Annotated in this window: 60 protein-coding genes and 3 pseudogenes (2 of these 63 only partly in view); 32 read left to right on the top strand and 31 right to left on the bottom strand. The window is 42.6% G+C overall.

Annotated features, from left to right (window positions below; genetic code table 11):
* A protein-coding gene (locus ACG9ZB_RS02955) for a LysE family translocator (protein WP_419324013.1) crosses the window boundary here: on the top strand, window positions 1-581 show its 3' portion. It extends 34 nt beyond the left edge of the window; 581 of the gene's 615 nt are visible here — the last part of the coding sequence; the start codon falls outside the window, past its left edge; its stop codon occupies window positions 579-581.
* 189 nt (window positions 582-770) lie between these two features.
* Window positions 771-959 carry a DUF7230 family protein gene (locus ACG9ZB_RS02950; protein WP_419324011.1) on the top strand — a complete coding sequence of 63 codons (189 nt, stop codon included), beginning with the start codon at window positions 771-773 and terminating at the stop codon, window positions 957-959.
* 6 nt (window positions 960-965) lie between these two features.
* Here the strand turns inward: ACG9ZB_RS02950 and ptsP are convergent, their stop codons facing one another.
* Window positions 966-3,263, bottom strand: coding sequence for a phosphoenolpyruvate--protein phosphotransferase (gene ptsP, locus ACG9ZB_RS02945; RefSeq protein WP_419324009.1), 2,298 nt, complete (start codon window positions 3,261-3,263; stop codon window positions 966-968).
* A gap of 81 nt (window positions 3,264-3,344) precedes the next feature.
* Window positions 3,345-3,827: an RNA pyrophosphohydrolase gene (locus ACG9ZB_RS02940; protein WP_004692547.1), complete on the bottom strand. Its 483-nt coding sequence runs from the start codon at window positions 3,825-3,827 to the stop codon at window positions 3,345-3,347.
* Between the two features lie 182 nt (window positions 3,828-4,009).
* Here ACG9ZB_RS02940 and ACG9ZB_RS02935 point away from each other — a divergent pair, with 182 nt between their 5' ends.
* From ACG9ZB_RS02935 to ACG9ZB_RS02925, 3 genes are all read left to right on the top strand, one after another.
* Complete coding sequence (locus ACG9ZB_RS02935) at window positions 4,010-4,660, top strand: HAD family hydrolase (RefSeq protein WP_419324007.1); 651 nt, start codon at window positions 4,010-4,012, stop codon at window positions 4,658-4,660.
* A gap of 210 nt (window positions 4,661-4,870) precedes the next feature.
* Complete coding sequence (locus ACG9ZB_RS02930; protein WP_159153398.1) at window positions 4,871-5,116, top strand: DUF2789 family protein; 246 nt, start codon at window positions 4,871-4,873, stop codon at window positions 5,114-5,116.
* Between the two features lie 70 nt (window positions 5,117-5,186).
* Window positions 5,187-5,330 (top strand): hypothetical protein, encoded by a 144-nt coding sequence (locus ACG9ZB_RS02925; RefSeq protein WP_419324005.1) that lies wholly within the window; start codon window positions 5,187-5,189, stop codon window positions 5,328-5,330.
* Window positions 5,331-5,749: 419 nt separating this feature from the next.
* Here ACG9ZB_RS02925 and ACG9ZB_RS02920 read toward each other — a convergent pair whose 3' ends face one another.
* Together ACG9ZB_RS02920 and ACG9ZB_RS02915 are read right to left on the bottom strand one after the other, a co-directional pair.
* The gene (locus tag ACG9ZB_RS02920; RefSeq protein ID WP_183173499.1) at window positions 5,750-6,607 is read right to left on the bottom strand and encodes a LysR family transcriptional regulator; all 858 of its coding nucleotides are present in this window, start codon (window positions 6,605-6,607) and stop codon (window positions 5,750-5,752) included.
* Between the two features lie 159 nt (window positions 6,608-6,766).
* Entirely contained in the window at window positions 6,767-7,003 is a 237-nt protein-coding gene (locus ACG9ZB_RS02915) for a DUF2061 domain-containing protein (RefSeq protein ID WP_039890358.1), read from the bottom strand.
* Between the two features lie 501 nt (window positions 7,004-7,504).
* Between ACG9ZB_RS02915 and leuC the strand changes: the two genes are divergently transcribed.
* From leuC to leuB, 4 genes are all read left to right on the top strand, one after another.
* On the top strand, window positions 7,505-8,938 hold the full coding sequence (gene leuC, locus ACG9ZB_RS02910; protein WP_419324002.1) for a 3-isopropylmalate dehydratase large subunit: 1,434 nt from the start codon (window positions 7,505-7,507) through the stop codon (window positions 8,936-8,938).
* Between the two features lie 21 nt (window positions 8,939-8,959).
* Entirely contained in the window at window positions 8,960-9,610 is a 651-nt protein-coding gene (gene leuD, locus ACG9ZB_RS02905; protein ID WP_159153396.1) for a 3-isopropylmalate dehydratase small subunit, read from the top strand.
* Between the two features lie 99 nt (window positions 9,611-9,709).
* Entirely contained in the window at window positions 9,710-10,270 is a 561-nt protein-coding gene (locus ACG9ZB_RS02900; protein WP_159153395.1) for a hypothetical protein, read from the top strand.
* A gap of 37 nt (window positions 10,271-10,307) precedes the next feature.
* The gene (gene leuB / locus ACG9ZB_RS02895) at window positions 10,308-11,387 is read left to right on the top strand and encodes a 3-isopropylmalate dehydrogenase (RefSeq protein ID WP_419324000.1); all 1,080 of its coding nucleotides are present in this window, start codon (window positions 10,308-10,310) and stop codon (window positions 11,385-11,387) included.
* Between the two features lie 138 nt (window positions 11,388-11,525).
* Here leuB and ACG9ZB_RS02890 read toward each other — a convergent pair whose 3' ends face one another.
* The 3 genes from ACG9ZB_RS02890 to infA form a co-directional block, all read right to left on the bottom strand.
* The gene (locus tag ACG9ZB_RS02890; RefSeq protein WP_228260977.1) at window positions 11,526-11,834 is read right to left on the bottom strand and encodes a hypothetical protein; all 309 of its coding nucleotides are present in this window, start codon (window positions 11,832-11,834) and stop codon (window positions 11,526-11,528) included.
* A 310-nt stretch (window positions 11,835-12,144) separates the two neighbouring features.
* Window positions 12,145-12,318, bottom strand: a complete 174-nt coding sequence (locus tag ACG9ZB_RS02885; protein ID WP_228260978.1) for a hypothetical protein — start codon at window positions 12,316-12,318, stop codon at window positions 12,145-12,147.
* A 296-nt stretch (window positions 12,319-12,614) separates the two neighbouring features.
* Window positions 12,615-12,836, bottom strand: coding sequence for a translation initiation factor IF-1 (gene infA, locus ACG9ZB_RS02880; RefSeq protein ID WP_004692529.1), 222 nt, complete (start codon window positions 12,834-12,836; stop codon window positions 12,615-12,617).
* A 230-nt stretch (window positions 12,837-13,066) separates the two neighbouring features.
* On the opposite strand from infA, the gene ACG9ZB_RS02875 reads away from it, so the two are divergent.
* Window positions 13,067-14,074: an AraC family transcriptional regulator gene (locus ACG9ZB_RS02875; RefSeq protein ID WP_419323998.1), complete on the top strand. Its 1,008-nt coding sequence runs from the start codon at window positions 13,067-13,069 to the stop codon at window positions 14,072-14,074.
* An 88-nt stretch (window positions 14,075-14,162) separates the two neighbouring features.
* Here the strand turns inward: ACG9ZB_RS02875 and truA are convergent, their stop codons facing one another.
* The 5 genes from truA to asd all read right to left on the bottom strand — a co-directional run bounded on the left by truA (window position 14,163) and on the right by asd (window position 19,976).
* Window positions 14,163-14,960, bottom strand: coding sequence for a tRNA pseudouridine(38-40) synthase TruA (gene truA / locus ACG9ZB_RS02870; RefSeq protein WP_058868875.1), 798 nt, complete (start codon window positions 14,958-14,960; stop codon window positions 14,163-14,165).
* A 12-nt stretch (window positions 14,961-14,972) separates the two neighbouring features.
* Window positions 14,973-15,944: an asparaginase gene (locus ACG9ZB_RS02865; protein ID WP_191225569.1), complete on the bottom strand. Its 972-nt coding sequence runs from the start codon at window positions 15,942-15,944 to the stop codon at window positions 14,973-14,975.
* Window positions 15,945-15,990: 46 nt separating this feature from the next.
* Window positions 15,991-17,283, bottom strand: coding sequence for a hypothetical protein (locus tag ACG9ZB_RS02860; protein WP_419323996.1), 1,293 nt, complete (start codon window positions 17,281-17,283; stop codon window positions 15,991-15,993).
* 65 nt (window positions 17,284-17,348) lie between these two features.
* Entirely contained in the window at window positions 17,349-18,716 is a 1,368-nt protein-coding gene (locus ACG9ZB_RS02855; RefSeq protein ID WP_419323994.1) for a FimV family protein, read from the bottom strand.
* Window positions 18,717-18,857: 141 nt separating this feature from the next.
* Complete coding sequence (asd, locus tag ACG9ZB_RS02850) at window positions 18,858-19,976, bottom strand: aspartate-semialdehyde dehydrogenase (protein ID WP_004692521.1); 1,119 nt, start codon at window positions 19,974-19,976, stop codon at window positions 18,858-18,860.
* Between the two features lie 185 nt (window positions 19,977-20,161).
* Here asd and ACG9ZB_RS02845 point away from each other — a divergent pair, with 185 nt between their 5' ends.
* Complete coding sequence (locus tag ACG9ZB_RS02845) at window positions 20,162-21,271, top strand: endonuclease/exonuclease/phosphatase family protein (RefSeq protein WP_419323992.1); 1,110 nt, start codon at window positions 20,162-20,164, stop codon at window positions 21,269-21,271.
* Window positions 21,272-21,560: 289 nt separating this feature from the next.
* On the opposite strand, the gene ACG9ZB_RS02840 is transcribed toward ACG9ZB_RS02845, so the two are convergent.
* Window positions 21,561-22,499: a lauroyl acyltransferase gene (locus ACG9ZB_RS02840; RefSeq protein WP_419323990.1), complete on the bottom strand. Its 939-nt coding sequence runs from the start codon at window positions 22,497-22,499 to the stop codon at window positions 21,561-21,563.
* Window positions 22,500-22,757: 258 nt separating this feature from the next.
* Window positions 22,758-24,653 carry an ATP-binding cassette domain-containing protein gene (locus ACG9ZB_RS02835; RefSeq protein ID WP_004692515.1) on the bottom strand — a complete coding sequence of 632 codons (1,896 nt, stop codon included), beginning with the start codon at window positions 24,651-24,653 and terminating at the stop codon, window positions 22,758-22,760.
* Window positions 24,654-24,688: 35 nt separating this feature from the next.
* Here ACG9ZB_RS02835 and ACG9ZB_RS02830 point away from each other — a divergent pair, with 35 nt between their 5' ends.
* From ACG9ZB_RS02830 to ACG9ZB_RS02800, 7 genes and pseudogenes are all read left to right on the top strand, one after another.
* Window positions 24,689-24,934 (top strand): SlyX family protein, encoded by a 246-nt coding sequence (locus tag ACG9ZB_RS02830; protein ID WP_004692513.1) that lies wholly within the window; start codon window positions 24,689-24,691, stop codon window positions 24,932-24,934.
* A gap of 179 nt (window positions 24,935-25,113) precedes the next feature.
* The gene (locus ACG9ZB_RS02825; RefSeq protein WP_419323988.1) at window positions 25,114-26,103 is read left to right on the top strand and encodes a hypothetical protein; all 990 of its coding nucleotides are present in this window, start codon (window positions 25,114-25,116) and stop codon (window positions 26,101-26,103) included.
* A 70-nt stretch (window positions 26,104-26,173) separates the two neighbouring features.
* Window positions 26,174-26,623, top strand: a complete 450-nt coding sequence (locus tag ACG9ZB_RS02820) for an ammonium transporter (RefSeq protein WP_279700608.1) — start codon at window positions 26,174-26,176, stop codon at window positions 26,621-26,623.
* A 36-nt stretch (window positions 26,624-26,659) separates the two neighbouring features.
* Window positions 26,660-29,302 (top strand): type I DNA topoisomerase, encoded by a 2,643-nt coding sequence (topA, locus tag ACG9ZB_RS02815; protein ID WP_419323986.1) that lies wholly within the window; start codon window positions 26,660-26,662, stop codon window positions 29,300-29,302.
* Between the two features lie 97 nt (window positions 29,303-29,399).
* Window positions 29,400-30,206 (top strand): annotated as a pseudogene (locus tag ACG9ZB_RS02810) (NYN domain-containing protein).
* Between the two features lies 1 nt (window position 30,207).
* The gene (locus ACG9ZB_RS02805) at window positions 30,208-30,966 is read left to right on the top strand and encodes a hypothetical protein (protein WP_419323984.1); all 759 of its coding nucleotides are present in this window, start codon (window positions 30,208-30,210) and stop codon (window positions 30,964-30,966) included.
* Between the two features lie 119 nt (window positions 30,967-31,085).
* Window positions 31,086-31,655 (top strand): annotated as a pseudogene (locus ACG9ZB_RS02800) (HdeD family acid-resistance protein).
* Window positions 31,656-31,740: 85 nt separating this feature from the next.
* On the opposite strand, the gene ACG9ZB_RS02795 reads toward ACG9ZB_RS02800, so the two are convergent.
* Complete coding sequence (locus ACG9ZB_RS02795) at window positions 31,741-32,190, bottom strand: carboxymuconolactone decarboxylase family protein (RefSeq protein WP_419323982.1); 450 nt, start codon at window positions 32,188-32,190, stop codon at window positions 31,741-31,743.
* A gap of 302 nt (window positions 32,191-32,492) precedes the next feature.
* Between ACG9ZB_RS02795 and ACG9ZB_RS02790 the strand changes: the two are divergent.
* The 6 genes and pseudogenes from ACG9ZB_RS02790 to ACG9ZB_RS02765 all read left to right on the top strand — a co-directional run bounded on the left by ACG9ZB_RS02790 (window position 32,493) and on the right by ACG9ZB_RS02765 (window position 37,514).
* A pseudogene (locus tag ACG9ZB_RS02790) lies at window positions 32,493-33,646 on the top strand (glycerate kinase).
* Between the two features lie 155 nt (window positions 33,647-33,801).
* On the top strand, window positions 33,802-35,790 hold the full coding sequence (locus tag ACG9ZB_RS02785) for an ATP-dependent helicase (protein WP_419323980.1): 1,989 nt from the start codon (window positions 33,802-33,804) through the stop codon (window positions 35,788-35,790).
* 98 nt (window positions 35,791-35,888) lie between these two features.
* Complete coding sequence (locus tag ACG9ZB_RS02780; protein WP_004692489.1) at window positions 35,889-36,149, top strand: RNA recognition motif domain-containing protein; 261 nt, start codon at window positions 35,889-35,891, stop codon at window positions 36,147-36,149.
* Between the two features lie 78 nt (window positions 36,150-36,227).
* Window positions 36,228-36,551 (top strand): ASCH domain-containing protein, encoded by a 324-nt coding sequence (locus ACG9ZB_RS02775; RefSeq protein ID WP_419323978.1) that lies wholly within the window; start codon window positions 36,228-36,230, stop codon window positions 36,549-36,551.
* Window positions 36,552-36,626: 75 nt separating this feature from the next.
* A complete protein-coding gene (locus ACG9ZB_RS02770; protein ID WP_419323976.1) occupies window positions 36,627-37,130 on the top strand; it encodes a DUF6586 family protein in 504 nt (167 codons plus the stop codon).
* Between the two features lie 105 nt (window positions 37,131-37,235).
* A complete protein-coding gene (locus ACG9ZB_RS02765; protein WP_004692486.1) occupies window positions 37,236-37,514 on the top strand; it encodes a hypothetical protein in 279 nt (92 codons plus the stop codon).
* 57 nt (window positions 37,515-37,571) lie between these two features.
* Here ACG9ZB_RS02765 and ACG9ZB_RS02760 read toward each other — a convergent pair whose 3' ends face one another.
* The 4 genes from ACG9ZB_RS02760 to ACG9ZB_RS02745 all read right to left on the bottom strand — a co-directional run bounded on the left by ACG9ZB_RS02760 (window position 37,572) and on the right by ACG9ZB_RS02745 (window position 41,444).
* Complete coding sequence (locus ACG9ZB_RS02760; RefSeq protein WP_419323974.1) at window positions 37,572-39,287, bottom strand: cation:proton antiporter; 1,716 nt, start codon at window positions 39,285-39,287, stop codon at window positions 37,572-37,574.
* Between the two features lie 144 nt (window positions 39,288-39,431).
* The gene (rpmG, locus tag ACG9ZB_RS02755) at window positions 39,432-39,587 is read right to left on the bottom strand and encodes a 50S ribosomal protein L33 (RefSeq protein WP_003654787.1); all 156 of its coding nucleotides are present in this window, start codon (window positions 39,585-39,587) and stop codon (window positions 39,432-39,434) included.
* 12 nt (window positions 39,588-39,599) lie between these two features.
* Window positions 39,600-39,836 (bottom strand): 50S ribosomal protein L28, encoded by a 237-nt coding sequence (gene rpmB, locus ACG9ZB_RS02750; RefSeq protein WP_010325866.1) that lies wholly within the window; start codon window positions 39,834-39,836, stop codon window positions 39,600-39,602.
* A 159-nt stretch (window positions 39,837-39,995) separates the two neighbouring features.
* Window positions 39,996-41,444 (bottom strand): coniferyl aldehyde dehydrogenase, encoded by a 1,449-nt coding sequence (locus tag ACG9ZB_RS02745; protein WP_125280818.1) that lies wholly within the window; start codon window positions 41,442-41,444, stop codon window positions 39,996-39,998.
* Window positions 41,445-41,561: 117 nt separating this feature from the next.
* Here ACG9ZB_RS02745 and ACG9ZB_RS02740 point away from each other — a divergent pair, with 117 nt between their 5' ends.
* The 5 genes from ACG9ZB_RS02740 (at window position 41,562) to ACG9ZB_RS02720 (ending at window position 45,232) form a co-directional block, all read left to right on the top strand.
* Window positions 41,562-42,263 carry a TetR/AcrR family transcriptional regulator gene (locus ACG9ZB_RS02740; RefSeq protein WP_005400842.1) on the top strand — a complete coding sequence of 234 codons (702 nt, stop codon included), beginning with the start codon at window positions 41,562-41,564 and terminating at the stop codon, window positions 42,261-42,263.
* A gap of 71 nt (window positions 42,264-42,334) precedes the next feature.
* The gene (purU, locus tag ACG9ZB_RS02735) at window positions 42,335-43,201 is read left to right on the top strand and encodes a formyltetrahydrofolate deformylase (protein WP_004692478.1); all 867 of its coding nucleotides are present in this window, start codon (window positions 42,335-42,337) and stop codon (window positions 43,199-43,201) included.
* Window positions 43,202-43,417: 216 nt separating this feature from the next.
* Entirely contained in the window at window positions 43,418-44,185 is a 768-nt protein-coding gene (locus tag ACG9ZB_RS02730; RefSeq protein WP_419323972.1) for an energy transducer TonB, read from the top strand.
* Between the two features lie 19 nt (window positions 44,186-44,204).
* Window positions 44,205-44,828 (top strand): MotA/TolQ/ExbB proton channel family protein, encoded by a 624-nt coding sequence (locus ACG9ZB_RS02725; RefSeq protein WP_004692475.1) that lies wholly within the window; start codon window positions 44,205-44,207, stop codon window positions 44,826-44,828.
* A complete protein-coding gene (locus ACG9ZB_RS02720; protein WP_419323970.1) occupies window positions 44,828-45,232 on the top strand; it encodes an ExbD/TolR family protein in 405 nt (134 codons plus the stop codon). Before ACG9ZB_RS02725 ends, ACG9ZB_RS02720 begins: the two co-directional genes overlap by 1 nt.
* Window positions 45,233-45,287: 55 nt before the next feature.
* Here the strand turns inward: ACG9ZB_RS02720 and msrA are convergent, their stop codons facing one another.
* The 5 genes from msrA to thyA all read right to left on the bottom strand — a co-directional run bounded on the left by msrA (window position 45,288) and on the right by thyA (window position 49,034).
* Complete coding sequence (gene msrA, locus ACG9ZB_RS02715) at window positions 45,288-45,815, bottom strand: peptide-methionine (S)-S-oxide reductase MsrA (RefSeq protein WP_419323968.1); 528 nt, start codon at window positions 45,813-45,815, stop codon at window positions 45,288-45,290.
* A 114-nt stretch (window positions 45,816-45,929) separates the two neighbouring features.
* On the bottom strand, window positions 45,930-46,388 hold the full coding sequence (locus ACG9ZB_RS02710; RefSeq protein WP_419323966.1) for an META domain-containing protein: 459 nt from the start codon (window positions 46,386-46,388) through the stop codon (window positions 45,930-45,932).
* Window positions 46,389-46,483: 95 nt separating this feature from the next.
* Window positions 46,484-47,536: a DUF4105 domain-containing protein gene (locus tag ACG9ZB_RS02705; protein WP_419323965.1), complete on the bottom strand. Its 1,053-nt coding sequence runs from the start codon at window positions 47,534-47,536 to the stop codon at window positions 46,484-46,486.
* A 26-nt stretch (window positions 47,537-47,562) separates the two neighbouring features.
* On the bottom strand, window positions 47,563-48,075 hold the full coding sequence (locus ACG9ZB_RS02700; protein WP_419323964.1) for a dihydrofolate reductase: 513 nt from the start codon (window positions 48,073-48,075) through the stop codon (window positions 47,563-47,565).
* 116 nt (window positions 48,076-48,191) lie between these two features.
* Complete coding sequence (gene thyA / locus ACG9ZB_RS02695; protein WP_005400836.1) at window positions 48,192-49,034, bottom strand: thymidylate synthase; 843 nt, start codon at window positions 49,032-49,034, stop codon at window positions 48,192-48,194.
* Window positions 49,035-49,561: 527 nt separating this feature from the next.
* On the opposite strand from thyA, the gene ACG9ZB_RS02690 reads away from it, so the two are divergent.
* Complete coding sequence (locus ACG9ZB_RS02690) at window positions 49,562-50,071, top strand: CHAP domain-containing protein (protein ID WP_005400835.1); 510 nt, start codon at window positions 49,562-49,564, stop codon at window positions 50,069-50,071.
* A 39-nt stretch (window positions 50,072-50,110) separates the two neighbouring features.
* Here the strand turns inward: ACG9ZB_RS02690 and ACG9ZB_RS02685 are convergent, their stop codons facing one another.
* The 3 genes from ACG9ZB_RS02685 to lgt all read right to left on the bottom strand — a co-directional run bounded on the left by ACG9ZB_RS02685 (window position 50,111) and on the right by lgt (window position 51,780).
* Window positions 50,111-50,479, bottom strand: a complete 369-nt coding sequence (locus tag ACG9ZB_RS02685) for a hypothetical protein (protein WP_419323962.1) — start codon at window positions 50,477-50,479, stop codon at window positions 50,111-50,113.
* A gap of 3 nt (window positions 50,480-50,482) precedes the next feature.
* Window positions 50,483-50,866 (bottom strand): hypothetical protein, encoded by a 384-nt coding sequence (locus tag ACG9ZB_RS02680; RefSeq protein WP_419323960.1) that lies wholly within the window; start codon window positions 50,864-50,866, stop codon window positions 50,483-50,485.
* A 101-nt stretch (window positions 50,867-50,967) separates the two neighbouring features.
* Window positions 50,968-51,780, bottom strand: a complete 813-nt coding sequence (gene lgt / locus ACG9ZB_RS02675) for a prolipoprotein diacylglyceryl transferase (RefSeq protein WP_184117757.1) — start codon at window positions 51,778-51,780, stop codon at window positions 50,968-50,970.
* 93 nt (window positions 51,781-51,873) lie between these two features.
* Between lgt and ACG9ZB_RS02670 the strand changes: the two genes are divergently transcribed.
* Window positions 51,874-52,656: an NRDE family protein gene (locus ACG9ZB_RS02670; RefSeq protein WP_419323958.1), complete on the top strand. Its 783-nt coding sequence runs from the start codon at window positions 51,874-51,876 to the stop codon at window positions 52,654-52,656.
* 45 nt (window positions 52,657-52,701) lie between these two features.
* Here ACG9ZB_RS02670 and ACG9ZB_RS02665 read toward each other — a convergent pair whose 3' ends face one another.
* The 4 genes from ACG9ZB_RS02665 to tatA all read right to left on the bottom strand — a co-directional run bounded on the left by ACG9ZB_RS02665 (window position 52,702) and on the right by tatA (window position 56,290).
* Window positions 52,702-54,678, bottom strand: coding sequence for a PhoX family protein (locus tag ACG9ZB_RS02665; protein WP_419323956.1), 1,977 nt, complete (start codon window positions 54,676-54,678; stop codon window positions 52,702-52,704).
* A gap of 185 nt (window positions 54,679-54,863) precedes the next feature.
* On the bottom strand, window positions 54,864-55,640 hold the full coding sequence (gene tatC, locus ACG9ZB_RS02660; RefSeq protein ID WP_419323954.1) for a twin-arginine translocase subunit TatC: 777 nt from the start codon (window positions 55,638-55,640) through the stop codon (window positions 54,864-54,866).
* Window positions 55,637-56,059, bottom strand: a complete 423-nt coding sequence (tatB, locus tag ACG9ZB_RS02655; RefSeq protein WP_419323952.1) for a Sec-independent protein translocase protein TatB — start codon at window positions 56,057-56,059, stop codon at window positions 55,637-55,639. Before tatB ends, tatC begins: the two co-directional genes overlap by 4 nt.
* Window positions 56,060-56,071: 12 nt before the next feature.
* Window positions 56,072-56,290 (bottom strand): Sec-independent protein translocase subunit TatA, encoded by a 219-nt coding sequence (gene tatA / locus ACG9ZB_RS02650; protein ID WP_419323950.1) that lies wholly within the window; start codon window positions 56,288-56,290, stop codon window positions 56,072-56,074.
* A 159-nt stretch (window positions 56,291-56,449) separates the two neighbouring features.
* On the opposite strand from tatA, the gene ACG9ZB_RS02645 reads away from it, so the two are divergent.
* Window positions 56,450-56,544: the 5' end (the start) of a permease gene (locus ACG9ZB_RS02645; RefSeq protein WP_419323948.1), read on the top strand. The gene runs 790 nt beyond the window's last position; only the first 95 of its 885 coding nucleotides appear in the window; the start codon lies at window positions 56,450-56,452; the stop codon falls past the right edge of the window.

Here is a 56,544-nt window from a genome sequence, read left to right as displayed (position 1 = left end):
TTTCTATACTTTTCGTGATCACACCAGGGATAGATTGGGCCTATGCCATTTCGTCGGGGATACAGGGCAAAAGAGTCTTACCTGCGGTAACCGGGTTATTAACAGGGCATTTGATGGCGGCACTGATTGTTGCGGCGGGTGTAGGGACATTGGTGACCAGTCAGCCCGTATTGCTTCAAGTACTCACGGGTGTTGGGGCTGTTTATTTGCTGTGGATGGGGTTGAGTTTATCAATGCGCCCTGCAAGTATTAATAGCGATCAGGTTGCCATTGCATCTTCAAAGTCATGGTACATTCGAGGCGTTTACTTGAGTGGATTAAACCCGAAAGTCCTGCTGTTGTTTTTGGCTTTATTGCCGCCCTTTATCGACCCGCAAGCGGCTTTGTCACCCACCTCTCAAATTGTTTTATTGGCGGGGATTCACCTCATGAGTTGTGCGGCTGTTTATTTCTTGGTTGGATTTAGTGCGCAAAAAGTTTTGGGTACACGCCCACAGGCTGCTAGGGTGGTCAGTCGAGTTTCTGGTGCATTGATGATGTTGATTGCGATGATTTTATTGTTAGAACAGTTTTATGGCTAAGCGACATTTTAAGTATATGGATCAAAGGCAGTGCAAAATAAAGCACTCCCATAACCTGTAATTGAATTGAAAAAATAGCGGATGAGTTGGTGATATAGGTTTAGCCAAAATCGCTTGTAATACGTTCAAAAAGGCGTAAAATTTCTACCGTATCATCAGTGAGATGATCACATCAATAAGGTGAAAAAAATGGTAAAGAAGAAAGCTGAGCCAAAAGTTGTGATTCACAACTTCGTGGCTAAACATATGCATGAAGTTAACCAAAGCCAAGTCTTTGTAGACCGAAAGAAAAATGCAAAACGAGGCTATGATAAGCACAAGAAAGGGAGATATTCAGATGATTATCTCCCTTTTTTAATGTCCGTTCTTTGGGTTTAAAGACCTTTAAGCCGTCACAATACGTGTTGCGGATTTGACCATATCGGCCAAACCATGGGTTTTAAAATAATATTCCATCTGACTTTTCACAATGAGTGGATTACTCATTTTCAAGGCACGCTCTAACAATTCGACCGCATCTGGCATTGGGACATGACAAATCGCTTTGCGTACACGCAGAATGTTACTTGAGCTCATTGATAGCGTATTGAAGCCCATCGCCATCAGCAAGATCGCAGACAAAGGATCGCCGGCCATTTCCCCACAAATACTGACCGGTTTGTTGTACTTATGACACTCTTTAACTAAGCGGGTTAGCACACGTAAAACCGCAGGGTGGAAATGTGAGTAGACATTGGCAACGCGTGGATTATTACGGTCAACGGCCAGTAAGTATTGTGTCAGGTCGTTTGAACCCACCGAGAAAAAGTCAACTAACTCGGCAAACTCTTCAATTTGTAATAAGACACTAGGTACTTCGACCATGATCCCGATTTTTGGCTTGGTGATTTTGACCTGTTCTTCTTCTTGTACCGCGACCCAGTCACGCTCCAGTAAATACAACGCTTCTTCTACTTCGCTGACACTGGTTACCATCGGCAGTAGAATGTGTAGATTGTTGAGACCAATACTGGCTTTGAGCATGGCACGAATTTGCGAAGAAAAAATTTCAGGGTGGTCGAGGGTAAAGCGAATACCGCGCCAGCCGAGAGCTGAGTTTTCTTCCTCAATGGAAAAATAAGGCAAGTCTTTATCGGCACCGATATCGAGGGTACGCATCACCACAGGTTTGTTGGCAAAGTGGCTCAACTGTTGACGATAGATCGCACGTTGTTCTTCTTCACCCGGGAAGCGATCACGTAGCATGAACGGAATTTCAGAGCGATATAGACCAACGCCTTTGGCACCGCGTTGTACTCCACGGACGACATCAATCATTAAGCCAGTATTGACGAACAGTTTGACTGCGACACCATCAGGGGTGATGGCATCTTTGGTTTCATACTGTTTTAAATCTTTGGCAATCAGTTCTTCTTCTTTTTGAATTTCTTTATAGCGACTACGTAAACGGCGAGGTGGATTAATAAACACGCGCCCTTGGTGCGCATCGACGATCATTTCCACATCATCGAGGGTATTAATCGGTAGTTCAGTGACGCCGACCACGGTTGGAATACCGAGTGCGCGCGCCACAATCACCATATGCGAGTTCATGGCGCCTTCTGTAGTGACGATGGCTGCAATTTTATCGACTGGCAGTTCTACCAAGGCTGCGGTTGAGATTTCCTCCCCAATCAGAATACTTTCATCGGTCAGTTCACGGTGGCTAGAGTCGGCTTCTTGTAAATAGGCCAAAATTCGTCGTCCGAGATCTTTTAAGTCCGCGGCACGTTCACGGAGATAGTCATCTTCCATCTGTTCAAACAGATCGATGTGATTATCGATGACGATACGCACCGCACCTTGTGCCCAGTTTCCATCACGAATTTGTTCTTTAATTTCCGCTGGCAGCGCATTTTCATCCAACATGCGTAAGAACACGCTAAATAAGGCTCGCTCTTCCGCCATGAGGGCATCTTGCATTTTGTCATCAAGCGATTTGATTTCATCACGTACTGAGGTGAGGGCACGATCTAGCAGTTCTAATTCCTCACTGATGTCATCGGCTTCACGGTCAGGGACAGCCGCCAAATCCGCTGGGGGATAGAGAATGACAGCACGCCCTAATGCAATTCCGCCTGAACCTGGGACACCTTGGAAAGTTTTGTAGGCAGGTAGATTGCTGGGTTTACGAAATACATCGATATTGCCCACCGCATGCGCATGCGCAATCACCCCTGAAAGCTGAGCACAGAGGGTGACGAGGAAAGATTCCGCAGCTTCACTAAAGTCTTGTGACTCTTTGTTTTGCACCACAAGTACGCCCATCACTTTACGGCGGTACATGACAGGTACACCGAGGAACGAGTTATAAATTTCCTCACCTGTTTCAGGTAAGTACATAAAACGTTCATGTTTCGGTGCATTGTCAAGATTGACGATTTCTTCACGTTGCCCCACCAGACCGACCAAGCCTTCACTGGTATGCAGTGAAACATGGCCGACCGAATCGGGGTTCAAACCTTTCGATGCCATCAACAAATAACGTTGATTGCGTTCGTCCAGTAAGTAGATGGAGCAAACATCAACATGCATGGCTTCCGCCACATGGTTGACCATAATGTCGAGTGATTCATGCAAACTGGTGGACGCATTGATTTCTTGTACAATGCGTCGAAGGGTATCCAGTTGCATATTCGACATCGCGTCTACTCCAAAAATAATGTGCATCCAACTTATTTATAACAAGAGATCCCTAAAAAATCTGTAGGACGTCTAGATTTTTTAAGGCTTTTTTTGAGGGAGCTGATTGCACAGCTCCACCATCGCTTTGCGGTATACATCGCGTTTAAAATTAACAACTTGCCCCAGCGGGTACCAATAACTGACCCACTGCCATTGGTCAAACTCAGGCGGATCAGACAAATTCAAACGAATGTTCTGAGCGGGAGCAGTGAGTTTGAGTAAAAACCACTTTTGTTTTTGTCCAATACATACGGGATCGGAATCTGTACGAATGTATCGGTGCGGCAAACGATAACGCAGCCAACCTTTAGTTTGCGCTACAATTTGGACGTGTTCGGGCAGTAAGCCAACTTCTTCTCTCAGCTCACGATAAAGTGCCTGTTCAGGGGTTTCTCCATATTGGATACCTCCTTGTGGAAATTGCCAAGCATTGTGTCCAATGCGTTTTGCCCATAAAACTTGTCCAAACTCGTTTGCCAAAATGATCCCGACATTGGGTCGGAAACCTTCCGAATCGATCATTTGGCTACCTAAATATTGTGTAATTTATGACTTTGCGATCGGGGATTTTTATTTCTGTATCCAACTCGAAAAAAGCAAAGTTTAAAAATGTTAAAATTGCTATGATCTTAACGAATTTCTATCGACTAGCGGAGATAGATTTACAAATTTTTTCTTAAATTTCAGTTTTTACGAGTATTTTCATGAAATTGGCGCTATTTGATCTCGATCACACCTTGTTAAACACCGATTCAGATCATTCTTGGGGAGAGTTTTTGGTGAATGAAGGCTTGGTCGATCCAGTTCGCCATCGCGCCATGAACGATAAATTTTATGAAGATTACAAAGCAGGGCAGCTCGACCCGATTGCCTATAATGAATTTGTGTTTGAATTTTTAACCCAACATGACAATACCTACCTTACTGAACTACATGAACTGTTCATGCACAAAGTGATTCGCCCGCAAATGCGTCCCGAAGGTTTTGCGGCCATTGAAAAACACCGCGATGCTGGACATGTTTTAGTTGGTATTACTGCAACCTCTGATTTTATTACGGCACCGATTTTCCGTGAGTTTGGGATTAGCGAAATTATCGCGACCAATGCTGAAGTGGTTGAGGGTAAATACACGGGCAAAGTGATCAATACACCATGCTATCAAAAAGGCAAATTGATGCGTTTAGATCAATGGCTTGCAGGGCGTGATGTTAGCGAGTCTTGGGCGTATTCAGATTCCATCAATGATCGCTTTTTACTGGAATACGCTGACCATGCCATTGCCGTCAATCCAGATGACCGCCTAGAAGCATTGGCTAAAGAGCATGCATGGGAAATTCAAGACTGGTCGATTTAAGTATCTGTCTTTCGTTGTTTAAAAGGCTGCTTTCGGGCAGTCTTTTTTATTTGAAAGGCATCGACTTAAAAAATGAAAAATGCGTAAAGCGATAATAAAATATCGGGCTATAAGTGGGCTGATCTTGGAAAATTAACCAAATATGCTATGTTGAACCTTGGCTAAAACTATTTAGACTATGAAAAATTAAAACATAAGCGTGGAGAAAATATGAGTGTACGACCAAGAATGACCCACCTGTTTGAGCAACTCGGTTTAGATGCGAGTGAAGATGCCATCGCGTTGTTTATTGTAACGCATCAGCTCAATGCACAAACCACGATTGTTGACGCAGAGTATTGGACTGAAGCGCAACGTCAGTTTTTGGCAGAAAAAATTAAATCGGACGGTGAGTGGGCTATCATTGTAGATCAGCTGAATGAATCCCTGCATGAAGATTCACTCATCCAAAAATAAGTAGAACTCAAAGAGGCTGAGTGTCGAAGCTTTGCCTCTGTTTATAAAAATAAGATAGAAGTAGAAATTTATGTCTTTCGATCATCAAGCTTTTCCTGACTCTACGTCTTTAGAACAGGTCACTTCAGTTAATCAACTAGAACAAGATCGTGCCCTGTTTGTCGGTGCGAAATATGAGTCTTACTATCAAGCTCAATTTGAAAAAATCACGTAAAAGAAACAATATGCAGGCTTTAATATTGCCGCCTTTTTCTTAGGTGTGGTCTGGTTGTTCTATCGGAAATGTACAGTTATGGTTTCATGGCCATTGGTTTGATTTGGGCGATAGGGATGGTTTAAATACTTTTAGGGATTGAAAGTTCTGGTGCAAATATCGGCTTGGCAGTAGCCTTTGGAATGTTTGGGAATAATTTGTACAAGCATCATGTCGATCAGCAGATTGTCAAGATTCACCAGTTGGGAAGTGAAGCGTCCATACTGAATTAGAAAAGTGTGGTGGTACAAATCTCATAGTATGTTCGATCTTGCTTGTGATTTGGCTTGGGCTGGTTGCACTGGCTATTAGTGCTTCTTAATTCGCTCGCGCAAAATAAAAAACCATCCTTGTGGGTGGTTTTTTAATGCCTGTAAAGCTTAGTTCATCATTGCAATCAGCTCTTGCACCGCACGAGATTGAGTTCTGCTTGGATGCCAAACCATACCGAGTTGACGGTTCATTTCGAACTTCACATTCAACTGCTGTAGGTCTTGGTTAATCATTGTTTTTGGAAGCACTGACCAGCCCAGTCCAATCGAGGCCAACATACGAATTGACTCGAGTGGATTATTGCTCATGGTGATTTTAGGTTTCAGCCCTTGTTTTTCAAACTCTGCCAAAGTGATTTGGCTGGTATAGGTTTGTGACGCAGGTAATAAACTTGGATACTGAATCAGGTCTTCGAGTTGTAAGTTTTGCATTTGTGCCAGCGGATGAAACGGTGCTGCTACAAAAACCAAAGGATCTTCCCAAATGGTGACGTACTGCAAACGTTCATCGAGTTTAGGCGGTAGGGTTAAAAATGCCAACTCCAAATCACCCGCCAGTACTTTTTCATGCGCTTGCTCAGAATCGACAAAGTGTACATCTAAGGTGACATTTGGAAAGCTTTGCACATAGCTACGTAAATGGCTTGGCAAGTGATGTAAACCAATATGGTGACTGGTGCCAATTTTGAGTTTGCCTTGGACCATGCCTTGTTCATGACTCAAGGTATGGTGAATGTCACCTAGTTCATTGAGCCAGTTTTTAACTTTAGGCAGCAGTGAATGTGCGGCATGCGTGGCTTGTACACCACGACCCGCAGACTCAAACAGTTTCACACCAAAATATTCTTCTAAACTATGAATACGTTTGGTTACAGCAGGTTGCGTAATGAAGAGTTGATCTGCGGCTAAAGAAATAGAGCCGGTTTCCATGACTTTTACAAAAGCTTCGAAGGCTGCAAGATTCATAAGGGTAGTCTGGTTATGAAAGTATAATTAAATTATAAAATAATTTTATATGAATTGCGATCTTTAAAATGAATAGTAAGTTATTTGGTCTGGAGTGAAATAAAAAAAGATCACTTGATGTGATCTTTTGAGAGTTGAGAGGGCGCTTGATATAAAAGCTTAAGCGGCAATATTTTCTTCGGTGGTACGGTTCTTTTTCTCCCAAATACGTTCATGGAAAAAGAATGCAAAGGCTTGCACGGTTGGTTCTAATAAGCTGAGTGTGACCGCCATCCATAAGTTACCTGTGACAAAGTAAGCCACAATCATGGCTACAGTAATGTGCATGATGTAATAGCTTAGGGTTTTTTTGAATATGCGCTGATTGTTCGCTACAAATTTCTGAATGTTCGCCATGATAAATACCATCTCAATAATATCTTTCATTTGTAAATAGTAATTATTATCATTAATAAAGTCAAAATGAAATTTTGATTGCTCATGATTGGGTTTTTGAATGCAAGGTGATGTAGTCGATTGTTTGGGATGTTTGACTTGAGAAAACAAGCTTCTGTAGATTTCACTCTTTAGTCTATGCATAGGTCGCTGTCTTTCTATTCAGAGAAACAAAGGGGGCTACAAAAAATCATCGCTCTAAATAGAGGAAATAAACCTTGCATTGTTGAGCAGAGACATATACTGCGAAGCCTACAATAGGTTGATAAATAGGCGTATAGCGCTTGAATTAAAACCAGCAGTGAGGGATTGCAATCAAAGGGATTGAAACAAAAATATATGAATTTAAAATAATTCCAAAAAGTTTTTAAATTAATAAAAATGATAAATTAGATTTATGTGAAATCGTCGTTATAATCGATTTTAATGAAAGAATTACCCAGTCCAGTGGAGTCAATCGACATGGCAGGCGAAAACCAACAAGCAAAAACATTGTATGACAAATTGTGGGATGACCACTTAGTAAAACAGCGCGACGATGGCTCAGCTTTACTCTATATCGACCGTCATTTATTACATGAAGTGACTTCTCCGCAAGCCTTTGAAGGTTTACAACTTGCGGGTCGTAAACCATGGCGTTTAAGTGCGAATGTAGCAACCCCTGATCATAACGTTCCAACATCGACCAAAGAGCGTTCAGAAGGAATCGCAGGTATTGAAGATGATACTTCACGTATCCAAGTTCAAACCTTAGATGACAACTGTAAAACCTTTAATGTGGTGCAGTTTGACATTAATGATGTCCGTCAAGGGATTGCACACGTGGTTGGGCCTGAGCAAGGTTTGACTTTACCGGGCATGACAGTGGTGTGTGGAGACTCTCATACAGCAACACATGGTGCATTCGGCTGTTTGGCGCACGGGATTGGTACATCTGAAGTGGAACATGTATTGGCAACCCAATGCTTGGTTCAAAAGAAGATGAAAAACATGTTGGTGCGTGTTGATGGAAAATTGGGTCAGGGCGTAACACCGAAAGACGTAGTTTTAGCCATCATTGGTAAAATTGGTACTGCGGGTGGTACAGGTCACGCGATTGAGTTTGGTGGTCAAGTCTTCCGTGATATGTCGATCGAAGGTCGTATGACGGTGTGTAATATGGCGATTGAAGGCGGCGCACGTGTGGGTATGGTCGCTGTCGATGACAAAACCATTGCCTATGTTAAAGACCGTCCATATGCACCACAGGGCGCACAGTGGGATGCTGCAGTTGCGTATTGGAATACCTTACATTCGGATGCAGATGCGCATTTTGACACAGTAGTTGTATTGCAAGGTGAAGAGATTGAGCCACAAGTGTCTTGGGGTACATCGCCTGAAATGGTGATTCCAGTGACTCAAGCTGTACCGACATTAGAACAAGCCAAAGATGAAGTGCAACGCAATGATTGGACGCGTGCTTATAACTACATGGGTTTAACCGCAGGTCAGGCATTGGCTGATATTCAATTAGACCGTGTCTTTATTGGTTCATGTACCAATTCACGCATTGAAGATATTCGTGCCGCGGCTGAAGTGGCTAAAGGCAAAAAAGTGGCAAGTACCATTAAACAAGCCATGGTGGTTCCAGGGTCTGGTTTAGTCAAAGCTCAAGCAGAAGCTGAAGGCTTAGACAAAGTCTTGATTGAAGCGGGCTTTGAATGGCGTGAGCCGGGTTGTTCAATGTGCTTGGCCATGAACGCTGATAAGTTACAGCCGGGCGAGCACTGTGCATCTACCTCGAATCGTAACTTCGAAGGTCGTCAGGGCAATGGCGGTCGTACCCACTTGGTGAGCCCAGCAATGGCAGCCGCAGCAGCGATTGCAGGTCACTTTGTCGATGTGCGTTCATTTTAATTCGGGCTTGGGAGCATAGACATGAAAAAATATACCGTTGAACAAGGTATCGTTGCACCTTTAGACCGTGCCAATGTCGATACAGACTTGATCATTCCAAAACAGTTTTTGAAATCCATTAAGCGCACGGGTTTTGGTGAAAATTTATTTGATGAGTTGCGTTATTTAGATGAAGGTTTTTTGGGGCAAGACAATTCTAAACGTCCTAAAAACCCTGATTTTGCATTGAATCAGCCACGTTACCAAGGTGCGAGCATCTTAATTTCTCGTGCGAACTTTGGTTGTGGTTCAAGCCGTGAACATGCGCCGTGGGCATTAGAAGAATATGGTTTCCGTACTGTGATTGCGCCTAGCTATGCCGACATTTTCTTTAATAATAGTTTCAAAAATGGCATGTTGCCTGTGATTTTGTCCGAAGAGATTGTTGATCAACTTTTCAAAGAATGTGCAGCAACAGAAGGCTATCAGCTGACGATTGATTTGGATGCGCAAGAAGTGCGTACACCATCGGGTGAAGCCTTCACATTTGAAGTGGATCCATTTCGTAAGCACTGTTTGTTAAATGGTTTGGATGATATCGGTTTAACTTTACAGGTCGCAGATGACATCAAAGCCTATGAAGAAAAGACCAAAGCATCACGTCCGTGGATATTTGCTGAAATTCATGCTTAATTGAAAATTCGATGCATCTAGTGCTTGGGTCCATCTCTTGTTAATATCGAGCAAAAGAATTTTAAACGTTTTGCTACTGGTAAAGGTTGGGCTTGAACAATGGTGACGAGTTACAGTCGTATCGCTCTACTGGCGTTGGTGGGAACATTAACTGCCTGCCAAAGTATGAATACGGCAAGCATTAAGCGGATTCAGGATACCCCAGCGAGTAAAAATAATGCGCAGCTTTACTGTACTGGTACGGTGAGCTGCGAATTTGAGCGATGGAATCAGATCAAAATTGTGGATGCAGACAATCATCGTGTCAGCCGTGAGGCCATTCGAGAGAAGGTCGTTCGTCTAAAACGAGATGATTTGAATGAAGCGAATGCCTTGTTTCTGTCAGTGCCAGCGGGGCAACATGAACTGGTGATTCGCTTCTATCCCGTTTCGGTCGATCGCGCTGAAACACTGCATGTGATTCATCGTTTTAAGCCTGCGGAACGCTACACCTTTAGAATGTTCCGTGCGCGCAGTCGACATCAGGGAAGCTTGTTAAATATGTCTGCACCTGACCCTTTGTGTGTCGATTTAAAGCAAAACCAAACAACAATTCGTCGTTTTTGCAAACCTTACAATGTCTTAAATGGCTTGGGCGAGTTTGTAGAACAAAAACTTTAATCGTGTGAGTCAGCACTCACCAACAATGGAATATTTCATGTCTAAACATATTTTGATTTTGCCTGGTGACGGCATTGGTCCTGAAATTGTAAAAGCCGCAGAGCAGGTACTTACACGAGTCAATGATCAATTCAATTTAGGTTTAACGTGGGAACAGGGCCTACTCGGTGGGGCTGCCATAGATGCACACGGTTCACCTTATCCAGATGTGACCGCAGCACAAGCTAAAAATGCAGATGCAATTTTACTTGGTGCGGTAGGTGGTCCGAAATGGGACAACATTGAGCGTTCGATCCGTCCAGAGCGTGGTTTATTAAAAATTCGTAGTGAATTGAATTTATTCGCGAACTTACGTCCAGCTATTTTGTATCCGCAATTGGCAGATGCATCAAGCTTGAAGCCTGAAATTGTTGCAGGTCTTGATATTCTTATCGTTCGTGAATTAACTGGCGGGATTTATTTCGGTCAGCCACGGGGGATTCGTGAACTTGAGAATGGTGAAAAACAAGGTTTTAACACCGACGTTTATGCTGAGTCTGAAATTAAGCGTATTGCGAAAGTGGCTTTTGAAATAGCCAGTTTACGTGGCGGAAAAGTCTGTTCAGTTGATAAAGCCAACGTCCTTGAAGTGACTGAACTTTGGAAGCAAACTGTAGCGGCGGTGAAAGAAGCTGACTATCCAAACATTAACTTGTCGCATATGTATGTCGATAATGCTGCAATGCAATTGGTACGAGCGCCTAAACAGTTTGATGTGATTGTGACAGGTAACTTATTTGGTGACATCTTGTCTGATGAAGCCGCGATGTTGACAGGTTCAATTGGGATGTTGCCATCAGCATCCTTAGATGAAAATGGGAAAGGGATGTATGAGCCATGTCATGGTTCGGCGCCCGATATCGCAGGACAAAATATTGCCAATCCATTAGCCACTATTCTTTCGGTAGCTATGATGTTGCGATATACTTTCCGTGAAGAAGCTGCTGCTCAAGCGATTGAAGATGCAGTAGGCAATGTCCTAGATCAAGGCTTGCGTACAGCTGATATCATGTCTGAAGGCATGAGCAAAGTGGGTACAGTGGAAATGGGGCAGGCGGTTGTGGCTGCACTGCACTAAGCCAAAAACAATTTGAAAACGCAGCTAACCGCTGCGTTTTTTATGCCGAAGCTTTAATAACCCTTTACAAGCTTTACCTCGATATTGAATTGATTGCGCAATACTATCTTTTAAAAAGAAGTGGACTTGGCACTCTAACTAAACATCATAAAATGGTGTATGTGTGGGAATAGGAATTGCACCGACACTGCTGGCACTGCGCATAGTGGGCATAGGAGTTGGAATTTGAATCCGTCGGACAATGGTATAACTCAGTTGGTTTGGTGTTTGAATCGGCGCACCTAGGGTTTCATAACCGAGATGGCGTAAGTTGAGTTCGCGCCGAATGCTCGATACATGTTGGGCAATATATTGTTCTAAATAGTCGGGGAGCGCAATTTTAGTGGATGAAATGACGGTGTGATTTTGCGCTGGAGCGCTGCTACAAGCTTGAAGGAGTATAGTCAAATCATTATAAAACCAATACAAATCAGTCGATGAATTATTTCGATTTTTTTTCGAATCCTGTATGGATAATAAAGTAGCTTGACTATAGAAAGTAAATGGAACTCAAGGAACTGACAATAAAGGGCTTCATGATCATCCCTTAAGCAGAGAAAGACCTTTTTATTATTGTATATCTGAACATTCGTTTGAGTATGTTTCGAATAATTTGAGATAAACGGTATGTAAGCGGCTCAACATAACGCAGTCGTTAACACGCTTTGCCGATGTAGTGAATCGATTTCACAAGATTATCATGCAGTCTGAACTCAATTTAACATTTCATTTCAATATTCAGGCTACCGCCGGAAGGTGTCTGAATGGGTGCACCCATACTGACACTGGTTCCAAGGTTGGGTGTTCCCATCAGAATAGGCATATTGCGTAACAGGGTGTAGGTCAGTTTCTCTGGGGGATGTACAGGAGCACCGAGCACTTTATAGCCCATGCTCTATTGAGGTTGAGTTGATTTTGAACTTGATCTGACGATTGTCCGATATAGTGTTGTAAGGTTTAGTTGAGCTGAGTTTGGCTTGTTGTGGCGCAAGCAACACAGAGTATGGGGAACAGTAAAACTGCTCGCTTCATTGAAGTTGTCTTGATTATTATTTTGGCATATTAAGTTGTTATCGCATTAAATTATAGTTTGATTGTTGGTTTAAATATAGTCGATTTATAATATTTAGTCTGAGCACAGATATTAAAAAAGCCACTTAAAAAGTGGCTTTTTCGCTTCGCTAAAACTTAGCGCGCACGATAAGTGATACGACCCTTAGATAAATCATAAGGTGTCATTTCTACTTTAACACTGTCGCCAGTCAAAATACGAATATAGTGTTTACGCATTTTACCAGAGATGTGAGCAATCACTTCATGACCGTTTTCTAGACGTACACGAAACATAGTATTAGGAAGCGTCTCGGTGACAACGCCTTCGAACTCGATGAGTTCCTCTTTATTGGCCATAGCCTACCTGAATGAATAAATTGGAAAGGCGCAAATTATAGTCAATTTTTTTGCATAAAACAAGGCGGAATGGGCGGTTGCCTGATCATCTGTCAGTAAAATAAGCGAACAAGAGGAATAAATATTTTCAACAAAAAAACTGTATAAGTTGTTGTCAGTTCGGTCAATCGCAGTTAATCTAATTTTAATGTTTTGTGTATAAATGAAGAACATACAAGGAAGGTTCTAGCGTGGGTCAGCTAACTGATGCATCGATTGTCTTGCGATTAGGCTACCAAGCGATTCGTCGTTCAGGGTTGCCAACAGAAGAAATTTTAACAAAGGCGGGTGTTGCGTTAAATCAGATGGAAAACAATGAGCGTACGCCTTTGAGCGCGCAATACGCTTTTTGGGTGGCCGCAGAAGAAGTGAGCCGAGATCCAGACATCGGTCTACATTTGGGTGAAAATCTGCCTTTATACCGTGGCCAAGTGATTGAGCATTTGTTTATTTCATCGGAAAACTTTGGTGAGGGTTTGAAACGCGCTTTGGCTTATCAGCGCTTGATCAGTGATGCCTTTCATGCCAAGTTAGTGGTTGAAGATGACCGTTGTTATTTGACCAATGGGGAACAACCTTGGGCTGAGAATTTAGTCAATCGACATTTTTCTGAATGTGCGATGTCCGGTATTTTACGGTTCTTTAAATTTATTACTGAAGGGCGTTTTGAACCGATCTATATTGATTTTAACTTCAGTAAAGGCGCGTTTGATGATGAGTATTTCCGTGTATATGAGTGCCCTGTCAGCCTAGGACAAAAAGAAACTCGCTTATATTTTGACCCAAGTATTTTGGCTTATCCGTTGTGGCAGGCGGAACCTGAATTATTGCAACTGCATGAGCAGTTAGCGATTGAAAAACTTCAAGAATTAGCCCGCTATGATTTGGTGGGTGAGGTGCGTCGCGCGATAGGTTCAACCCTAGAAAGTGGCGAAACCACACTTGAAACAGTGGCTTCTCAGCTCAGTATTACCCCAAGACGTTTACGAACACAGCTGAGTGAGGCGAATACTAGCTTCCAGCAAATTTTGTCTGATTATCGCTGCCGGTTGGCGAAAAAACTTTTGGCCAATACGGCTGAAAGTGTAGAGCGTATCGTGTATTTGACGGGCTTTTCTGAGCCAAGTACCTTCTATCGTGCATTTAAACGCTGGACCAATGAAACCCCAGTGGAATATCGCAAGCGTAAGCAGCGTTAAGAAATCCCTCCTAACCTCCCTTTATAAAAGGGCGGAATTTCTCCCTTTCCTTTGAAAAAGCAGGCTAGGGGGAGGATTAAAAAATAAATTATTCAGGCATATTGAGCCAGTGTGGCCCAAGCGGCTGCTTTGGTAGCTCAAACTGCGCTGGATAGTCGGCATGAATGAAATATAGCCCATCAGGGGGGGCAGTAATGCCTGCGGCTTTACGGTCTTCTGCTGCGAAAATAGCCTCAATATGCTCGACTTCATACATACCTTGCCCGATTTCTAGTAAGCAACCCATGATATTGCGGACCATATGGTGTAAGAAGCCATCAGCCTGAATGTCGAGGACCAAATATGGACCATGTTGAATTAAGCGACAATGGCTGACATGGCGGACAGGTTGATTGGATTGGCATGCGGCTGCACGGAAGCTTTCAAAGTTATGCGTGCCTTCGAACTTTTGCGCGGCTTGCATCATCTTCGCCACATCTAGCGCATAATAGGCATGTGTGACTTGTTTATACATAAGAGCAGGGCGTTGTGGGTGGTTATAGACCACATAACGATAACGACGTGCCTGCGCTTTGAAGCGTGCATGAAAGTCTTGATCCATCGCTTTGATCCATTGGATCGAGATATCTTTTGGCAGTTGGCTGTTGCTACCCATTAACCAACCGCGCTCTGAACGAAGTGCCGAGCTATCAAAATGCGCCACCATATTGGTGGCATGGACGCCCGCATCGGTACGACCAGCACCATGTAAGCTAATCGGTTCATTGGCAATTTTAGACAGTACTTTTTCAATCGTCTCTTGTACGCTGATCACACCTGTTTGCTGGGTTTGCCAACCACGATAGTGTGTACCACAAAACTCAATGCCGATCGCAAAACGTTGCATATGTACCTCAAATTAACCCAAATCATGCCAATGGCTGAAGCGTGCTTCAGCAGTGGGGTATTGTAAATACATTTTGAGGGCTTTGGCATACAGATCTGCGTGCCCGAGGCAATCACTGACAATTATTTTGGCTTGAGTTGTCCACGCGGCAACTGCATAGCGCTGATCAGTACGCCCGAAAGGAACTTGGGTACTTAAGATAACAACACAGCCTTGTGCGTAAAATTCATCGAAAAGTGCCATCAACTCGGCATTCACAGCTAAATTACCCGTTCCAAAACCTTGCAAAATGAGGAAATGTGGTGGGGCTGTAAGCAGGTTTTTCAAATTCTGCAATTGTTGCGCTAAGGCAACAGGTTGCATCATCAGATTGAGGCAATTGAATTGGTGGGATTGTTCTACATCATTTGTTTGTACTATGTGTGTTTTTAAGCTATGTGGAATCGGCTGTTCAGCCATGACGCCTGTAAAAGCATCCAGTTCTGTGGTATGCCGTTTTAACGCGGTTTGTGCATGTAATACCTGTTGATGAAAAGCCAGATACACTCCGACAGGATGTTTAATTACAGCATCTAAGGCAAAATTCAAATTACTGATCGCATCGCTAAATTCACGTGTATCTGTGCCTTGAACATTCAGCAATGGATATTGGCTACCTGTGAAAACCACGCGTGCGGAGTTTGCAATAAAGTGTGCAGCGACAGCACTGGCATAGCTTAAGGTATCTGTGCCATGAATCACGACAAAATGCTGGAATTGTTTCAGCTGTAATTGTTGAATCTGCTGAATCAGCAATAACCAGTCTGCAGCCGTACAGGCGCTACTGTCTTTAATGACAGGTGCAATAAAACATTCAATGTCGAGATGAATCGGCAAGACATGTGTGAGCTTGGGAATAAAGTCTTCGGCAGGCATTGGTTGTAAGGGTTCGCCAATACAGCCAAAGGTTCCACCCATATAGATAAGCGCAATTTTTTTCATTATAAAAAAAGCAGTCGGTGATGACTGCTTTAGTTTAAAACGAAATGGCTTAGGATGCTATGCGACTTAGCAATTGTTCAGCCTGCTGACGCTGCTCGCTGTTGTAATTTGTTTCTTGTTCAACCAAAATTTCACGTGCAGCTTCGAAAGCGCCAAGTTGAATGTATTGCTCAGCCAATTCAAGGTTTAAGTGTATTTCATTGACTTCGCTTAGTTGAGGGAAAGACTGCACCAGAGGATCGCTTTGATCCACCGTATTAGCAGGTGCAGTAGACTCTAGACTCAAGCTGAGGCTTGGCGTAACGACTGCTGGTGTTTCTTCTACTATCGCTTCACTTGGACTAACCGTATCGAAAGAAAAAGCAGGGATGTCTTTTGCTGCTTCAGTCGTAGATTCGCTTGAAAAATCAAATGTAAATTCAGGACGCTCATCTACAGCAGGCGGCGAAATTTCTGCTTCTGGTGCTGTTGTCGGCGCTGTGTCGAGATTGAACGAAAAATCTAAAGGTTGGATTTCAGCTGCAGCTGTTTCTGCTGGTTGAGCAGGTGTGCTTTCTAAAGAGAGTGAACCAAAATCGAGCGGTTTAAGTTCTTCAGCAGGTTTGGCTGGTTCTGCTGTTGGAGTATTTAAACTAGAGATATCAAAATCTAAGCTTTGAACTTCGATGCTCGGTTCAGGTGCGGCTGTTGTTGTAGTGATAAATGCTGAGGCATCAAAATCAAGCGGTTTAATGTCTTGAACCGGTTCAATAACAGAAGCCTGCATAGGATTATTTGATGACATCAGGGCATCGAAGTCAGCAGTATTAGTTGCTTCTACAGGTTTTGGTGCAGATGGTGCAATTTCAGTTGGTTTAAACTCAATCGTGTCAGAGCTATTTTGATGTAATTGATCGTAATCCGATTTTTTGGCTTCTGCTTGCGCCAAAATATCATCTAGTTCTAAAGAACGTAAATGATTCAGCAATTGGCTGATGGCAAACTCATCTTTTTGGAGCAAGTGAATATCGAGCAGCAGTAAATATAATTCGTGTTGTGAATTATCTTTATTTAGGGCTTGGTTGATTTGTGCTTCAGCTGAGAAGAAATTACGGTCGCGAATTTGCCCTTCAATTTTATTACGTAGATCTGTAGCAAGTGGTGTTGTGGCTTTTTTAGCAACAACATCTTTAACGACTTGAGTTTGTTGCGGGGATTTTTTAGATGAACTGATTTTTTTGGCTTTATTTTTTGCAGCAACCGCTTTTTGAGTTTTTGGTTCTGCTTCTTTACTCGCCTCACGCTTTTTTAAGACTATGGCAACAACCAATAGTAAGATAAATGGAATCACATAAATAAGCATGTTTTACCCCTTTTGAACTTGTCTTTGTGCAAGTTCATCCAAAATCAAATAATCAAAATAACACTTTAGTGTGTTGGCTTTTTCTCAGTTTGTTGTGCTTTCAATTGTTGTTGCAATTGTGCAAGACGAGCGTTTAGTAATTGAATTCTCTGATCTTTCTGATTAAGTGCCACTTCTAATTGTGTTACGTTTCTCTGTAATTTAACGGTTTTTTCACGAGATGTCATAACTTTTAATGACAACTCGTTTGATGTTTGATTCTTTTCTGTCGACTTCTTGGCAGAAGCGTGACTTGAATCTTGCTCTTTCTCTGCCACCAAGCTCATCTCGGCTTGATTGAGGCGGTATTTCGCCTTGCCAGATTGCTGTGAGCTTTGTTTTGGAAGTGATGAAACGGAGACTTTTTGCTCTGATTTTGCTGTTTGTAGGCCCGTTAAATTGAGGTTAGCACCACGACGTAAACGGTTTATGTCACCTTGAATAAAGGCATGTTCATTCTTGGCTTTAATTTGTTGCATGACTTCACCGACAGGACGGTTTTCTTCAGCAGCAATACGCGATGCAATACCCCAGAGAGATTCATTCGACCGAACTACATGGGCACTTTTAGGTGCGGCTTGGCGTGCAGTAGTTGCAGGTGCAGCAGGTGTTGTTTTTGCTGTCGATGGAGTGGCTTGAGGGTTAGCCTGTGCAGAAATGGGTGTATCTGACTTTTGAACTGAATCGGCATACTTTTCAACCAACGGGTCTGCCGATTTTTTTGCTTGTGTAATCGGTTCAACACGTGGAGTTGATGTTTGAGCAGTTGCTGCAATTTGTGTAGACACTACTGAAATAACTTGCGTTGGCGCGGCAATAGCGGTCGCACTCATGCTTGGTGGGGTATGGTTATTGAGTTTGAGGGGCGTCGTGTTTGTCGTCGGCGCAGCTGTTGTTTTTAAGCTATTGAATTGTGTGCTGACAGGTAAGTTCAGCGCAATCTCTTTTTCGTTGACAATCACCACCGGTTTTAACGCTTTTTCATTATTATTCGCGCGTGCTTGAAGTGCTGCTGAGCGTTTATTGGCTGTTTTAATATGTTGTAGCCGTGCCGCATTGCCTTCTTTGATTTTGACAACAATGTTCAGTTCCGCTTCAGTTAAAGGGCGTGAAGAAGTAATCGTAATCACACCGGTACTGGCGCTGATACGACGGGTAAAAAAGTTCAGATTACTGGGCGGCTGATGCATGACACCAAGAGACATCAAATCTTCTGCACTGGCTAGACTGGCTTGAATCGGAGCATTCGGATCTGCATCGTGAAAGTTCAATTCTGCATACAACAGTTCCCCAGGTGCAGACTGAATTTGAATAGGATCAATAGTGATCGCATTCACATTTTGCGAAGCAATAATGGCTAAAATGGCTATCTTTAATTTGTTATTTACGGTCATCTTAATCTTTAGCTCGGTCACAGATCGCAAAGCGAAAATTATAGATTAGCGAGTTGTGTGTTATTTGTAAAATGTTAACATTGAGGTTACAAAAAAAAGCCGATCAAGTGTGATCGGCTTAATACTTTAGCGGGTAAATACTTAAGTATTTTTGTAGTCAATCAGGATGCGGAGCATACGACGTAAGGGTTCTGCAGCACCCCAAAGCAATTGATCACCGACAGTGAAAGCACCTAAGTACTCTTTGCCCATATTTAATTTGCGTAGACGACCAACAGGAACTGTTAATGTACCCGTTACAGCTACAGGTGTTAAGTCCGTCATAGACGCTTCACGGGTATTTGGAACCACTTTTGCCCATTGGTTTGCGCTACGTAACATATCTTCGATTTCATCGAGAGGCACGTCTTTCTTCAGCTTTAATGTTAAGGCTTGAGAGTGACAACGCATCGCACCAATACGCACACAATGACCGTCAATCGGAACGATTTGCTGGTTGCCCAAGATCTTGTTGGTTTCAACTTGACCTTTCCATTCTTCTTTCGACTGGCCGCTGTCTAATTGTTTGTCGATATAAGGAATGAGTGAGCCTGCTAATGGCACGCCAAAGTTTGCTGAAGGGAAACCTTCGCCACGTTGTAATTCCGCAATTTTAGAGTCAATATCTAAAATTGGAGAGCGTGGGTCATCTAACAAATCTTTGGTGTTGTTGTACAAATAGCCCATACCAGAGATCAGTTCACGCATATTTTGCGCACCAGCACCCGAGGCTGCTTGATAAGTCATCGAGGTTGCCCATTCCACTAAATTGTTTTGGAATAAACCGCCTAAGCCCATCAGCATGAGTGAAACTGTACAGTTACCGCCAACAAATGTTTTAGTGCCATTCACTAAACCATCTTTAATCACGTTCATGTTGACAGGGTCAAGTACGATGATGGCTTCATCTTCCATACGAAGTGTAGATGCCGCATCAATCCAATAGCCTGTCCAGTTTTCTGCTTTGAGCTTCGGGAAAACTTCTGAGGTATAGTCACCACCTTGGCAGGTAATAATGACATCCATTTGCTTCAGACTGTTAATGTCTGATGCATCCATAAGTGCTGGGGCAGTTTTACCGCCAAACGCAGGCGCTTCACCGCCTGCATTACTGGTAGAGAAATAAAATGGCTCAAAATGAGCAAAATCATTCTCTTCAACCATACGTTGCATTAGGACGGAACCAACCATCCCGCGCCAACCGACCAGACCTACTTTCATGTCACTTTGCCTCGGTGCGTTAAAAATTAAAAGGGGATTCGAGTGTACCAAAAGAGCGCTTAACTGCAAGCACTACACAATGAAAACAGCAATTATATTGTGCAATATATCTTGTTTATGTTACATGCAAAATTGATATTAATTTATGAATCTACAAAAAATTAAGAATATAAGAGTGGGTATTTATGATCTGGGTTGAGTTGCTGGCATGTGTTGTGATTTGGTTGAGCTTCTGGTCACTGATTCCACGAGATGAATGGTGGTTTCGAGGCGCAGATTTTCCACGCTTGCAGATTTTGTCATTGGGATTGATTGCATTTATCTTGATGTTGGTTTGGGATGCACCTTGGGATTGGGGGCGTGAAGTCATTTTGCTGGGGTTAATTGCGGCAGTGGCGTACCAGTTCAAAATGGTGTTGCCTTATACTTTTGTGTGGAAAAAGCAGGTTAAAACGGTTGCCAAAACAGAGTTACAACCAGAACGTCAGATTTCTTTAATTGTGTCGAATGTACTAACGCCCAATACTCAATATCACTTATTACTGCAACAGATTCGTCAGCATCAACCGGATTTGATTTTGACTTTAGAGTCGGATGCACATTGGGAACAAGCCTTGAGTGTACTGGAAGATGACTATCCCTATCGGGTTGCAGTGCCTTTGGATAATCTGTATGGCATGCATTTGTATAGTCGTTTATCGCTTGAAAATATTGAAGTTAAGTTTATTTTGAGCGATGAAATTCCTTCGATTCATGCCACAGTCATCTTAAGGTCAGGACAACCAGTGCAACTGTACTGCTTACACCCGAAACCACCAAGTCCGACCGAAGCCAAAGACTCTACTTTACGTGATGCTGAATTATTGATAGTTGGTGATCAGATTAAAGATTTGGATGAAAGTTGCATTGTGATGGGGGATTTGAATGATGTGGCGTGGTCGCGTACGACACGACTTTTTCAACGGATTAGTGGGCTGCTAGACCCACGAGTCGGACGACATTTTGTCAATACTTTTCATGCCGACTATCCCTTACTGCGCTGGTCATTGGATCATGTCTTTCACAGTACGGATTTTGCCTTAGTGCAGATGCAGCGTTTACCACATATTGGTTCAGATCATTTCCCTGTATATGTGGTGCTTCAAACAGGTCGGGTATTTGAGCAAGTACAAGAAGAGCTGGAACAAACTGAAGCCGATGAGCAAGAAGCACAAGAGGCGATTGAAGATGGAATTGAGAAAGCGGAACGAGAAGGTAAGCAGGTGACAGATAAAATTGCCAAAGATTACCAGTAAATATAGGGGCGCGCGGATTTCATCAGTGTAGGATATGGCTTACAGGGATTTGGGAATCTGACGAATGGTTAGTCATTTGGTATGCCCGTATCCTAGTCTCATCAGCAGATGGAGCGGGAATGGATCATCCCAGTATGGAAGTTGAAGCTGATGGAAATTATCATGGATATGATGTAGGTATGGAATGCCACCGAATAAAACAAAAATTACGTTGAAAGCACAACCTCATGTACCCGAGTTTTGCAGGACGCAGAACTCGGGTTCTACTTTTTAAGCAGCTCTTTTTTTGTTAAAAATAAATCTTGTCATAGCCTGCAGGGCGAGTTTTAAAGCGACGGTGGAACCACATATATTGAGTCGGAGCAATACGGAGATGATTTTCAATAATTTGATTCACTCGTGTCGCATCATCGACTTCATCTTCACTGGGTAAGTTTTCCACCGCAGGTTCAATCAACACTTTGTATTGTGGGTTTTTAATATCCCCATCACGATAAAAATACAGAGGAATGGCTGCGGCTTTGGTCATTTTCAATAAACGACGGTGTGCTGTAACGGTCGCTGCGGGAACGCCAAAAAATGGCGCCATAACACCTTGTTTTAAACCAAAGTCTTGATCTGGGCTATACCAAATGGCATGGCCATTTTTTAAGTTACGGACTAAACCACGCATGTCATCATGATCAATTTGATGTGCATAAATGGTGGCACGGCAGCGGTAGATGAGCATATCCAGCAGTGGATTATTTTGTGGGCGATACACCACATCTGGTTCAAAATACTGCGCGCATAGATAACCACCCGCATCGAGCAAAGTAGAGTGGGTGCCTAAAAGCAGTGCACCTTTACCTTCTGCTTGTGTTTTTTGAATATGTTCTAAACCTTCAATACTGACACGGCCAGTAAACCACTTGGGGCTATACCACGCATTCAGCGTTTCAAATACGCCCAGCATTTGATCGACAAAAACTAAACGGGCATTTTCAAGGACTTCTTGGGCCGACCATTCAGGGAAACACACCTCCAGATTACGAACGGTGGTTTTACGCCTCGACTTCAGATATTTAAAACTGAGATTGCCTAAGAGGGTGGCCAGTCGGTGTTGAATTGCCCATGGGAGAATCGCCAATATCATGAGAAAGACGATACCAATCCAAACGCCCCAATATTTGGGGTGCAGAAAAGACCACTGAAATTCACCGGGTTGATAGTCTGGCTTCGAACTCATAAATTGCGATAAAGGCTGAAAAAAGAATGTTTCGAGTTTAGCATGAAGCAAGAATGAAGGGTCAATGTTCAGAATCAACCCGATGTCGGCACTCTGCAAATGTGATGTTATATTATATAGGCTTGGATGATGTAGACGAACGCACCCATATACAAATGGAAGAGATGCACATCTTCTCGATGGTGGTGGGCACCCTCAGCTGAGCTCCATAAAAAAACTCCGCGTCACGCGGAGTTTTTTTATGGAGCTCATGAGAAATTATTTGGTTAAATTTTCCAGTTCTTCCCAACGTTCCAGTTTTTCCAGCAATAGCTCATCAATTTCAGTCAAACGATTCGACAACGTCATCGCCTTGTCTGCATCTGAAATAAATAATGAACCATCTGCAAGTGAGGCATTGATTTCCGCTTGCTCTTTTTCCAGTGCTTCCATTTCGGCAGGCAGTTGTTCAAGCGCACGTTGATCTTTATAGCTGAGTTTGACTTTTTTAGCAGGTGCTGCGTTCGCTTCAGCTTTCGCTGCTGCTTTTTTCACAGCACTTTTTTGATCAACCGCAGTTTGGTCTGGTCGCTGTTGTAAGTAATCTTGGTAACCACCGATGTATTCATCGATATTGCCTTTACCATCAAACACCCAAGTTGAGGTGACCACGTTATCCATAAAGGCACGGTCATGCGAAATAAGCAGTAAGGTGCCTTTGTAGTCGGACAACATTTCTTCTAGCAGCTCTAGTGTCACCATATCCAAGTCATTGGTGGGTTCGTCCATCACGATTAAGTTCGATGGCTTAAGTAGTAACTTGGCTAAAAGAATACGGTTACGCTCACCGCCTGAAAGAGCTTTGACTGGTGTACGCGCACGTTCTGGTGAGAACAAGAAATCTTGCAAATAGCTGTAAATGTGACGACGGTTGCCATTCACATCGACATGGTCAGAACCTTCTGACACGTTATCTTTGACAGATTTTTCAAGGTCGAGAGCATTACGTAATTGGTCGAAGTAAGCTACTTCCAATTGCGTACCTGTTTTCACCGTACCCGTATGTTCTTGTTCGCCTAAAATGGCTTTAATGAGGGTGGTTTTACCGACACCATTATCACCAACAAGACCAATACGGTCACCACGGAGCACCAATGCAGAGAAGTCTTTGATGATCGGCGCATCATGACCAAAGCGAACACTTAAGTTTTCAATTTCAAAGACTACTTTACCTGAACGGCTAGCGTCTTGTGTTGCCATGCTGACTTTGCCTTGCTGCGAACGGCGCGCTTTCGACTGTTCACGTAATTCTTTTAAGGCACGTACACGACCTTCGTTACGGGTACGACGCGCTTTAATCCCTTGGCGAATCCACACTTCTTCTTCAGCTAAACGTTTGTCAAACAGTGCATTCTGCTTTTCCTCAGCTTCCATTTGCTGTGCTTTCAGTTCGAGGTAGCGTGAATAGTTACCCTCGTAACTGCGCAAAGTGCCACGGTCAAGCTCTACAATACGAGTTGCAATACTATCTACAAATGAACGGTCATGCGAGATGAACAGTAAAGTTAAATTATTTTGATCAAGTAAAAACTTCTCGAGCCATTCAATACTTTCAACGTCCAAATGATTGGTTGGTTCGTCTAGCAACAGCACATCGGGTTGGGTAAGAAGCGCACGAGCAAGCAGCACACGACGCTTACGACCACCCGATAAGTCGGCCAGATCGGCATCTGGGTCTAGGCCCATTTTACTTAAAATAGAATTGACTTTGGTTTCTAAAGCCCAGCCATCTAACTGATCTAGTTTGTGTTGCAAGTTACCCATGCGGTCACATGCTTCCATGTCTCCAAGTACACAAGCATCACTGGCTTCATGATAGGCTCTGAGCACATCTGCGGCTTCACCTGCACCGTCTGCCACGATATCCGCCACTTTGCCCGAGTCCATCGGCACGTCTTGCGCCAACATCGAAATGGTGATGCCATTTTGTAGAGAAACTTCACCAGAATCGGGTAATAGGCTTCCCTCGATCAGTTTAAGTAAAGTAGACTTACCTTCACCATTACGACCAATTAAACACACTCGTTCACCGCGCTCCAATGAAAAGTTCGCGCCGTCGAGCAAGGCAGGTCCACCAAACGCAAGTTGGACATCCCTTAAAGTAATATAGGCCATAATGTTTCCTGAAAAATCTCAAATGAGGACTTGAAGTGTCTAAACAACAAAATATTGATAATCAAGCGCCATTGTCCGCACCCATTGAAGATTTGCAAGTCCGAATTGCATTTTTAGATGATTTAGTTGAACAACTCAATGAACAATTGGTGATTCAAGGACTGGAAATTGCTGATTTAAAAAAACAAATGCAAATTTTGTATCAACGTGTTGAATCTTCAGATTTGTCCGATGGAATTGCAACATTTGACCCGATGGCTGATCGTCCACCACATTATTAAGTTCATTTACTGTCTGTGGCTAAAAAAATGCTGTGATGTGGGGTGAAGATATTGCTGATCCTTGTCTCTTTTTTGTTTTACCCAACTCAAAGCTCGATTTGACTGACAAAATCATTTGACCTTTGATGCAGTTCCTACTCTAATACCCGCTTTCTGGTGCATCCCATAAAAATTGTCCTATGACTCAAAAAGTTGTTCTTCTTGACCTTGAAAATAATGTTCCGACGGCCAAATTGTTGCGCGAGATTGTAGAGCATTATCCGACTTTGTATTTGTTTCATTGCCAAGGTCAATTTGAGTATGCATTACAAGATTTAACGGAATTGGCTGCTTGGATCAGTAGTGGTCAAGTGGTGATTTTAGATACGCCCAAAGCCAAGCAAAAAGAGTTCGAATATGCCGTGGTGGTGGGGCAGTTAATGGCTTTGCTTGAGCCAGAAACGTATGTTGAGATTATCTCTGCGGTCAATACAGCAGAAATACTCTTGGACTTAATGCAATCTTCGGATATTCAGAGCAATTTGATCCTCATTCAGTCTGAAACGTTACCAAGTCAACGTGATCTTCCCAGTTTAGACAGCATCAAAAATCAGCCTTATTTAAAAATGGTCAAAAAATATTGTGATGCTTTGGGAAAAATGTCAGGTAAGCCGAACACATTGGACGGTCTAAAAAATTCAATAAGTAATATTTTGCAACTCGTACCTGAAAAGACACAGCGGGTGGTGGGGATGTTGATTAATCTTAAAATCATCAAACGCTATGATGAGCAGATTCGCTTTCGTAACAAAGTGTTGAAGCAGTGGTTGGCACTGAATTTAGATGAACAAGACCCAATTTCACAGCCGCAAAGCATGCAGCAAGCGCTACAGCAATTGCAAAAAGACAGTGTAGTAGATGTGCTTGAACCAACTGTAGATACGCAGTCCGCGCAACAAGAGTTGTTTAAAAACTTTGCACAGATTGACCCTGTACAGCTTGAGGTCGCACGAAAACTGCGCGAGTTAAAAACCAATAAACCCAAAGATATCTATGCACTACGTGATTTGCTTGAGCAAATGTTTCCGAAGTCTGATGTGCGTATGTTACTGAAAGAGTTACTCGATAAAGGCTATATTTACTGGAATGGACATGAAGTTCTATATAGTCATGAAATGTTCTTAAATTAATTTTATCGTTCAAACTTGCGTTTTATATTGTGCTTATGCAACTCTAATAAAGGAATAAAAAGGTTGTGCTATGGAAAATACTGGAATTTGGGTTGTCGGATTTATCATCTTATTCATCCTCGGCTCGATTTTTGGACTTCGTGTAAGTCCAAGAGAAAAAGCTTTAGGTGAAATGCGTGATAAAGCGCGCAAGATGGGTTTACACCCGCGTTTAGTCGCAGCACCTGACTGGACGAAAATACCAATGGCTTCGGAAAAACGTGCCAGCATGGTCGCGTACTACAGTGTCCTGATTCCAGAAGCACGCCTACCTTTAATGCGCGCTCGCGTTGTTGATCAGCAGCTTGAACTCATTACAGGTGATGACAAGTTTAAACATTTACCCATTGAATTAAAGGGTATTTATGCTATTGATATGCAAGCAAACTGCGTGGGACTCTATTGGGATGAGCATTCTGACTTAAGAGCAACCCAGTTAGATGCCATGAAAGCATATTTACAGTCTTTGGCTGAACTTTAATTTTACAGACCCATTGAAACAGGATTAACGGTTAATATGGCGAAAGCTCCTCGGTCCACATCCAAAAGTACTACAGCAGATTCTCCTGAGGCTGGGAAAAAGCGTGCTTTAGTGATTGTGGAGTCGCCTGCAAAAGCGAAAACAATCAATAAATATTTAGGCTCGAATTACATTGTGAAGTCGTCTGTGGGGCACGTGCGTGATTTACCTACAGGTGGTTCCAGTAAGACCGCAGAAAAGAAGTCAGCAACACGAACCAAACTGACCGATGCTCAGAAAGCTGAAAAAGCACAAAATGCACTGGTCAATCGTATGGGGGTTGATCCTGAGCATGACTGGAAAGCACATTATGAAGTGCTTCCAGGTAAAGAGCATGTGGTTGCTGAACTGAAAAAGCTTGCTTCACAAGTTGACGAGGTCTATCTCGCAACGGACTTGGACCGTGAAGGAGAAGCAATTGCTTGGCATTTAAAAGAAGTAATTGGTGGGGATGACTCACGTTATCAACGTGTGGTGTTCAACGAAATTACCAAAAATGCCATCCAAGATGCATTCAAGCATCCAGCACGCCTTGATATCGATAAAGTGAATGCGCAACAAGCACGCCGCTTTTTAGACCGTGTTGTTGGCTTTATGATTTCGCCCTTACTTTGGGAAAAAATTGCCCGTGGCTTATCGGCAGGTCGTGTTCAGTCTGTCGCAGTTAAACTGGTGGTTGAGCGTGAGCGTGAAATTCGTGCGTTTATTCCCGAAGAATACTGGCAAGTTTTTGCAGACACCAAGTCACAGAGCGATGAGATTCGTTTAGAAGCCGTCAAGCAAGCAGGTAAAGCTTTAAAGCTACGCAATAAAGCCGATACTGATGCTTTACTGAAGCTCATTAAAGCCGCAGATTACAAAGTTTCAGCACGTGAAGATAAACCAACCAAGGTGAATCCGAGTGCGCCCTATATCACCTCGACTTTACAACAAGCAGCCAGTACACGTTTGGGTTTCTCTGTGAAGAAAACCATGATGTTGGCGCAGCGTTTGTATGAAGCGGGTTTTATTACCTATATGCGTACCGACTCGACGTTTTTGAGCGACGATGCGGTGAATATGGTACGTCATCATATTGAGACCGAGTTTGGTGCGAAATATTTGCCTGCTAAGCCGAACCGCTATGGTAACAAAGCGGGTGCACAAGAAGCCCACGAAGCGATTCGTCCATCGAATGTTGCGTTAAAAGGCGATAGCTTGGTGGGTGTGGAACGTGATGCACAACGTTTGTATGATTTGATCTGGCGTCAGTTTGTGGCATGTCAAATGACACCTGCCGAATATTTATCTTCCACAATTTTGGTCGATGCCAATGGTGTTGAACTGAAAGCCAAAGGTCGTACGCTGGTTTTTGATGGTTTTACTAAAGTGCGTGGGCAAAACAAATCGGATGATGATGTGTTACTGCCTGCAGTTAAAGTCGGTGAAATTCTTAAATTAGTAAAGCTTGATCCATCGCAACACTTTACCAAACCACCTGCGCGTTTTACTGAAGCCTCCTTGGTTAAAGAGCTTGAGAAAAAAGGCATTGGGCGTCCTTCGACCTATGCTGCGATTATTTCGACCATTCAAGACCGTGGTTATGTCAAACTAGAAAACCGTCGTCTTTATGCAGAAAAAATGGGTGAGATTGTTACTGATCGTTTAGATGAAAGTTTCAATAATCTCATGAACTATGACTTTACTGCGGACTTAGAAGGTCAGCTCGATAAAGTGGCCGATGGTGAACGCAACTGGAAAGAGTTGCTTGACAGCTTCTATGGCGACTTTAAAAAGCGCCTGACCAATGCGCAAGGTGAAGGCGGTATGCGCCGCAACCAACCAGTAGAGGTGGAAGCGGTTCACTGTAAAGAATGTGACCGTCCAATGCAGATTCGTACGGGAACCACAGGTGTCTTCTTAGGGTGTTCTGGCTATAGCTTACCGCCGAAAGAGCGTTGTAAAGGCACGTTAAACTTAACGCCAGTTGAATCACTTGCTGCACTTTCTGATGATGACGCAGCAGAAACGGCAGATTTGATGTCGAAAAAACGCTGTCCAATCTGTGAAACTGCGATGGACAGCTATGTGATCGATGGTGGTCGTAAGCTACATGTCTGTGGTAATAACCCAGACTGTGCTGGTTTTGAACTTGAAGAAGGTGAGTTCAAGATCAAAGGTTATGATGGCCCAACCATTCCATGTGATAAGTGTGATGGGGAAATGCAGCTGAAGACGGGGCGTTTTGGTCCTTATTTTGCTTGCTCAAGCTGTGATAACACACGTAAAGTCTTAAAAAGTGGTCAACCTGCACCTCCGCGTGTAGACCCGATTAAGATGGAACATTTACGTTCAACTAAGCATGATGACTTTTTTGTATTACGTGATGGGGCGGCTGGTTTATTCTTGGCGGCAAGTAAGTTCCCGAAAGTACGTGAAACACGTGCACCAAAAGTTTCGGAACTTCGTAGTGTTGCCGATCAGCTCGATCCGAAGTATCAGTTTATTTTGCAAGCACCTGATGTTGACCCTGAAGGGAATCCAACTTTGGTGAAATTTAGCCGTAAGAATCAAGCGCAATATATTGGTTCTGAAACGCCTGAAGGTAAGCAAACCAAGTGGTCATTGGTGTTCAATGATGGAAAATGGGTTGAAGCTTAAGTTTTAATTGCTTAGAAATAATCAAGAAATGCTCACTTTGGTGGGCATTTTTTATGTCAAAATGATTCTCAAATAATCATAATATTTGGGGGTGTATGTGGAAATACAAACAAAAAAATTTGCAGTGCTAATTGATGCTGATAATTCATCTATTAGTGCAATTCCATCAGTACTTGAAGAAGTAGCTAAATATGGTATTGCTAGTGTCAAACGTGTGTATGGTGATTGGAGTAGCGACACTTTGAAAAATTGGCGTGAGGTTCTCTTACCTCATGCAATCACGCCAGTTCAGCAGTTTGCCTATACAAAAGGTAAAGATGCTACAGATATGATTTTAATTATTGATGCGATGGACTTACTTTATGCTGGGGCCTTGGATGGTTTTTGTATCGTTTCTAGCGATAGTGATTTTACCCCTTTAGCATCTCGTATCCGTGAAAATAGCTTAAGTGTTTATGGATTTGGGAAAAAGAAAACTCCGGAGGCTTTTAAGAAAGCTTGTGATAAATTCATTTATATAGAAAATTTAATCTCAGATAGCGATCTTAAGAATAATGAAGAAGAATATATTGTGGATTCTGATAATAAGAAGATAGCGGAAACATTGAAAGTTATGGATCAAAAGATGAGTAGTCAATCAAAAGAAAGTCTTGCTCCTGAAATGATTGATCGAGCAACTTTAAATTTGGTTTATAAAGCCGTTAAAGATAATGCTGATGAAAATGGATAGGCTAATTTGAGCATTGTAGGGCAATATATTAGTGCGGTAAAACCTGATTTTGATTCACGAACTTATGGTCGTGCTAAATTGTCAGGATTAATAAAAACACTTAATTTATTCGAAACTAAAATTGATATGAGTCAAATGTATTTAAGAAAAATGAAAAAGCAGAGCGTCTCTTAATATGTGGAAAAAACTTCGTATTTTAATCTTGCTGCTGATTTTATTGGTGGTTGCTTTGAATGCTTATCGGGATCAGAACCAAGATTGGAGTAAGCCCATTATTGTATTACTCCATCCAGTTAATGCTGATGGGCAACGTACAACTCAGCAATATATACAGCAATTGACGCCTGCGAACTTAAAAGGGGTACAAGGTTATTTAGAGCAGATGTCTGCGACATATCGCGGGCAACCGATTGCGATTTATTTCCAACTAGGGCGTGAACTCAAACAGCTACCGCCGAAAGTACCTGAGCAGACAAGTTTATTGGATACGGTCTTGTGGAGTTTAAAGTTCCGTTATTATGCATGGAAAAACCATCAAGGTTCAGATGGTGCACCAACTGTTACTTTGTATTTGAACTATTATGACCCAGCACTGACTAAAGAGCTGAAACACTCGACAGCTTTGCAAAAAGGCCGCATCGGTTCAGTGAATTTATTTGCATCTAACAAGCAAACCGAGCAAAACAAAGTCGTGCTTGCACATGAGCTTTTACATGCCTTTGGTGCTAGTGATAAATACGACTTAGCCACAGGACAGCCGATATATCCTGCGGGCTATGCTTATCCAAATCAACAACCGCTGTTCCCTCAAGCCAAAGCTGAATTAATGGCCGGGCATATTCCAACCTCACAAACACAGAGTAAAATACCTGAGTCGATTGATGAGACATTGGTGAATGAGATCACTGCGATTGAAATTGGGTGGAAAAAATAACTGTGGAGAATGCTGAGTTTATCCACAGCATGGATTGATTGTGTGGGTAAACACAAGCCTACAAGGTCATTGCAAAACATGTTAAAACTAAGTGAACGAAAATCAAACTTGAGAAGAAGATGAAAACAGTCGGTAATGATTTAGTTCGCCATCAACTCCATGAAAATCGTAAATGGTATTTGGGTTTAGGGATTTTATTGGTGTTGTTTGGTTTCATCCTTTTGGCCGCTTTGCCTTTTGCCACCTTATCTGTGGTGTTTATCTTTGGCGTGCTGATGATGATAGGAGGTGTTCTACACTTCATCGCCGCTTTTAAGATTTTTGAGGGTGGCTTCCGCTAGTTATGGGCTTTGTTGGGTGTATTGTATTTGGTTGCGGGCTATTACGCATTTAGCACACCTGTGAAAACAGCCATTGTCTTGACCAGTGTTTTAGAGGTTTTCCTGATTATTGCTGGGGTCATTCGTATCTTTAATGCAATATTATTTCGAGCATTCCAAGGTTGGGGCTGGACACTTTTTTCTGGTGTTTTAACCCTGCTGGCCGGCATTATGATTTTAACTACACCAGATGCCCCATTTTGGGTGCTGGGCTTATTCCTTGCTTTTGATATTTTATTCCAAGGGATTAATTATCTGACTCTAGCGGCAGCCATTAAGCAGATTCCACCAGCAAGCCAATCTGAATAAAGCATTATTAAAAAATAAAAGGGAGCCTCATGCAGGCTCCCTTTTTTCGTGTGCTTTATATCATGTGCAAAGCTGAATGGCATGCTTATGGATTGACGGCATATTGACTTGAAATCGCAATACGATTCCACGTATTAATCACAATCGCGATCCATTCAATAGCGGCAATTTCTGCATCGGATAATATTCTTGCTGCTTCTTGATACGCCGAGTCGGTGAAATGCTGCTGAGCAATGAGTGTGATTTCTTCAATTAAAATCAGCGCGGCGCGTTCTTTTTCGGAAAAATATCCACTTTCTTGCCATGCACTGATGAGGGCAATCCGTTCGATTGATTCACCAGCTTTTATGGCATTTTGCGTATGCATACGTACACAGAACGCACATTGGTTAATCTGTGAGGCTCTCAGTTTCAGCAAGTGTGAAAACCCAATCTCAAGACCTGCTTGTTGGACTTTTTGCATGGATAAGTTTTCGAGTTCTAATACTGTTTTATACAGTTCAGGTGCGGCTTTCCCCAAGTTGATTCGTTGCATACATCACCTATTTTTTTAAAGAGCGTTTAATGTTTAGTGATGATTTTATCGGCTAATTGATTAGTACTTTGTTTAATTTATGCATTAAAGCCAAATGAACTATGGTGGTCGTTTTGGTGACGCGTACAGTAAAACTCTTCTCTGTTTAGAATTAAAAAATGATTGAGTCTATTTTAACTTTATCGAGATGTAATCAACTTCAATCACAACGAACTGTGCCAAGGACAATGAAAAGAGAAAAATGCGGGCGGGAAATTTATAAATCGTGTTATTAATAAATTAAATTTTCTAAAAAATGATGGATGATGAAAACTTTTATTTTAGCGCCTGATTCTTTTAAAGAAAGTATGACAGCAGAACAGGCCTGTGCGGCGATGCAGCGTGGGATTCAAAATATAATCCCTGATGCTGTATGTATACATGTACCCATGGCTGATGGCGGCGAAGGCACAGTCGATGCTTTATTAACATCTTTAGCTGGCCAAAAGATCGAATGTGAGGTAACAGGACCATTGCCATCACAACGAGTTAAAACGTATTGGGGCTTATTTGACGGTCGGCAAACGGCTGTTATTGAAATGGCCAAAGCCAATGGTATTCATCTGCTTGAGCCCGCACAGCGAAATCCATTGCTGACCACAACTTTGGGAACGGGGCAAATGATTCGGCATGCATTGGATCTAGGCGTGTCCAAAATCATTTTGGCTCTTGGAGGCAGTGTCACTAATGATGCAGGTAGTGGTATGGCACAGGCGCTTGGAGTACGCTTTTTAGATGCACAAGGGCGGGAAGTGCCCGTTGATGGTGGTCATTTACGAGATATTGAACGGATCGATATGCAGGCTTTAGACCCACGCTTGCAAAAGATTCAAGTTTTGATTGCCTCTGATGTCACCAATCCACTATGTGGCATGCAAGGCGCTTCGTATGTGTTTGGCCCGCAAAAAGGGGCGAGCGCAGAGATGGTTGAGCAGTTGGATCAAAATCTGAGTCATTTTGCAGATGTGGTCGAAACACAGCTTAATCTACAGATACGTAATATTGCAGGGGCAGGTGCCGCAGGAGGGCTAGGTTTTGGTCTAATGGCTTTACGGGCGCTCAGCTTCAGTCTGGCGCGAAGTGGGTGATTGAGCAAACTCAACTGGCGGAGAAAATAAAGCAAGCTGATTATATTTTCACGGGTGAAGGCAGTATCGACTTCCAAACCAAGTTTGGCAAAACGCCGTGGGCGGTGGCTCAGTTAGCCAAGCAGTTGAATAAAAATGTGATTGCCTTTGCTGGACGTGTCGGAGAGGATGTTGAGGCATTATTTGATGAAGGGTTTAGTCAAATTGTTTCGATCAATGAACCCAACTGTGATTTAGCAACAGCATTGAAAAACGCAGAGCAGAATTTGCAAAACAGCTGTGAGGACATCACTCGACTTTTGCTTTTAAAGCATACTGAGCAAGCTTAATTTTAAATATTTGAGGCAGTAAGCGGTTCGAACATAAGGCCTTAGCCCCAGATTTGAAGGTATATTTTAGACAGAAATGGATAATCATTGCTGTAGTCTCATATTGAGGTCATAGATTTGTTAAACTAACAGCATCCACGAATTGATGAGTGATTATGAGTTTAGCCAGCCTAATTGATGAATTAAACCCGCAACAAAAACAAGCTGCCACGACTGAGTCACAACACAGTCTGGTGCTCGCAGGGGCTGGCTGTGGCAAGACGAAAACCATTGTGGCACGAGCGGCGTACCTAATTGATCAAGGGATTCCTGCCAACCAAATTCAAATTCTAACCTTTACCCGCCGTTCAGCCAGTGAGATCGTGGCGCGAGTGGAGCTGGCTTTAGGTGAGCAAGCCAAAGGGCTGCGCGCTTCTACTTTTCATACTTTTTGTATGTATCTGCTGCGCCGTGTACCGAAAGCCTTTGGTTTAGAGCAGTTTTCAATTATTGATCGTGATGATCAACTGATGATGTTTCGTCTGATTCGTGGGAAAGATGATAAGAAAAATCCCAATCAGCTGCCTAAACCGCAAGAACTGTGTGATCTGTATTCTTTTGCACGAAATACGCGTCAAAAGTTGAGTGATGCCTTAGAAAAACAGCATCCTGAGCATTTGGCTTTTAAAGATCAAATTGCGGAAATCATGAAAGAGTACGAGACACGAAAACGTGCGCGTAGTTTTTTAGATTATGACGATATTCTGGCGATCGTGGCCTCAGCACTCGACCAGTCAGAAGGTTTAGCCGACTATGTGGCATCGCTCTGCAAACACATGTTGGTTGATGAAATGCAGGACACCAATCCTTTGCAATGGGCCTTGCTTGAGCCCCTTAAAGACAAAGTGAGCCTGTTTTGTGTCGGTGATGATGCACAGTCGATTTATGGTTTCCGTGGGGCGGATTTTGAGAATATTCATCATTTTAAAGACCGTGTGCCGAATGCTCGGGTGTTTAAATTGGAGCAAAACTATCGTTCAACCCAAGAAATTTTAGATCTTTCTAATTGGCTGCTCGATCAATCTGAGATTCAATATAACAAACGCCTAGATGCGCATCGGGGGGAGGGCGTGAAGCCCCGCATGCATATTTTCCCACATGAGTTTGATGAAGCAAAATGGATTGCGATCGACATTAAAGAGCGCCATTACTTACAAGGCAGTAAATGGTCGGATCATATGGTTTTGGTGCGTTCTAGCTTTGCAGCACGGCATATTGAGGCAGCATGTATTGCAGCCAATGTCCCCTATCGATTTATTGGGGGAATGAAACTGCTTGAAACCGCGCATGTGAAAGATTTACTGAGCTTGCTGCGCGTGATTGCCAATCCTCTGGATGATATTGCATGGATGCGTTTTCTTACCTTGTGGAATGGGGTGGGAGATGTCGGTGCAAGTCGTCTCGCTCAGCAACTTTTACTGGAGCCTGAGTTTGATTTGATTTTTGATAAATTAGAAAAATTTGGACGGATTCCTGCTGAAACTGTGCTGATCATGAAGCAAATGACAGTACTGAAACAGGAAGTACAGGCTTGCGTCGGTTTGGGTATTCAAGCGATTGAAGCACAATTGGCAGAAAATTATAAAAAAGACTGGAACCGACGCCAAGGTGACTTTGAACTGGTTAAACAATTGGCGTCTAAACATACCCAGTTAAGTGAGTTCTTAGAGGAATATGTGCTTGATCCTGTGTCGATTTCTGAAATCGAACGCCAGTCCGATAGCGATGTCGTTACTCTGATTACCATTCACTCGGCCAAAGGCACAGAGCAAAAGGTCTGTTATGTAGTCAATGTCACCCCAGGACAATATCCACATGCACGTGCCCAAGGTGATTTTAATGATGTCGAAGAAGAGCGTCGGGTCTTATATGTGGCACTGACCCGTGCGCAGAATGAGCTGATTTTAACCAAGCAAAATTTAAGTCTGTGGGCGCGAGACGTGATTGATGAACAAGGGCGCAAAGTCGAAAGTTATTTTTTGAATGATCTGACCCGAAATTTGTGTAGCATGGAAACCCATCATAAGCCTCGTCAGCAAACCGTAAAGAGTGCTTTAATTGAGCGCCAATCGATTAATTTAGATTTTGGGATTAATCTCGATTAAACTAAACAGATTACATTGTGGTATTTGTTGTGCAATGTTCAGAAAGTAGCGTAGGCGATTGCTTTTTGATGATTTTGCCTATTTTTGAAGGTTGTAAGATGAAAATTTTAGTTCGTAATTTAGAGCGTACAGTGGCTGAAGCTGAACTGCTTGAATTATTTAAGCAATATGGCACAGTTGCATCATGTAATTTAATCCTTGATGCAGCAACAGGGAAATCGAAAGGTTTTGCTTTTGTTGAAATGCCGCATGCACGTGAAGCGATTAAAGCCATTAAAGGGCTTAATACACTACGTTTGCATGGCACTGGTATTCGCGTCAAACAGGCGGAAGATAAACCTGAGAAGCCAGAAGCATAAGTAAAAAGGAGCAATGGATGCTCCTTTTTTATGGGATAAAATAAAAGAATCTATCTAGCTTTATCGATTGTTGCACCGATGGGACGACAAATCTCTCAAGGAAATAAAACTTTAGAGATCCGTTCTTGGCGACCAGAGCAATTGCCACTCAAAGATTTGATTATTGTGGAAAATAAGCACTATTTAACCCACGAGGACGATGAAGAGTTGGGGTATGCTGTTGCTATGGTTGATGTTGAGTCGATTCACTCATGGAGAGAAGACGAGCTTGATTCGTCGATGGCATCATATTCGGAAGAGGGATATTGGGCTTGGGTACTCACAAATGTGCGTCCAATCCATATTTCGATGCCTGTCATAGCAAAAAGAAAGATTTATTTTATTGAAATAGATCATGCATAATTTTTATTATGCACTGCTGTATAGAAAGATTACTCTTAGAATTGTTATAAACGCCAAAACTTAGGAACACCCTTCATGACTCGTGTTGCCCGTTACCATGCTGATCGCACTAACCAAAAACTCTACTTTGCTCGACTTTCATGTCAACAAGCAGAACAAATTGATCATGTGCAACAAGCTCAGGCTTACCGTGAGGCTGCTGTGTTTCACTTGCATGGCGCGGTGCTTGCGTTTCTACAAGAGTTGGTCCGTTACTACCGCTTAAATGACTTAAACCCGACGTTGAAGTCCATAGAAGAGCATATGGCAGCTAAGGGCCAAGTCTCGCCTGAAGTGACTGTAATGCAACAACTGACGAAAGAAGGTTTCATTGCCGAGTTAAAACGTGCTTATCGCTTGTGTCAGTATGCGCCAGAGCCGAGTACACCTGAACCTGAGTCAGAAACTTCATCGAATCTGATCATTAAAGTAACTCAAACCCCTCAGGCATGGTTACCCGATACCAAAATATTACGCGAGTGGCATAGAGACTTAACGGCGTTGATCGATGGCTTTCGGAATGAGATGGTTGAATTCTAAAAGCGATGACTAGCGCTTGAAGTTTGAAAATTTGTCCTTATATCAATAAGTCTAAGCGAAGCAAAGTGCAACTGCCTTTGCCACCATGTTGAACATGGAGGAAATATGTCTATAGAACAATTGAAAGAATTATTTGGAAATCAAGAAGCCATTTTAGAATTGGTTCAACTTGAAGGTGGTGAGCTCGCACTACGTAACGCAGGTTCGGAGAGTGCGCCTTTAGTCACGATCCAATTTAATGAAGAGCTCAAAGCATTATTGGGTGACCAGACAACAGTCGTTGCTCAGCAGATGGTGCAAGCGGCTTTATACGGCTTACTTGAAAAACAAGTGGGCGAATGGCAGGCTGAAGTGGTGGACGAAAAGCCACAATTCTTCAGTTAAGCCGAATAAGAAAAAACGCACTGAACAGTGCGTTTTTTTGTATCCAGTGTTTGTTCCTTAGTGGGTGGGTGCTTGATGATGTGCAATCTGAATTTGATTTAAAATATGATTGCTCATATTTTTCGCCATTTCCTCTTTTGCAAAATAAACCTCACCAATTTGATCGCGGCGAATCACTTCAGCTTCTTCTTTACTTTCTGCACACACCAAAACCTGAATCTCAGGATTGAGGGTTTTGGCAATATCCACGATTTTATGAATATCTAAAATATCCATCGGGGAAAGTACCAACAGGCGTGCATGTTGAATATGAGCTTGAATCAGTACGCCAGGGTCTGTCGCCATCCCAGAAACAGCCGCAATGCCTTTTTCACGCAGGTTTTCTACAATTTCACGGTTTTCTTCCGCAATCACCACTTTAATGTCTTCGGCCATCAATTGTTTGGTAATTCGACGCCCCACTTCACCATGTCCAACAATTACCACTTGATCACGTAAGTAGTCTTGTGAAACTTCATCAGGTAGCATTGCCAATGGGTCACCACTACGTTCCAGTAAGCGTGCTAGATGCGAGCGCTCACGAATCCAGCGTTGTACAGGCTCAATTGCGGAGAACACAAAACTGTTTAAGGTGATGGAGATGAGTGCTCCTGCCAAAATTAGGTTTTGCCCTTCTAGGGACAATAGTTTAAGTGAAACCCCGAGTGTGGCTAAGATGAAGGAAAACTCACCAATTTGTGCCAGTGAAGCACCGACGGTGAGTGCCGTATTGATGGGGTAGCGAAAAAAGAGCACCAGTGCCATAGCGGCAATGGTTTTGCCGATCATAATAATTGCAATGACTGCAAGCACATGCACAGGTTGTTCCACTAAGATGCGTGGGTCAAATAACATGCCCACTGCAACAAAGAACAAAATGGCAAAAATTTCACGTAGAGGGAGAGTTTCTTCTTCGGCGCGGTGGCTAAAGTCAGACTCTTTAACGACCATCCCGGCAAAGAAAGCGCCCAGTGCCATGGAAACACCGAAAATTTTGTACGCGCCAAAGGCGATTGAGACCGCAGCAGCCACCACGGTTAAGGTAAACAGTTCACGTGAACCAAGTCGAGCAACAAATTGCATGATCATTGGAACAAGACGTTTCCCGATGATCAGCATAAAAGCGATGAAACCTACCACTTTAAGTAAGGTGATGCCTAAGGTAAGCCAAATGTTATCATCAGCACCGCCTGCAAGGCCCTCTCCACCGAGTAGCACTGCTGTAGCGGGTAAGAGTACCAGCACCAAGACCATGACCAGATCTTCAACCAAGAGCCAACCTACGGCAATTTTACCGTTGACCGAATTGAGTAGACCACGGTCTCCCAGTGCTTTGAGTAATACCACTGTACTGGCACAGGACAGGCTTAAGCCGAAGACCAAGGCAGAGCCAAAACTCCAACCCCAGATCATACTGACGCCTATTCCGAGCAGGGTCGCGACAGCAATTTGTAAAATAGCACCAGGCAGTGCAATGCGTCGAACTTGTAATAAGTCATTGAGGGAAAAATGCATGCCCACACCAAACATGAGGAACATGACCCCAAGTTCAGCCAATTGGTTCGCTAGATGAATATCCGCGACAATACCCGGGGTATTGGGACTAATAATGATACCCGCAATCAGATAACCAATGAGTGGGGGAAGGCGTAAGCGTACGGCAAGATAGCCGAAAATGAGCGCGAGCCCAAAACCGACAGCAAGTAATATAATGAGATCTACGTCATGAGGCACTAAAAACTCCTTAAGCAAAAGTTAAGGGTGAAAAAGAAGCAAAGCACAAAAGGTGCCAAAAGAGATTAAAAGTTTAACAAGTCGAACGAAAAAAAAGCAAAAAAAAACGACCTAAAGCAGGTCGTTTTTTCCAAAAAACTAAAATTATTTAATTTTAGCTTCTTTGAAGATTACGTGTTGACGGATTTTTGGATCAAATTTTTTGATTTCCATTTTTTCCGGCATAGTACGTTTGTTCTTAGTTGTGGTATAGAAATAACCTGTACCAGCAGTAGAAACTAGGCGAATTTTATCACGCATTGTTCAGACTCCTTAGATCTTTTGACCTTGAGCACGTAGGTCAGTAACAACCTTCTCGATACCCAATTTGTCGATAATACGCATACCTTTTGTAGTTAGACGAAGACGTACGAAACGTTTTTCGCTTTCTAACCAGAAACGGTGGTGATGCAGGTTCGGCTCGAACCGGCGTTTGGTTTTGTTATTGGCGTGCGAGACGTTGTTGCCAACGACTGGACGCTTGCCGGTAACTTGGCAAACCTTAGACATGGTGAACTCCATTGCTAGACAGCACCGATTGTGCGCTAGTTATTAAGTAAACGGATGAAATCATTCAAGGGGCGTTTTATACCAAAAATGCGCTTAAAAGACAAGCGATTTTCATTAAAACTAGGCATGAACCCGTGCGATAGGTCATGCCTTGATCATTTAGCGAAGAAGGGTCTTTGAAATCAACTTGTGAATTGGTTTGTTAAACGGTGGGAGAATGAATTTCAAGCTATATAACTTGGGATTCGACATCACTGACCGTTCATGCGACAAACTGAAGAAACCTTCTGGACCATGATATTTCCCCATACCTGATGCACCAACGCCACCAAATGGTAAATCGTCTTGTGCGACATGGGTCAAAACCGTGTTTTGTCCGAAATGCCCTGAATGAGTACGCTGTGCAACATAATCTGCACGCGCCTGATCAAAGTCGAAGTAGTATAATGCAAGTGGACGCGGACGGCTATTAATAAACTCGATAACATCGTCTATTTGATCATATTCCATGATCGGCAGCAGTGGTCCAAAGATTTCGTCTTGCATAATACGCATGTCAGGCGTGACGCCAGTTAACAGTGTAGGGGGCACTTTACGTGTATCGGAGAAGGTTTCATGGGCTGGGTTGATTTCAACCACCTGTGCTCCATGCTCACGTGCATTTTCAAGATAACCTTGCAAGCGGTTGTATTGGCGGTCATTAATAATTGAAGTGTAGTCTGGATTATGCAGAATGTCAGGATACATCTCTTCCACACACTCGCGGAAGTGTTCAATGAACTCGGCAGTTTTACCTTTAGGCAAGAACATATAGTCAGGTGCCACACAGGTTTGACCTGCATTCCACAGTTTACCTGCAGCAATCCGCTGTGCAACATCCCGTAAATGAATAGAAGGATGTACTAATACTGGTGATTTTCCGCCAAGTTCGAGGATCAATGGAACGAGGTTCTCTGCCGCAGCAGACATGACGGTTTTCCCGACATTGGTTGAACCTGTGAAAATCAGTTTGTCAAAAGCCAGACGACAAAAGGCATCCGAGATCGCACCACCGCCATTGGTCACGGAAACTAATTCTTGAGGGAAGGCTTCAGAGAGCGCTTTTTCAAGGATGCGACCAAAGTTACCCGATGAACTAGAAATCTTGATCATGGCATGGTTACCTGCCGCCAAAGCACAAATTAAGGGTCCAATCGAGAGTAATAGAGGATAGTTCCATGGGGTAATAATGCCGATCACACCTAAAGGTTGATATTGCACCCATGCTTTAGCCGGCTGGTGAATGATGGAAACGTGACGTTTCGAGGGTTTCATCCACGTGGTTAAATGCTTGCTATAATATTTGATATGTTCAAGGCAGGTGAGTAATTCCCCAATTTTGGTTTCACTGGTGGAACGGTTGCCATAGTCTTGATTAATTGCCTCTGCAAATTGATCTTGATACTTAACTAAGATACGCTTAAGTCGTGCCAAACGGTCAATACGCTCTTTTGCGGTTGGCAATGGATAACGTAAATAAGCGTGCTTTTGCTGTTCAAGCACATCATGTAGGTGCTGAATATCATAAGAATGTGGTGTCAATGAAGTTGTTTTTGTTTGACTGTTCATGCCGCACTACCATTTCAAATTTCAATTTATGGTTAATTTTTTAGAGTAATTGCTCTAATTAGTCAAGTTACTTTATGTGTTAGTCTTCTAATGCACTGAATGAATGGTTATTTTAGGATGTCTCAAACTAAAACGTTGAAAACCAAAGAACGTATTTTGCAACTCAGTTTGCAGCTTTTTAACGAGCGTGGAGAACGTTCTGTTACGACCAATCATATTGCCGCTGAATTGAATATGAGTCCGGGTAATTTGTATTATCACTTTCGAAATAAAAGTGAAATTATCAAAGAGCTCATGGAGCAGTATCAAGGCGAAACGCTACAGATGCTGGCTTTGCCTGATGACCGTCTGTTAGATGCCAATGATAAAATTCGTTATTTTCAGGTACTAAGCAGCCAGTTGTGGGCTTATCGCTTTTTACATCGAGATGTCTATCATTTGGTTGAAAATAATGAAGACTTCCGCAAGATGTATCCGCGTTTTGCAGGGCAGGTGATGCAGCAAGGGCAAAAGATCTATCAGGCCTTTGTTGATGCTGGTCTGATGCAAATGACGTCGTCTGAAATTGAAGCCTTGATTATCAATTTATGGATTGTACTGACCAACTGGACCAACTTCCTTTATATGTCGGGTCATATCACTGACTCTAATACATTAGAAGAAAAGTGGGTTTGGCAGGCACTCCGTCAAATGGTGTTCTTAGAAGGGGCCTATTTGCGTGGTGAAAGTCGTGAGACGTATGAGCGCTTATTGGATACGATGGGGCCATCTGAACTGTTTTCGAGCTTGGCGTCATTTAAATCGGATGATAAGCCATAAGGTGTTTTGACAGCTGAGTAAAAAGCGCTAGAATACTCGGCTTGATTTTCATTTTACTGATTTAAACTGACATGAATATGACAACTGCTAACACGGCACGTTTACTGATTACTTGTGAAGATAAGCCAGGGATCGTGCAAGCTGTATCGAGCTTTTTGTATCATCAAGGCGCGAATATCACTGCGCTTGATCAATACGCGACTGAAGCTCAGGGCGGACGTTACTTTATGCGTGTTGAGTTTGAACTGGACAATTTACAGTCTCGTAAAGAAAGCATCACTCAAACTTTTGCTGCAAATGTAGCTGAGCGTTATGAAATGCAATGGCGTTTGGCGCTGGTCAGCGACGTGAAAAAAGTCGGGATTTTGGTATCTAAAGTAGATCATGCCTTACTTGAGCTGTTATGGCGTCATGCGCGTGGCGGTTTACCGTGCGAAATTACTAAAGTGATTTCTAACCATGAAACTTTACGTGAAGCGGTTGAGAACTTTGGTATTCCGTTTGAAGTTGTCCCTGTAACGAAGGACAACAAACGCGAAGCTTATGCTGAAATTGATGAATTAATGCAGGGCAATGATTTATTGGTACTTGCGCGTTATATGCAAATTCTAGATGAAGCATTTGTCGAGAAGTGGGAAATGAAAGTGATCAACATTCACCATTCATTCCTACCGGCTTTTGTTGGCGCAAATCCATACAAGCAAGCGCATGAAAAAGGTGTAAAACTCATCGGTGCAACTGCACACTATGTCACTGCGGATCTGGATCAAGGTCCGATCATCGAGCAAGATGTAGAGCGTGTGAACCATGACTTTACGGTTGATCAGTTACGTGAATTGGGTCAGGATGTTGAACGTAACGTCTTGGCACGTGCAGTGAAGTGGCACTTAGAAGACCGTATTATTGTTGATGGTAACAAAACAGTCGTTTTCCAATAAAAAATTGGTTGCAAGCAAGATTGAAAAAAGGCATACATTAAGTATGTCTTTTTTGTTTGGGTATGATTAGAAAAAACCATAAAAAGTGACAAATTAATAGTTGCAAATGAAAACACTTCTCATTTATCATTGCGCTACCTTATTGTACTAACCGATAAGCGTTATAGTGGAAACCAACCCAGTGGCCACTCCGCTTAAATTAGGTCACCGATTTTAATGAGTTCAACAGTTATTTCTCCTATGCAGACTCCCAACCCGATGAAAAAGAAAGTTCTTGCTGCTTTGATCGCGGTTGTCGTGGGCCATATGGGCGTATTGTGGGCAGTGAACCACATGAAAGCTCCTGAACTCAAACCGATTGAAAAAGAACCCTTGAAGGTTCGCTTCGTTAAAATTCAAGAACCACCAAAACCGCTACCGCCTAAGCCGAAGGAAGAACCGAAAAAGGAACCGACTAAGCCGAAGGAAGTGAAGATTGTGGAAAAACCACAACCGACCCCACCGAAAAAGGTAGAAAAGGTTCAACAAGTTAAAAAAGCAGAAGTGGTGAAACCAGTTGTTCAACCAACCGAAACTCCAGTAAAACCGACAGTCACCACGACGATTACAGAGAAAAAAGTCGAAAAGCCTGTCGTGCAACCAGAGCAAACGAAACCTGTTACTCAAGCTGAACCTGCCGATACTTCACCGAAGTCGGTGTCGGTTGGTGGTTCAGGTGTGCAATGGAGCCGCTCTCCAAAACCAGTTTATAGTAATCAAGATTTACAAGGTGAAAACCGTCGAGTAGTGGTGTTGATTGAGGCGAATGAAAAAGGGTCGATTGTGAATGCCCGTATTACGCGCTCAAGTGGTGTGCCTGCTTTAGATGAAAAGATTTTAAGAGCTGTCAAAGGCGCTAAATTTAAACCTTATAAAGAAAATGGTGTGGCTTATCCAATTCGGGCTGAGCAACCATTTGATTTGGAATTGAATACAAAACGCTAACTTTATCAGGAGTTCGAGTATGAACTTTTCAGTTTATTGGCAACATGCTGATGCAGTCAGTAAAACACTGTATTTCATCTTGTTGGCAATGTCGATTGCAACGTGGACCATCTTTGTTTTACGTATCATGGGTACACGTCAATTGAAACAACAAGCTTATGCTCAACTTTCGCAAGCTTTGGCTAAGTTAAAATCAAAGTTTGCTGTATTGAACTTTGAACAACGTAAAGCCGTTGCAGAACAAGCACTCCTTCGTCAAATTTCTGCTGAAAAAGCGAATGCTGAGAAAGGTGTTTCAGTTCTAGGTACGATTGCATCGCTTGCACCGTTCGTTGGTTTGTTCGGTACAGTATGGGGGATTTTCCATGCCCTTGTTGCTGTTGGCAAAAGTGGTCAGGCGGGCTTAGCGCAAGTTGCAACCCCTGTAGGTGAAGCATTGATCATGACGGGTTTAGGTTTGGCTGTCGCGATTCCTGCTGTGTTAGCGTATAACATCTGTGCACGTGTAAACCGTACTTTGGCACATGAGCTTCAAGACCAAGCACACGGCTTGCTGATTGATACCATGTTGCAACAAGACTCAGCACCTGCGGCAGTAGAAAGTAAAGCGACTCAACAAGGTTTAGTTGGAGGTCAAGCTTAATGGCTTTTCAATTGGGTGACGATAACGATGCTGGCATGAATGAGATGAACCTCATTCCGCTGATCGATATTATGCTGGTTTTGATGATCATCTTCTTGGTGACAGCGACCGTTGCCAACCCATCAATTCCATTAACTTTACCAAAAACGACGGCTGATATTGTAGATCCTCCACCTAAAGCCATTACGGTGAGCATTAATGCTAAAGGCGAAGTGGCTTGGGATAATGAAGTGATTAGCTTAGAAGAACTACAAAAGCGTTTTAATGAAGCGGGTGAGTTGGAAACCAAGCCAACGGTTCAACTTCGTGCAGATAAAGAATCTCGTTACGATATGGTCGCACAAGTCATGTCTCGTGCAAGTGAAGCTGGACTGGCGGATATTGCTTTCGTAAGCGATAACTAAGTTGATGTTAAAAAAAAGCGACTCTTGAAGTCGCTTTTTTTGGTGAATTATTAAGTTATTTGCTGTCTTTCAATAAAGACTGAAACTTAGAGCGCAGCTTCATCAGTTTTGGTGGAATGGCAAAGTTACAATAGCCTTGAGATGGGTTGCGAGCGTAAAAGTTTTGGTGATAGTCTTCAGCCGAATAGAACGTTGGCGCAGGACTGAGTTCAGTCACAATATCGAGACCTTCTGCCTTTAAGTCGTTAATTGCTTGCTCTGCATCAACACGCTGCGCATCATTAAAATAATAAATGACTGAACGATACTGGGTGCCGACATCATTGCCTTGACGGTTGAGTGTCGTAGGATCATGAGTGGCAAAAAACACATCGAGCAGCTGAGCATAGCTGATTTGAGTTTCATCAAAATCAATTAAAATAACTTCGGCGTGGTTGGTATCGCCACGACAAATGTCTTCATATGTTGGGTTGTCGGTATCTCCACCTGCATAACCACTGGTCACTTTATGTATGCCCTGAAGCTCTAAATAAACCGCTTCTACACACCAAAAACATCCACCGCCAAAGAGTGCTTGTTGCATTTTAAAATCCTAATTGTGTTTATATCTGTTTATATAAGGGCTGATTGGTGCAGTACAATGTTGTCTGCTATAGATTAAAAAAGCCTGTGATTACAGGCTTTTTATAGAAATAATTTAACGTGGTTGAATGGCAGAGCCAAACTGTAGCAGCAAGTTGCCATGTCGATCGAGTAGTTTCAGAGTTTTACCAAACACTTGGTAATGCGTCACTTTTGCCAGCGCTTCTTGGAACTGTTGCGGAACAGCACTGTTATTGATACAGGCCATTCGGGTGGTTGCGAGCTGGCTCAAGGTGAGCGTATCGCGTCCGAGGGTATAGCTGCCCATAATGCGATTACAGCCATCTGCACCACTGATGCGGTTATCAGCTGAAAACTGAAGGCTTGGAATATTACGTTCATTGGGTGCTGTTTTAATTTCGGTATTGCCGATTTGCGTCAAAATCCAAGTCCGTTGCTGAAGCTGTTGAATGTTGGCCATTTCAATGGTGTCGGATGGCGGTGGTGTCGTTTGGCAACCAGTCATGATTAAGCTACTCGCTAAAAGACTGCTTGCAATCAGTTTTTTTAACATGGGATCAGACTCTTAGTTTGATGTATCGTCTGAACTATCAAAGCAAATTTTGTCGTTGATTGCCAGTTTTAACTTGCAGCTTTTCGTTGCAGACCTTAGCGTGTTTGGTCAACGGGTAAACCCTGACGAATGAGCTGTGAATACTCAAGACTGGTTAAAGCTGTTTGTTTGCTTACACGTGGGTTGATATAGGCTTTTTGATACCAAGTTTTCATATCCCACTGTTGGCTAATCGCGCCTAAATCATACAAATAATTCGGCAAATAACCTGAAGCTAAAATACGGTAGTCAGTCGGTAAAGCGTCATGTGAAACGGCTTGAACCATATCAAAAACCAAGGTGGTGCAATTACTGGTGAGGGTGTTATACCATTTAGGATGCTTGGCGAGCTCGTCAGCCTTATGTAAATACTCTACAAACAGTGCTTTACTTTCAGCCTGTCCGAGGCGAACAGGAAAGAAATAGACTTGTTCATGACGAATATTACTACGGGTATACACAATATCATGTTCGTCTGAGGCCACTAAACTCAACTCATATTTTCTGAAAAAACCACCAATCGCTGAAAATTCTTCATTTTTCTCTTTGCGAATTTCAATGGAAAAGGTCAGTGGTGCAGTATTGGTAAAATCAAAACTGACCAAAGTATGTGCGATTTGCGGCCCCATCCAGTACGAGGTAATGATATTGACCCCAGTGATTTGATTTAGATCGAAAGAGCGGGTATCCCAATGTTCAGTATAGGAGCCATCGGGGTGCCATGTAAAATTGCGGATATTATGAAGGGTGACATGGTCGCCTTGTTTTTCATAATGCAAGATTTTTGCTACTTCAGGTTGCCAGTCGCGGTCTTGGCGTGCGTCTAAGCTAAAATACCAAGACAACGCCAATAAAAAACCAAGGAGATAAAGGATGATATCGAGGCGACGACCAAAAAAGCTTTGAGTGATATAGATGCCTAAAATGCTGAGCGCAAAAGCAATCCAGATCCCAATAAAAATACGGCTGACCAACCAACCCCAAGGTGCTTGAATCCACAATGCAAAACACAGCCAAATTGAACTGAACAAGACAAAAATACTAAACAGGGTGTGGAGTAACCCAAAGCCCAGTGTCCGCCAAAATTCTATTTTGATCATGTTGTGCATCGTGCTTTTAGCAAAAAGAATATGCTTTATTTTTGATAAGTTGCGAACTCAAAAGCAATTCCAGTTTTGTCATCAATATGTTGTTCTGACACCACTTTTTTAAATGCTGCTGGAATAGCAGGGTAATGCGCATCACCTTGCACATCGAGTTCAACATGCGTGAGTTCTAAACGGTCCGCAATGTCGATGGTCTGTTTAAAAATTTCACCGCCACCAATGATAAAAATACTGTCAGGTTTTTCTGAAGCTTGAACATCGGCAACAGCTTGCGCTAAAGCTTCTTCGATGCTGTAAGCCACCTTTGTGCCTTCAAAAGCCCAAGAAGTGTCGCGAGTAATGACCCAATTGACACGCTTGGGTAATGTACGGCCCATCGATTCCAGCGTTTTACGGCCCATGATGACTACACCACCTTGGGTGATGGCTTTAAAGTGTTTTAGATCTGCTGAAATATGCCACGGTAGGTCATTGCCTTTACCAATACAGCGTTGCTGATCCATTGCGACTAAATGTACAACTTCTAAGTTTTGAAAGGCCATAACGCGCTCAAATGTTGGGTCATATTTCTCATTCTTTCTCAAGGAGAGGAAGAACATCTATGGGTAAACCTTAATCCCGCTGATTCAATGCGAGATTGAATTGGACTTGATCTACTTTAAACAGCAACAGGTGCTTTAATCCCAGGATGCGATTCATAACCCACGATTTCGATATCTTCAAATTTAAAGTCGAAAATATCTTTAACCGCAGGATTGAGTTTCAGTTGGCACAGCCCTAAAGGTTCACGGCTTAACTGAAGCTTCGCTTGCTCAAAATGGTTGGCATATAAATGCGTATCACCACCCGTCCAGACAAAGTCACCCACACCTAAACCGCAGACTTGTGCGATCATATGAGTGAGTAGCGCATAACTGGCAATATTAAAAGGCACACCTAAAAATACATCGGCACTGCGTTGATAGAGCTGACAAGACAGTTTGCCGTTATGAACAAAGAACTGGAAGAGGGTGTGGCACGGAGGAAGGGCGACTTGCCCAGCTTCTTGTGGATTCCAACCCGATACAATCAGACGGCGTGAGTTTGGATTGGTTTTAATTTCATTGACTAACCATGCAATTTGGTCAAAACCATCTTTTTCATACAAACCATCGGCTTTTTTGGTTGCACCGAAATTACGCCATTGATGGCCATACACCGGCCCCAGTTCACCTTCTGGGCGACCAAAACGCGCAGTTTGTTCTGCGGTTGACCATTCGTCCCAAATACTGACTTTGTTGTCCTGTAAATATTGCACATTGGTATCGCCTTTTAAGAACCACAACAGTTCAATCACGATTGAACGAAAGTGAACTTTTTTAGTGGTTAATAAAGGGAAGCCTTGAGAAAGATCAAAGCGCATTTGATGACCAAATACCGAGCGCGTACCTGTACCAGTACGGTCGCCTTTATCACCGCCGTGATCGAGGATGTGTTGTAGCAGGTCTAAATACGTTTTCATAAAACTCTCAAATAAACACTTTGGGGGAACAGACCTCTTAATAGAAGTGCCTGTTCTTTCCACTCTAAATTATAAAATCTGCGGATGATTATACTGAATTGTGCCTTATTGCACACCCAAGATTAATGGTTCAGGTAAGATGATTACTCATATAAAAGTTATGTGACAGCTATTACAGAGAACCAGATTAAAGTGGTTTTGTGCAGGATTTAAACTGCAATAATTGAGTTGTATCGAATCTAAATAGATAGCCGTTTAGATGGGCAATCCATTCCATATCTAAGGACTTCATTAGCCAATGGTGAAACATTTGAGCTTAAGCCGAAAAAGGACTTGGGTAAGGGGTAAATTTTTTTAGTTAATTTAAGTTTCAAAAAGTACAGAGAAAATAAAACTTTAGAAAAGTTGTGTTGCATTTTGAAAAAAAATATTACATTTACGACATGAAAGTTCAATGCTGAGCGGTTAGTATTTCGAACTCGAAAAGTTGCACACCCCTAATGATTGGGAGGAGAGTTGGTTTTAGTATGCCGTATGATCAAAACGTAAATATGAATGACATCTATGCGCCTGCGCAAACCAATATCATAATACGTTCTCAGTCAGAGCGAAATGTTACCGCTGCGGATATTTTAAGCTCGAAGCAAGCAAGAGAAAGGGCTATTAGCAACCATCAGCGTGTGGATATTGAAAAATTTACAGGATTTTTAAGAAATATTACCCGTCAAACCAGCACTCAAAAATGTGCTAAAAGTATTCGCATTGGCTTAGAGTCTGCGGGTGCAAGCTTCAAGAGTCATCCTGTGGCTGCGGCAGATTGGGGGAATACCCTAACCAGCATTGGTTATCGTAAAATTAATTTATCTTTTGATCAGCCTAAAAAAGGCGATATTTATATTATCGACCGTACTGCAAAAAACCGTTATGGACATATTGCCGCTTATTCAGGCAATGGCTGGGTTTCTGATTTTAAACAAAGTGGTTATGCGGTTTACCGTAACCAAAATGTGAACTACAGTTATTATCGAATGGATTAAGCAGATGTTGACGGGATGTAGAGCAACTCCGCATCCCGATTAAATTCTTTTTTCACGCTGTGCGTGAATCGATACTAAAAATAAACCAATTCCACTAAAGCCGATGCACTGGAGCGCAAGCGCAATTTTATCTTGAGCGGGTAAATAGCCGAGCAAACAAATCAGGGCAATTAGGGGCAGAAAAATAACCAAACGCGAAAAGCCTTCTCGATACGGATTGTCCTGAGCAATCTTCAATTGCACACCACGTAGCAGATGCGTTGCAATGCCAATCACGAGACTCAAACCAATAAAAATCGTGCCAAGCTGTTGAACTTGTGCTGCCATAAAAATCATCGCGCAAGTGGCAATACAAACAATGAGTTTAATTTGACGGCTACAGCGTTCAGAATACCAAAAGTTCAACATGGTTTATTGGGACTCAGGCTGAGTATTGTTATGCAAAAGAGATAGAGGGGAAAATAGGCAAATCCCCAGCGCCATAAAACCAATCCCTTGCGCGCCTGGAATCAGCAGCTCACCATCTTTAATATTCATAAAAATCAGTGCCAAGAGTAGGGCAATCGGAATCCAAGTCAGTAGACGATACAGAAAACCTGTAGGATTCTTGGCTGCAAAATGGATTTTGCAGTAACGACAAATCAGAAAAACAATCCCAGTACCCAAGAACATTAAAATGGCATTGAGGCTCAGGGGGGCCATCCAATACAACACACCTGTTACAACCGTAATTGCGATAAAAATAAGTAATTTTTTAAGAATAGAAATTGAGGGATTAAACCAAAATTCGAGCATGGCAGTGATGTATTTAAAAAACCAAATATATGTCACTTTAGCATAATTTGACCCTAAAAAAGGGGGCAATGATGCCCCCAATATTTTATCTACTCATCGGATTAGCCATAATTCTTTTGTGGGCCCCAATCATAGATTTTCTTTTGATAGGCATACCACATCATCCACGCGCCGACTAAAATCATTGGCAGACTGAGGAATTGGCCTTTACTCATCCATGCGATGAACAGCTGTCCGTTGTCAGGTTCACGGAAGAACTCGACGATGAAGCGGGCCATACCATAACCGATCAGGAATAACGCTGAAACCGCCATACGAGGACGTGGCTTTGAACTGAACCACCACAGTACGATGAATAACAATAACCCTTCAAAAAAGGCCTGATAGAGCTGAGAAGGATGGCGAATTAGCTGTAGCGGATCCGTTGGGAAAATCATACCCAGTGCAAAGTTTGGGTCTGCAACAGGGCGACCGTAAAGCTCTCCACCAATGAAGTTACCAATACGACCAAACATGAGCCCTGTAGGTACACATGGCGCAATAAAGTCGAGAGTTTGGAACCAAGTCATTTTGTATTTCTTGCACCAGAAGAGCATGGCAAGCATTACACCCAAGAAGCCGCCGTGGAAACTCATACCGCCTGTCCAGACTTGGAACAGCCAGATTGGGTTGGCAAGGAATTGCTCAAAGCCATAAAAGAAGACGTAACCGACACGACCACCAATAACCACACCTAGAGCACCATAAAAGATCAAATCGGAGACCATATCCGGTGTCCAACCTCGTTCTTTCGCGCGGTAGCTTGCTAGTCCCCAAGCAAACAAAAAGGCCAATAAATACATCAGTCCGTACCAATGGACTTGTAAAGGGCCAAGTGCTATTGCGACGGGATCAATATTTGGATAGGTCAGCATGCATATTCCTAGTCATTATGTTTTGAACAGATTTTAGCTGAAAGAGATGAAAAATGTTGTACATTCAATGTGTAAAGATGATGAGTATCGTTTATGTGTATTGTGGCAATAGCATGGCAGGTCTTGGATGAGATGCCATTGTGTTTGATTTCAAATCGAGATGAGTTCTATCATCGCCCTTCGAGCCATTTAAAACAATGGGAAAATAGCCCGATTATTGCAGGGCAAGATTTGCAGTCTGGCGGCACATGGATGGGTATAACGCCAACAGGACGTTGGGCGGTTTTGACCAACTTTCGCGATGGAAAGGATCAAACTAGCTATCCAACTTCTCGCGGACATTTGATTCAATCCTTTTTAGAGTCTGAACAAACCCCGATTCGTTTTGCTCAAGACTTAGAGAAAAAACAATGTGACTATGCGGGTTTTAATCTTTTTATGGGGGATCGCTATCAGGCGGTCTATATGAGCAATCGTGGTGAAGCACCACAGGTTCTTCCGAAAGGCGTGTATGTGGTGTCGAATGGTTTGATGACGGAACATTGGGAAAAAACCAAACATTTACGTAAGCGCTTTACCCAAGAGTTCCTACCGATGTTGCAACAGTCCCACATCTTACAACGCGAGTTAGAGGCGACAGCTTGGGATATTTTGGAGGATGAGCGCAAGATTATTCCAAACTTATTGCCGCAAACTGGCATTAGTCTGGATATGGAAGAGTTATTATCTTCGACCTTTATTCAAAGCCCTATTTATGGGACACGCTGTTCTAACTTCCTGCGTATGACCCATGAACAATGGTCTTGGCTGGAAAAGCAGCAGCAGGGTGAGTGTAAAGGAAAAATCACGGAACAGACGGTATTATTTAAACCATAAAAGATGCCGACATAAGTCGGCATCTTTTATTTATGAGTATGTTATTTAAGAGGCTTTGGTTTCAGTCTTTTTCTTTTCTACTGATGGCATCAAGTCTGCTGTTAAATAACCGACACTTGCACTATAGCCATTGTTGTAATTGGCTAAAGTTGCGGCTTTCAAATCTGTTGATAAGCTCTTCATATCACCCGCATGTTGGAAGTTACTCATGATATAAGTCCAACCATTCACAGAGTCTACCGCATGTAAACCAGTTGACTCTGCACCAGCAGGGGTCGAGAGTAAACGTACAGGATCTGCTTTGGTATCAACGTTATATGCCCATAGGAAGTTATTTGGGTGGTTCCCACTGTCTTCACCAATGAACAACGTACGTAGCGTTTCAGAGAACTTTAAGTTGTCAGGGCTTGCGATTTTATCTGGATTTGCAGTGTTGCCTAAACTATCTACTGTGATGTCTTCACCCATCAATAACATTTTAGACTGATGTGGAACCCACTCACTGTCGATTGGTTGCCCATCGGTTGTGTTTTGTCCTGCTGTTAAATCATGTGCCAGCACGCCACCTGCGGTGATTTTTTTCGTAAATGAAACATTGTGCGCAGCAACCCATGCCGCATTGTCTTTGATCATTGAATCTTGAATGTTGGCTAATGCAGAATATGCCACTTTATCCTTAATGTTGATGGTGGTGCCTTCCATCTTGGTGAAAGCCATACTGCCACCTTTGAGTGCTGCATAACGGTGGGTTTCAAGGAAGGCTGCTGCTTTTTCCATACCCGGTTTTACTTTGACCCAAAGTTTCTTCTTGGCTAAAACAATTTCGGTGTATGACGTGTCATTTGGATTGGTGGTTAAACTTTCCATAATATCGCTAGGTTGGATATTGTTAACATTCACCATGTTTTCAATTTCTTGACTAGTTGCATGACCTAGCTCAATCCATTTGATTTGTCCTGTACTGCTTTCTGTCAGTTCAGATACATATTGAGCGACATAAAGCTTACCAGCCGACAAATCTTTTGCGACATCGGCAATGAACATAAAGAAACCGCCGTTGGTGTAGTCATCGCCCATAATCACGGTACGGTTATCAGGCATAACATGTACAAGCTCATGCGAGATACGCCCCATGCAGAAGTGTTTTACAATGCTGCCGCTACCATCTTTGTTGACAATCACCTCAGGTAAATGACCATAGTTATATGGTTTAGCGACTGTTTCATCCCCAAAGAAGTTTTTGCTGATTCCTTTTGGACTTGGTCCACCAATGCCTTGTTCAAATGCATCAGGTTCATATTCTTCACTAGATAAATGTGTGTTCCACGGCGACAGACTTGCACCACACGTGATCCATAGTCCATGAACTGCAGATGTATCAACATTAAAGTATTTTTTAAGCTCTAAATGGCCTGTTGTTTGGTTTTGGTCTAGCGTTAAAATCGCGATTGGGGAGGGTAAGTTCCCATACTCGCTCGCGCCAGCTAAGTTTAGGGATGCATATTCAAATTGCACCACATGGAATACTGGGTTATTCACACCTTCGACTTGAGCACCGTCTAAATGAATAAGCGAGGAGCCATCCGGGCAGTCTGAAAAGAATTGGCGTGGCGACGCTGGAACAGATGTATCCATAATTGGATCCCCGTTGGCGTTAAAATATCCCCCAGCAATAATTTCACCACCGCCCCATTTAGGCACAGTATTGCCTGTTTCAAAAAAGCTTTTATAGCCAAGTTGATACTCTGAACTGGTTGAGTCATCCCAGTCGATTTTGAGTTTTGAACTGACTGATGTTTTAGCACGGTCTGCAATTGCAATAGGCGCTGCCATCGCTGTAAATGTTGCAGCTTTTAGATTTGCAGGTTTTGTCACAGGTGGTGTTACCCCTGTGTCATTGTCACTATCATTACAACCGCTCAATGCTGCTGCAGTAGTCATTGCCCCAAGCGGTAAAAAAGGAATTCCCGCAAACCATTTTAGAAGATCACGACGACTTGGCTGATTTGTTGTGGCAGTCATAGTAAGTCCATATCAATAATTGTAAGTAAGTCGAGCTAGATTGTATGAAGCAGAAGTGACGTTTTATTTACAGTTTAGGGTCAATTTGAAGACAGTATTTGATAGGTCAATAGATACAACATGAAATAAAAAATCCTCCCTACAGTGTTGGAGGAAATAAGATGGAAGTTTGTAATTCTCAAGTTTTAGTGGCTTGTTGTTTTTCTTTTCTCTAATAATTTTCCAAAAAATAAACCAATTTCAAATAACAGCCACATGGGGACCGCAAGCATAATCATCGAAAGTGCATCAGGTGGAGTGACAAACATCGCAATGAAAAAGCATCCCACGACAATGAAACGACGCTTTTCAGCGAGACTCTGTGTGCTAACGACACCAATTAAAATCAGGATGAGGGTAATAATTGGAATTTCAAAAGTGAGTCCAAACACTAAAAAAAGTTTCAGGCAAAAACTGAGATAACTATTGATATCTGTCATCGGTGCAACACTTTCAGGTGAGACACTGATAAAAAAATGTAATATGCCTGGAAGGGTAATGAAATAGGCGAAGGCTACGCCAATGTAAAACAGTGCAATACTCCCTACGAGCAAAGGAATGGCCAAAAAACGCTCTTTCTCATATAGCGCAGGTCGAACAAATGACCAAAGTAAATAGATGATAACTGGCATAGCCAACATCAGCGCAACAAATAAATTTAATTTAAATGGCGCCATAAATGTTGCTGTGACATCTGTCGCAATCATGGTGGAGTTGACGGGGAGTTGTTGGCGTAGTGGCTCTGATAGTAATTGATAGGTTGTATTACGAAATGGCAGTAGGCAAAAAAACAACAACAGGGTAATACCAACAATTTTAAATAGGTACTTACGCAGTACAATTAAGTGCTGCATGACAGGCATTTGTTCTAATTGTTCATCTTGGCCTGTGCTTGAGTCGGGCCTTGTTGACACTTGATTCATACTGCGATCTTCAATTCAGGTTGTATAGGTACATTCGCTGCGTTGGGCATAGGTGTAGCATGTTGTTTAAGATGGTTGATTGAAAATGGGACTAAAGGAGAAGGAGCTAGCCTCTGATATTTATAGGTTATTGCATTTTCAACTTTGACTGTTGGAGCAGATTGACTGAGATGATCAAGCTGCATTTGTAGACGCTGTTCCAACTCAGTCATGCGTTCAATTTCTTTTTGGATTTCTTGACGAAATTCAGAAAGCCTGAGCTCACGATCGACTTCTGTTTGAACACTATTGATAAAGCGTTTGGCTTTGCCATACCATTTGGCTGCAAAGCGTGCCGCTTCAGGTAGCTTTTCAGGACCTAAAACTAATAATGCAACAATAGCGAAGCATAATAGTTCTGTCATACCTACATTTAGCATGGCAATGCTCGCTTAGCTTTTGATCGTACTTTCTGTACTTTTGACATGAGCATCAATTGTTTTTGGCTTATTTAACTGTGCTTGTTCTGTTTCATCATCTCGAATCGACTTTTTAAAGTCTTTCACTGCACCGCCGACATCTTTACCTAAGTTCTTAAGTTTGGCTGTACCAAAAAGAAGAATAACCACAATTGCAAAAATTAGTACGTGCCAAATTGATAGTCCCGCCATGGGTAGATCCTCATCATTTTTCGTTTTCCCTATATCAACAGGCTTGTGTGACATTGCGGTGACGATGATATTTCAATTTCAAGACAAAACGATCGCTCCGCACAGATTTTGAGAAAAAGCAGTGTTATGATGACTCCGTGAAATTTCAAGGATATTGAAGTGACGTTGCTGCTCCCTCTGTTGGCCTTTCTTAGTGGTTTATTCCTTGCATCTACTCCTTTGGCAACATGGTTGAAAACAGGCTTTTCAAGTCT

It is taken from the genome of Acinetobacter johnsonii, from assembly GCF_048551975.1.
In the GTDB taxonomy this organism is placed as follows: domain Bacteria; phylum Pseudomonadota; class Gammaproteobacteria; order Pseudomonadales; family Moraxellaceae; genus Acinetobacter; species Acinetobacter johnsonii_A.
The sequence above is the reverse complement of the archived record's forward strand: the minus strand, read 5'-3'. Positions and strand labels throughout refer to the sequence as shown.

Coding starts and splice junctions, on each gene's coding strand:
- ACG9ZB_RS02950 (WP_419324011.1), top strand. CDS start 771: ATGGTAAAGAAGAAAGCTGAGCCAAAAGTTGTGATTCACAACTTCGTG.
- ptsP (WP_419324009.1), bottom strand. CDS start 3,263: ATGTCGAATATGCAACTGGATACCCTTCGACGCATTGTACAAGAAATC.
- ACG9ZB_RS02940 (WP_004692547.1), bottom strand. CDS start 3,827: ATGATCGATTCGGAAGGTTTCCGACCCAATGTCGGGATCATTTTGGCA.
- ACG9ZB_RS02935 (WP_419324007.1), top strand. CDS start 4,010: ATGAAATTGGCGCTATTTGATCTCGATCACACCTTGTTAAACACCGAT.
- ACG9ZB_RS02930 (WP_159153398.1), top strand. CDS start 4,871: ATGAGTGTACGACCAAGAATGACCCACCTGTTTGAGCAACTCGGTTTA.
- ACG9ZB_RS02925 (WP_419324005.1), top strand. CDS start 5,187: ATGTCTTTCGATCATCAAGCTTTTCCTGACTCTACGTCTTTAGAACAG.
- ACG9ZB_RS02920 (WP_183173499.1), bottom strand. CDS start 6,607: ATGAATCTTGCAGCCTTCGAAGCTTTTGTAAAAGTCATGGAAACCGGC.
- ACG9ZB_RS02915 (WP_039890358.1), bottom strand. CDS start 7,003: ATGGCGAACATTCAGAAATTTGTAGCGAACAATCAGCGCATATTCAAA.
- leuC (WP_419324002.1), top strand. CDS start 7,505: ATGGCAGGCGAAAACCAACAAGCAAAAACATTGTATGACAAATTGTGG.
- leuD (WP_159153396.1), top strand. CDS start 8,960: ATGAAAAAATATACCGTTGAACAAGGTATCGTTGCACCTTTAGACCGT.
- ACG9ZB_RS02900 (WP_159153395.1), top strand. CDS start 9,710: ATGGTGACGAGTTACAGTCGTATCGCTCTACTGGCGTTGGTGGGAACA.
- leuB (WP_419324000.1), top strand. CDS start 10,308: ATGTCTAAACATATTTTGATTTTGCCTGGTGACGGCATTGGTCCTGAA.
- ACG9ZB_RS02885 (WP_228260978.1), bottom strand. CDS start 12,318: ATGGGCTATAAAGTGCTCGGTGCTCCTGTACATCCCCCAGAGAAACTG.
- infA (WP_004692529.1), bottom strand. CDS start 12,836: ATGGCCAATAAAGAGGAACTCATCGAGTTCGAAGGCGTTGTCACCGAG.
- truA (WP_058868875.1), bottom strand. CDS start 14,960: ATGCAACGTTTTGCGATCGGCATTGAGTTTTGTGGTACACACTATCGT.
- ACG9ZB_RS02860 (WP_419323996.1), bottom strand. CDS start 17,283: ATGCTTATTTATGTGATTCCATTTATCTTACTATTGGTTGTTGCCATA.
- ACG9ZB_RS02855 (WP_419323994.1), bottom strand. CDS start 18,716: ATGACCGTAAATAACAAATTAAAGATAGCCATTTTAGCCATTATTGCT.
- asd (WP_004692521.1), bottom strand. CDS start 19,976: ATGAAAGTAGGTCTGGTCGGTTGGCGCGGGATGGTTGGTTCCGTCCTA.
- ACG9ZB_RS02845 (WP_419323992.1), top strand. CDS start 20,162: ATGATCTGGGTTGAGTTGCTGGCATGTGTTGTGATTTGGTTGAGCTTC.
- ACG9ZB_RS02840 (WP_419323990.1), bottom strand. CDS start 22,499: ATGAGTTCGAAGCCAGACTATCAACCCGGTGAATTTCAGTGGTCTTTT.
- ACG9ZB_RS02835 (WP_004692515.1), bottom strand. CDS start 24,653: ATGGCCTATATTACTTTAAGGGATGTCCAACTTGCGTTTGGTGGACCT.
- ACG9ZB_RS02825 (WP_419323988.1), top strand. CDS start 25,114: ATGACTCAAAAAGTTGTTCTTCTTGACCTTGAAAATAATGTTCCGACG.
- ACG9ZB_RS02820 (WP_279700608.1), top strand. CDS start 26,174: ATGGAAAATACTGGAATTTGGGTTGTCGGATTTATCATCTTATTCATC.
- topA (WP_419323986.1), top strand. CDS start 26,660: ATGGCGAAAGCTCCTCGGTCCACATCCAAAAGTACTACAGCAGATTCT.
- ACG9ZB_RS02805 (WP_419323984.1), top strand. CDS start 30,208: ATGTGGAAAAAACTTCGTATTTTAATCTTGCTGCTGATTTTATTGGTG.
- ACG9ZB_RS02795 (WP_419323982.1), bottom strand. CDS start 32,190: ATGCAACGAATCAACTTGGGGAAAGCCGCACCTGAACTGTATAAAACA.
- ACG9ZB_RS02785 (WP_419323980.1), top strand. CDS start 33,802: ATGAGTTTAGCCAGCCTAATTGATGAATTAAACCCGCAACAAAAACAA.
- ACG9ZB_RS02780 (WP_004692489.1), top strand. CDS start 35,889: ATGAAAATTTTAGTTCGTAATTTAGAGCGTACAGTGGCTGAAGCTGAA.
- ACG9ZB_RS02775 (WP_419323978.1), top strand. CDS start 36,228: ATGGGACGACAAATCTCTCAAGGAAATAAAACTTTAGAGATCCGTTCT.
- ACG9ZB_RS02770 (WP_419323976.1), top strand. CDS start 36,627: ATGACTCGTGTTGCCCGTTACCATGCTGATCGCACTAACCAAAAACTC.
- ACG9ZB_RS02765 (WP_004692486.1), top strand. CDS start 37,236: ATGTCTATAGAACAATTGAAAGAATTATTTGGAAATCAAGAAGCCATT.
- rpmG (WP_003654787.1), bottom strand. CDS start 39,587: ATGCGTGATAAAATTCGCCTAGTTTCTACTGCTGGTACAGGTTATTTC.
- rpmB (WP_010325866.1), bottom strand. CDS start 39,836: ATGTCTAAGGTTTGCCAAGTTACCGGCAAGCGTCCAGTCGTTGGCAAC.
- ACG9ZB_RS02745 (WP_125280818.1), bottom strand. CDS start 41,444: ATGAACAGTCAAACAAAAACAACTTCATTGACACCACATTCTTATGAT.
- ACG9ZB_RS02740 (WP_005400842.1), top strand. CDS start 41,562: ATGTCTCAAACTAAAACGTTGAAAACCAAAGAACGTATTTTGCAACTC.
- purU (WP_004692478.1), top strand. CDS start 42,335: ATGAATATGACAACTGCTAACACGGCACGTTTACTGATTACTTGTGAA.
- ACG9ZB_RS02730 (WP_419323972.1), top strand. CDS start 43,418: ATGAGTTCAACAGTTATTTCTCCTATGCAGACTCCCAACCCGATGAAA.
- ACG9ZB_RS02725 (WP_004692475.1), top strand. CDS start 44,205: ATGAACTTTTCAGTTTATTGGCAACATGCTGATGCAGTCAGTAAAACA.
- ACG9ZB_RS02720 (WP_419323970.1), top strand. CDS start 44,828: ATGGCTTTTCAATTGGGTGACGATAACGATGCTGGCATGAATGAGATG.
- msrA (WP_419323968.1), bottom strand. CDS start 45,815: ATGCAACAAGCACTCTTTGGCGGTGGATGTTTTTGGTGTGTAGAAGCG.
- ACG9ZB_RS02710 (WP_419323966.1), bottom strand. CDS start 46,388: ATGTTAAAAAAACTGATTGCAAGCAGTCTTTTAGCGAGTAGCTTAATC.
- ACG9ZB_RS02705 (WP_419323965.1), bottom strand. CDS start 47,536: ATGCACAACATGATCAAAATAGAATTTTGGCGGACACTGGGCTTTGGG.
- ACG9ZB_RS02700 (WP_419323964.1), bottom strand. CDS start 48,075: ATGGCCTTTCAAAACTTAGAAGTTGTACATTTAGTCGCAATGGATCAG.
- thyA (WP_005400836.1), bottom strand. CDS start 49,034: ATGAAAACGTATTTAGACCTGCTACAACACATCCTCGATCACGGCGGT.
- ACG9ZB_RS02690 (WP_005400835.1), top strand. CDS start 49,562: ATGCCGTATGATCAAAACGTAAATATGAATGACATCTATGCGCCTGCG.
- ACG9ZB_RS02685 (WP_419323962.1), bottom strand. CDS start 50,479: ATGTTGAACTTTTGGTATTCTGAACGCTGTAGCCGTCAAATTAAACTC.
- ACG9ZB_RS02680 (WP_419323960.1), bottom strand. CDS start 50,866: ATGCTCGAATTTTGGTTTAATCCCTCAATTTCTATTCTTAAAAAATTA.
- lgt (WP_184117757.1), bottom strand. CDS start 51,780: ATGCTGACCTATCCAAATATTGATCCCGTCGCAATAGCACTTGGCCCT.
- ACG9ZB_RS02670 (WP_419323958.1), top strand. CDS start 51,874: ATGTGTATTGTGGCAATAGCATGGCAGGTCTTGGATGAGATGCCATTG.
- ACG9ZB_RS02665 (WP_419323956.1), bottom strand. CDS start 54,678: ATGACTGCCACAACAAATCAGCCAAGTCGTCGTGATCTTCTAAAATGG.
- tatC (WP_419323954.1), bottom strand. CDS start 55,640: ATGAATCAAGTGTCAACAAGGCCCGACTCAAGCACAGGCCAAGATGAA.
- tatB (WP_419323952.1), bottom strand. CDS start 56,059: ATGCTAAATGTAGGTATGACAGAACTATTATGCTTCGCTATTGTTGCA.
- tatA (WP_419323950.1), bottom strand. CDS start 56,290: ATGGCGGGACTATCAATTTGGCACGTACTAATTTTTGCAATTGTGGTT.